This is a genomic window from Hydrogenophaga sp. (assembly GCF_030373225.1).
GTDB lineage: Bacteria > Pseudomonadota > Gammaproteobacteria > Burkholderiales > Burkholderiaceae_C > Hydrogenophaga.
The window spans coordinates 1-57671 of sequence record NZ_JAUCZG010000011.1 but is presented as its reverse complement, the minus strand read 5'-3'; the positions used below and the strand labels follow the sequence as shown (position 1 = coordinate 57671).

48 protein-coding genes (1 of these 48 running past the window's edge) are annotated in these 57671 nt (G+C 63.4%); 15 read left to right on the top strand and 33 right to left on the bottom strand.

Translation table 11 applies throughout. The features are described 5' to 3' along the window. Window positions 1-1895 carry the 5' portion of an ATP-dependent zinc metalloprotease FtsH gene (ftsH, locus tag QUV35_RS08285; protein ID WP_300872586.1) on the bottom strand. 25 nt of this gene lie to the left of the window's left edge, so the window shows 1895 of its 1920 coding nt (coding positions 1-1895); it begins with the start codon at window positions 1893-1895; its stop codon lies off the left edge, out of view. A 145-nt stretch (window positions 1896-2040) separates the two neighbouring features. Beyond that, window positions 2041-2718, bottom strand: coding sequence for an RlmE family RNA methyltransferase (locus tag QUV35_RS08280; RefSeq protein WP_300872584.1), 678 nt, complete (start codon window positions 2716-2718; stop codon window positions 2041-2043). 44 nt (window positions 2719-2762) lie between these two features. Between QUV35_RS08280 and QUV35_RS08275 the strand changes: the two genes are divergently transcribed. From QUV35_RS08275 to QUV35_RS08265, 3 genes are all read left to right on the top strand, one after another. Continuing rightward, a complete protein-coding gene (locus QUV35_RS08275) occupies window positions 2763-3239 on the top strand; it encodes a YhbY family RNA-binding protein (RefSeq protein WP_300872582.1) in 477 nt (158 codons plus the stop codon). A gap of 71 nt (window positions 3240-3310) precedes the next feature. Further along, a complete protein-coding gene (locus tag QUV35_RS08270; RefSeq protein WP_300872580.1) occupies window positions 3311-5392 on the top strand; it encodes a M3 family metallopeptidase in 2082 nt (693 codons plus the stop codon). Between the two features lie 31 nt (window positions 5393-5423). Further along, entirely contained in the window at window positions 5424-6104 is a 681-nt protein-coding gene (locus QUV35_RS08265) for a glutaredoxin family protein (RefSeq protein WP_300872577.1), read from the top strand. Between the two features lie 13 nt (window positions 6105-6117). On the opposite strand, the gene rpiA is transcribed toward QUV35_RS08265, so the two are convergent. Next, entirely contained in the window at window positions 6118-6798 is a 681-nt protein-coding gene (gene rpiA, locus QUV35_RS08260; protein WP_300872575.1) for a ribose-5-phosphate isomerase RpiA, read from the bottom strand. A 38-nt stretch (window positions 6799-6836) separates the two neighbouring features. Between rpiA and QUV35_RS08255 the strand changes: the two genes are divergently transcribed. Further along, window positions 6837-7919: a quinone-dependent dihydroorotate dehydrogenase gene (locus tag QUV35_RS08255; protein WP_300872573.1), complete on the top strand. Its 1083-nt coding sequence runs from the start codon at window positions 6837-6839 to the stop codon at window positions 7917-7919. Here the strand turns inward: QUV35_RS08255 and QUV35_RS08250 are convergent, their stop codons facing one another. From QUV35_RS08250 to wecB, 5 genes are all read right to left on the bottom strand, one after another. Further along, entirely contained in the window at window positions 7920-9038 is a 1119-nt protein-coding gene (locus QUV35_RS08250; protein WP_300872571.1) for an NAD(P)/FAD-dependent oxidoreductase, read from the bottom strand. 28 nt (window positions 9039-9066) lie between these two features. Next, on the bottom strand, window positions 9067-9222 hold the full coding sequence (locus tag QUV35_RS08245; RefSeq protein WP_300872569.1) for a hypothetical protein: 156 nt from the start codon (window positions 9220-9222) through the stop codon (window positions 9067-9069). Window positions 9223-9403: 181 nt separating this feature from the next. Further along, entirely contained in the window at window positions 9404-10726 is a 1323-nt protein-coding gene (locus QUV35_RS08240; RefSeq protein WP_300872567.1) for a UDP-glucose/GDP-mannose dehydrogenase family protein, read from the bottom strand. A 249-nt stretch (window positions 10727-10975) separates the two neighbouring features. Further along, entirely contained in the window at window positions 10976-12196 is a 1221-nt protein-coding gene (wecC, locus tag QUV35_RS08235) for a UDP-N-acetyl-D-mannosamine dehydrogenase (protein ID WP_300872565.1), read from the bottom strand. Next, on the bottom strand, window positions 12197-13336 hold the full coding sequence (wecB, locus tag QUV35_RS08230; RefSeq protein ID WP_300872563.1) for a non-hydrolyzing UDP-N-acetylglucosamine 2-epimerase: 1140 nt from the start codon (window positions 13334-13336) through the stop codon (window positions 12197-12199). Between the two features lie 612 nt (window positions 13337-13948). Between wecB and QUV35_RS08225 the strand changes: the two genes are divergently transcribed. Further along, window positions 13949-15145, top strand: coding sequence for an amino acid aminotransferase (locus tag QUV35_RS08225; RefSeq protein WP_300872561.1), 1197 nt, complete (start codon window positions 13949-13951; stop codon window positions 15143-15145). A gap of 30 nt (window positions 15146-15175) precedes the next feature. On the opposite strand, the gene ygiD is transcribed toward QUV35_RS08225, so the two are convergent. After that, window positions 15176-16036, bottom strand: coding sequence for a 4,5-DOPA dioxygenase extradiol (gene ygiD / locus QUV35_RS08220; RefSeq protein WP_300872559.1), 861 nt, complete (start codon window positions 16034-16036; stop codon window positions 15176-15178). A gap of 158 nt (window positions 16037-16194) precedes the next feature. Between ygiD and phaZ the strand changes: the two genes are divergently transcribed. Beyond that, a complete protein-coding gene (phaZ, locus tag QUV35_RS08215) occupies window positions 16195-17673 on the top strand; it encodes a polyhydroxyalkanoate depolymerase (protein ID WP_300872557.1) in 1479 nt (492 codons plus the stop codon). Window positions 17674-17726: 53 nt separating this feature from the next. After that, complete coding sequence (rsxB, locus tag QUV35_RS08210) at window positions 17727-18383, top strand: electron transport complex subunit RsxB (protein ID WP_300872555.1); 657 nt, start codon at window positions 17727-17729, stop codon at window positions 18381-18383. A gap of 13 nt (window positions 18384-18396) precedes the next feature. Here rsxB and QUV35_RS08205 read toward each other — a convergent pair whose 3' ends face one another. Together QUV35_RS08205 and QUV35_RS08200 are read right to left on the bottom strand one after the other, a co-directional pair. Continuing rightward, on the bottom strand, window positions 18397-19917 hold the full coding sequence (locus QUV35_RS08205; protein ID WP_300872553.1) for a methyl-accepting chemotaxis protein: 1521 nt from the start codon (window positions 19915-19917) through the stop codon (window positions 18397-18399). A gap of 83 nt (window positions 19918-20000) precedes the next feature. Beyond that, window positions 20001-20291 carry a hypothetical protein gene (locus QUV35_RS08200; protein ID WP_300872551.1) on the bottom strand — a complete coding sequence of 97 codons (291 nt, stop codon included), beginning with the start codon at window positions 20289-20291 and terminating at the stop codon, window positions 20001-20003. 157 nt (window positions 20292-20448) lie between these two features. Between QUV35_RS08200 and QUV35_RS08195 the strand changes: the two genes are divergently transcribed. Then, complete coding sequence (locus QUV35_RS08195) at window positions 20449-20823, top strand: cupin domain-containing protein (RefSeq protein ID WP_300872549.1); 375 nt, start codon at window positions 20449-20451, stop codon at window positions 20821-20823. A gap of 25 nt (window positions 20824-20848) precedes the next feature. Here QUV35_RS08195 and QUV35_RS08190 read toward each other — a convergent pair whose 3' ends face one another. From QUV35_RS08190 to scpA, 8 genes are all read right to left on the bottom strand, one after another. Further along, window positions 20849-21349, bottom strand: coding sequence for a VOC family protein (locus QUV35_RS08190; protein WP_300872547.1), 501 nt, complete (start codon window positions 21347-21349; stop codon window positions 20849-20851). Window positions 21350-21352: 3 nt separating this feature from the next. Next, window positions 21353-21949, bottom strand: a complete 597-nt coding sequence (locus tag QUV35_RS08185) for a phospholipid methyltransferase (protein WP_300872545.1) — start codon at window positions 21947-21949, stop codon at window positions 21353-21355. A gap of 83 nt (window positions 21950-22032) precedes the next feature. After that, the gene (locus QUV35_RS08180) at window positions 22033-24081 is read right to left on the bottom strand and encodes an acetyl/propionyl/methylcrotonyl-CoA carboxylase subunit alpha (protein ID WP_300872543.1); all 2049 of its coding nucleotides are present in this window, start codon (window positions 24079-24081) and stop codon (window positions 22033-22035) included. Between the two features lie 300 nt (window positions 24082-24381). Next, complete coding sequence (locus QUV35_RS08175; RefSeq protein ID WP_300872541.1) at window positions 24382-25914, bottom strand: acyl-CoA carboxylase subunit beta; 1533 nt, start codon at window positions 25912-25914, stop codon at window positions 24382-24384. Between the two features lie 29 nt (window positions 25915-25943). After that, the gene (gene meaB, locus QUV35_RS08170) at window positions 25944-26948 is read right to left on the bottom strand and encodes a methylmalonyl Co-A mutase-associated GTPase MeaB (RefSeq protein ID WP_300872708.1); all 1005 of its coding nucleotides are present in this window, start codon (window positions 26946-26948) and stop codon (window positions 25944-25946) included. Between the two features lie 11 nt (window positions 26949-26959). Next, complete coding sequence (locus QUV35_RS08165; RefSeq protein WP_300872539.1) at window positions 26960-27379, bottom strand: hypothetical protein; 420 nt, start codon at window positions 27377-27379, stop codon at window positions 26960-26962. Further along, window positions 27360-27647 (bottom strand): CopG family transcriptional regulator, encoded by a 288-nt coding sequence (locus QUV35_RS08160; RefSeq protein WP_300872537.1) that lies wholly within the window; start codon window positions 27645-27647, stop codon window positions 27360-27362. Before QUV35_RS08160 ends, QUV35_RS08165 begins: the two co-directional genes overlap by 20 nt. A 38-nt stretch (window positions 27648-27685) precedes the next feature. Beyond that, on the bottom strand, window positions 27686-29869 hold the full coding sequence (scpA, locus tag QUV35_RS08155; RefSeq protein ID WP_300872535.1) for a methylmalonyl-CoA mutase: 2184 nt from the start codon (window positions 29867-29869) through the stop codon (window positions 27686-27688). Between the two features lie 96 nt (window positions 29870-29965). Between scpA and QUV35_RS08150 the strand changes: the two genes are divergently transcribed. Further along, entirely contained in the window at window positions 29966-30601 is a 636-nt protein-coding gene (locus QUV35_RS08150; RefSeq protein ID WP_300872533.1) for a GntR family transcriptional regulator, read from the top strand. 10 nt (window positions 30602-30611) lie between these two features. On the opposite strand, the gene QUV35_RS08145 is transcribed toward QUV35_RS08150, so the two are convergent. The 3 genes from QUV35_RS08145 to dusA form a co-directional block, all read right to left on the bottom strand. Continuing rightward, window positions 30612-32315 carry an alkaline phosphatase D family protein gene (locus tag QUV35_RS08145; RefSeq protein ID WP_300872531.1) on the bottom strand — a complete coding sequence of 568 codons (1704 nt, stop codon included), beginning with the start codon at window positions 32313-32315 and terminating at the stop codon, window positions 30612-30614. A 123-nt stretch (window positions 32316-32438) separates the two neighbouring features. After that, the gene (locus tag QUV35_RS08140) at window positions 32439-33332 is read right to left on the bottom strand and encodes an alpha/beta fold hydrolase (RefSeq protein ID WP_300872529.1); all 894 of its coding nucleotides are present in this window, start codon (window positions 33330-33332) and stop codon (window positions 32439-32441) included. A gap of 24 nt (window positions 33333-33356) precedes the next feature. After that, window positions 33357-34373: a tRNA dihydrouridine(20/20a) synthase DusA gene (gene dusA, locus QUV35_RS08135; protein ID WP_300872706.1), complete on the bottom strand. Its 1017-nt coding sequence runs from the start codon at window positions 34371-34373 to the stop codon at window positions 33357-33359. A 112-nt stretch (window positions 34374-34485) separates the two neighbouring features. On the opposite strand from dusA, the gene QUV35_RS08130 reads away from it, so the two are divergent. After that, window positions 34486-35607 (top strand): tyrosine-type recombinase/integrase, encoded by a 1122-nt coding sequence (locus tag QUV35_RS08130; protein WP_300872527.1) that lies wholly within the window; start codon window positions 34486-34488, stop codon window positions 35605-35607. A gap of 128 nt (window positions 35608-35735) precedes the next feature. After that, complete coding sequence (locus tag QUV35_RS08125) at window positions 35736-35990, top strand: DUF4113 domain-containing protein (RefSeq protein WP_300872524.1); 255 nt, start codon at window positions 35736-35738, stop codon at window positions 35988-35990. A 264-nt stretch (window positions 35991-36254) separates the two neighbouring features. Here QUV35_RS08125 and brxL read toward each other — a convergent pair whose 3' ends face one another. The 9 genes from brxL to QUV35_RS08080 form a co-directional block, all read right to left on the bottom strand. Continuing rightward, on the bottom strand, window positions 36255-38300 hold the full coding sequence (gene brxL, locus QUV35_RS08120) for a protease Lon-related BREX system protein BrxL (RefSeq protein ID WP_300872522.1): 2046 nt from the start codon (window positions 38298-38300) through the stop codon (window positions 36255-36257). Beyond that, a complete protein-coding gene (gene pglZ / locus QUV35_RS08115) occupies window positions 38287-40623 on the bottom strand; it encodes a BREX-1 system phosphatase PglZ type B (RefSeq protein ID WP_300872520.1) in 2337 nt (778 codons plus the stop codon). The genes brxL and pglZ overlap by 14 nt, the downstream gene beginning before the upstream one ends. Window positions 40624-40677: 54 nt before the next feature. Further along, window positions 40678-42003, bottom strand: a complete 1326-nt coding sequence (locus QUV35_RS08110) for a hypothetical protein (protein WP_300872518.1) — start codon at window positions 42001-42003, stop codon at window positions 40678-40680. Next, the gene (locus QUV35_RS08105; RefSeq protein ID WP_300872516.1) at window positions 42000-45362 is read right to left on the bottom strand and encodes a DNA methyltransferase; all 3363 of its coding nucleotides are present in this window, start codon (window positions 45360-45362) and stop codon (window positions 42000-42002) included. The genes QUV35_RS08110 and QUV35_RS08105 overlap by 4 nt, the downstream gene beginning before the upstream one ends. 97 nt (window positions 45363-45459) lie before the next feature. Then, window positions 45460-48978, bottom strand: coding sequence for a BREX system P-loop protein BrxC (gene brxC / locus QUV35_RS08100; RefSeq protein WP_300872513.1), 3519 nt, complete (start codon window positions 48976-48978; stop codon window positions 45460-45462). Further along, on the bottom strand, window positions 48975-49529 hold the full coding sequence (locus QUV35_RS08095; protein ID WP_300872510.1) for a hypothetical protein: 555 nt from the start codon (window positions 49527-49529) through the stop codon (window positions 48975-48977). The genes brxC and QUV35_RS08095 overlap by 4 nt, the downstream gene beginning before the upstream one ends. A gap of 9 nt (window positions 49530-49538) precedes the next feature. Next, window positions 49539-50309, bottom strand: a complete 771-nt coding sequence (locus tag QUV35_RS08090; protein WP_300872507.1) for a hypothetical protein — start codon at window positions 50307-50309, stop codon at window positions 49539-49541. 293 nt (window positions 50310-50602) lie between these two features. After that, window positions 50603-50953: a BrxA family protein gene (locus QUV35_RS08085; RefSeq protein ID WP_300872504.1), complete on the bottom strand. Its 351-nt coding sequence runs from the start codon at window positions 50951-50953 to the stop codon at window positions 50603-50605. Window positions 50954-50968: 15 nt separating this feature from the next. Then, the gene (locus QUV35_RS08080) at window positions 50969-51268 is read right to left on the bottom strand and encodes a helix-turn-helix transcriptional regulator (RefSeq protein WP_300872501.1); all 300 of its coding nucleotides are present in this window, start codon (window positions 51266-51268) and stop codon (window positions 50969-50971) included. A gap of 135 nt (window positions 51269-51403) precedes the next feature. Between QUV35_RS08080 and QUV35_RS08075 the strand changes: the two genes are divergently transcribed. From QUV35_RS08075 to QUV35_RS08065, 3 genes are all read left to right on the top strand, one after another. Further along, on the top strand, window positions 51404-51964 hold the full coding sequence (locus QUV35_RS08075) for a hypothetical protein (protein WP_300872499.1): 561 nt from the start codon (window positions 51404-51406) through the stop codon (window positions 51962-51964). A gap of 128 nt (window positions 51965-52092) precedes the next feature. Next, window positions 52093-53118 (top strand): AAA family ATPase, encoded by a 1026-nt coding sequence (locus tag QUV35_RS08070; RefSeq protein ID WP_300872496.1) that lies wholly within the window; start codon window positions 52093-52095, stop codon window positions 53116-53118. Between the two features lie 51 nt (window positions 53119-53169). Beyond that, window positions 53170-53829 carry a hypothetical protein gene (locus QUV35_RS08065; protein ID WP_300872493.1) on the top strand — a complete coding sequence of 220 codons (660 nt, stop codon included), beginning with the start codon at window positions 53170-53172 and terminating at the stop codon, window positions 53827-53829. 868 nt (window positions 53830-54697) lie between these two features. Here the strand turns inward: QUV35_RS08065 and QUV35_RS08060 are convergent. Beyond that, entirely contained in the window at window positions 54698-55960 is a 1263-nt protein-coding gene (locus QUV35_RS08060; protein ID WP_300872490.1) for a hypothetical protein, read from the bottom strand. Between the two features lie 690 nt (window positions 55961-56650). On the opposite strand from QUV35_RS08060, the gene QUV35_RS08055 reads away from it, so the two are divergent. Then, window positions 56651-56917 carry a pyocin activator PrtN family protein gene (locus QUV35_RS08055; RefSeq protein WP_300872487.1) on the top strand — a complete coding sequence of 89 codons (267 nt, stop codon included), beginning with the start codon at window positions 56651-56653 and terminating at the stop codon, window positions 56915-56917. 214 nt (window positions 56918-57131) lie between these two features. Here QUV35_RS08055 and QUV35_RS08050 read toward each other — a convergent pair whose 3' ends face one another. Further along, a complete protein-coding gene (locus QUV35_RS08050) occupies window positions 57132-57578 on the bottom strand; it encodes a VOC family protein (protein WP_300872485.1) in 447 nt (148 codons plus the stop codon). Between the last annotated feature and the right edge of the window lie 93 nt (window positions 57579-57671).

Sequence of the window (57671 nt, the reverse complement as noted above, 5' to 3'; positions counted from 1 at the left end):
GTGGCCACGGCGGGTGAGCCGCCACTGCCGCCGCCGCCACCCACCGAGGGGTTGCGCGGCGTCCAGTCCTTGGGAGGACGGGGCGGTTTGCCGGCCATGATGTCGTCGATCTGCTCGGCGTCGATGGTTTCCCACTCCAGCAAGGCCTTGGCCATCGCGTGCATCTTGTCGCTGTTTTCCTCGATCAGGTCGCGGGCCAGCTTGTACTGCGCGTCGATGATGCGGCGAACCTCGGCGTCCACCTTCTGCATGGTCGACTCGCTCATGTTGGTGGTCTTGGTGACCGAGCGGCCCAGGAACACTTCACCTTCGTTCTCTGCATAGACCATCGGGCCCAGGGCGTCGGTCATGCCGTAGCGCATGACCATGTCGCGGGCGATGGTGGTGGCGCGCTCGAAGTCGTTGCTGGCGCCGGTGGTCATCTGGTTCATGAACACTTCTTCGGCGATGCGGCCGCCGAACAGCATGCTGATCTGGTTCAGCATGTAGTCCTTGTCGTAGCTGTAGCGGTCCTGCGCCGGCAGACTCATGGTCACCCCCAGCGCGCGACCGCGCGGGATGATGGTGACCTTGTGCACCGGGTCGCACTTGGGCAACAGCTTGCCGATCAGGGCGTGGCCTGACTCGTGGTAGGCCGTGTTGCGGCGCTCTTCCTCGGGCATCACCATGCTCTTGCGCTCGGGGCCCATGAAGATCTTGTCCTTGGCCTTCTCGAAGTCCTGCATCTCGACCACGCGGGCATTGCGCCGCGCCGCCATCAGGGCCGCTTCGTTGCACAGGTTGGCCAGATCGGCGCCGCTCATGCCGGGAGTACCGCGTGCGATCACGCTGGGGTTCACGTCGGTGCCCAAAGGCACCTTGCGCATGTGCACGTTCAGGATCTGCTCGCGGCCGCGGATGTCGGGCAGCGTCACATAAACCTGGCGGTCGAAACGACCCGGGCGCAACAGGGCGGCGTCCAGGATGTCCGGGCGGTTGGTGGCCGCGACCACGATCACGCCCAGGTTGGTCTCGAAGCCGTCCATCTCGACCAGCATCTGGTTGAGGGTCTGCTCGCGTTCGTCGTTGCCACCGCCCAGGCCGGCGCCACGCTGGCGACCCACCGCATCGATTTCATCGATGAAGATGATGCAGGGTGCGTTTTTCTTGGCGTTGTCGAACATGTCGCGGACCCGGGCTGCGCCCACGCCGACGAACATTTCAACGAAGTCGGAGCCCGAGATGCTGAAGAACGGCACCTTGGCTTCGCCTGCGATGCCCTTGGCCAGCAAGGTCTTGCCGGTACCGGGCGGGCCAACCAGCAGCAGTCCGCGCGGGATGCGTCCGCCGAGCTTCTGGAACTTGGCCGGGTCCTTGAGGAAGTCCACGACCTCTTTCACCTCTTCCTTGGCCTCGTCGCAGCCGGCGACATCGGCGAAGGTCACGGTGTTGTTGTTTTCGTCGAGCATGCGGGCCTTGCTCTTGCCGAAGCTGAACGCCCCGCCCTTGCCCCCGCCCTGCATCTGTCGCATGAAATAGATCCACACGCCGATCAGCAGCAGCATCGGGCCCCAGCTGACCAGCAGCGTCATGAGCAGCGAGCCTTCTTCGCGCGGGCGCACGTCGAACTTCACGTCGTTACTGATCAGGTCGCCCACCAGACCGCGGTCGAGGTAGGTGGCCGTCGTGCGCACGCGGCGATCGTCCTGCGTGATCGCAACGATCTCGGTGCCACCCTGGCCCTCCTGGATGGTGGCGCTCTTGATGCGCCGGGCCTTGACCTCGTCGAGGAACTCGGAATACCCCATGTAGCCCGAACCCGCAGCGGAGCGCGTGTCGAACTGCTTGAAGACGGTGAAAAGCACCATGGCGATGACCATCCACACGGCGATTTTCGAAAACCACTGATTGTTCAAGTGCAGCTCCTGGAAACGGTATTGGCGGTTATGCGCATCTGGGCCTCATTCTAGGACTTTCAAGCAGAACTGCCCGATATCGGTGACGAGGTTGTGTCAATGGAGGGGTTGGCTTTTCGCTATGAAGCGCCCCACCCCCGGTTACTCAGCCCCGTACCGCCGATTTGAGACCCAGACCGACGAGAAAGGTTTCAGACGATTTGTCCCGTGACGCCTTGGGTTTGACCGCCTTGACGGTGCGAAAGGTCTGGCGAAAGAGCGCCACCATCGGGTCGTAGGCGCCACCGTGAAACAGTTTGACCACCAGTGCACCGTCGGTCTTGAGGTGTTTGATCGAAAAATCGACCGCCAGCTCGACCAGATCGGTGATGCGCGCGGCGTCGGTCATGCCGATGCCCGAGAGGTTGGGCGCCATGTCGGAGAGCACCACATCGACCTGAACAACCCCGCGATCGGTCAGGGCTTGCTCCAGTTCGGCCAGCACGGCCGCCTCGCGAAAGTCGCCCAGGATGAAGTGCACGCCTTCCACGTCGTCCATGGGCAGCATGTCCAGCGCGATGATGGTGCCGTGCAATTCGCCCACGGCAGCGCCCTGAGGACTCAGGCGGCGCCGCGCGTACTGGCTCCACGCGCCGGGCGCCGACCCGAGGTCGACCACGCAGTCGCCGGGACGGATCAAGCCCAGGGTTTCGTCGAGTTCCTTGAGCTTGTAGGCGGCCCGCGCGCGGTAACCGTCTTTTTTGGCCAGGCGAACGTACGGGTCGTTCACGTGCTGGTTGAGCCAGGCCTTGTTGACCTTTTTGCTCTGGGTTTTGACTTTCATGCCCATGAGGGTCGCCTAAGGTCTGTGTAAACGATAATTGTCCCATGCCCCAGATCACACTCACTCCCGCCCAGCGCAAAGTACACCGCGCCGAGGCCCACCACCTCGATCCCGTCGTCCACATCGGAAACGACGGCTTGAGCCCCGCCGTCAAAAAAGAGATCGGGGCGGCGCTCAAGGCGCACGGCCTGATCAAGGTCCGCGTGCTCAGCGACGACCGGGCCGCCCGCGAAGCCATGCTGCACACCCTGGCCGACGAGCTCGACGCGGCCCCGATCCAGCACATCGGCAAGCTGCTGGTGCTCTGGCGCCCGGTGGCAGAAAAGGTCAAGGTGGTCGATGAAGACCGCATGCCCGGCCCGCGCGACGTGAAGGTGCTCAAGTTCAGCAAACGCGGTGGCCAGCGCCCCGAAGTCAAGGTCGTGCGTGTGCTGGGCAACCAGCGCCTCACCACCGGCGGGCAGGTCAAGCGCGCCAAGGTCATGAAAAAGAGCGTGAAGAAGAGCGCCCAGTCGCAATAAGTCCCTCGACCCTGCGTTCGTTCAAGGCCCTGCGGCTTGAACTTCACCCCCGGCGCCACATCTGAGATCGCATGAACGACCGAACCGCCCCCTTCGCCAGCAACCCGCTCCTCGATTTCAACGACCTGCCGCTGTTCGACGCCATCACCCCCGAACGGGTGGGCCCGGCGATCAACCAGTTGCTCGATGAGGCCAGCCTGGCGCTGGACACCGTGACCGCCAGCGACTTTCCAGCCAACTGGAAGCGGATCTCCGAAACCCTCGATGTGCCGGCCGAGCGTTTTTCCCGCGCCTGGGGCGCGGTGAGCCACCTCAACAGCGTGGCCGACACGCCCGAGCTGCGTGCCGCCTACAACGAAGCCCTGCCCAGGGTCACCGAGTTCTGGACCCGTCTGGGTGCCGACGAGCGCCTCTACGCCAAGTACAAGGCAATGGACCCGGCCGCCCTGAACGCCGAGCAGGCGCGCGCCCATTTCAATGCCATGCGCGGCTTCGTGCTGGGTGGTGCCGACCTGCAGGGTGACGCCAAGGCCCGCTTCGCCTGGCTGCAGGAGCGCCAGGCCGAGCTGGGCCAGAAGTTCAGCGAAAACGCACTCGATGCCACCGACGCCTTTGCCCTGTATGTCACGACAGACGAACTCGCCGGTGTGCCCGACGATGTCGTGCAGTCGACCGCAGCGGCCGCACAGGCCGAGGGCAAAACCGGCCACAAGCTCACCTTGAAGATGCCTTGCTACCTGCCGGTCATGCAGTTCGCCCACAGCAGCGCGCTGCGCGAGAAGCTCTACCGCGCTTACGCCACCCGGGCCAGCGATCAGGCCGAGGGCGACGCCGTCAGGTTCGACAACGCTGCGATCATGGGTGAGCTGCTCGCCTTGCGCCATGAAGAGGCGCAACTGCTGGGTCACCGGCATTACGCCGATGTGTCGCTGGTGCCCAAGATGGCCGAATCACCCGAACAGGTGATCGCTTTCCTGCGCGACCTCGGCACCAAGGCCCGCCCCCACGCCGAGCAAGACCTGGGCGACCTGCGTGCCTTCGCCGCCAGCGAGCTGGGCCTGGCCGATCCGCAGGCCTGGGACTGGCCCTACATCGGCGAGAAGCTCAAGGAGGCGCGCTATGCCTTCAGCGAGCAGGAAGTCAAACCCTATTTCACGGCACCCAAGGTGCTGGCCGGTCTGTTCCAGATCGTCGAGACGCTGTTTGAAGTGGCGATCCGCCGCGACCAGGCGCCCGTGTGGAACGCGGGCGTCGAGTTCTACCGCATCGAGCGCCCGGGCCCGAACGGGGCCGAACTGGTCGGCCAGTTCTACCTCGACCCGGCAGCGCGCAACGGCAAACGCGGTGGCGCCTGGATGGACGATGTGCGGGCCCGCTGGTTGCGCCCCGACACCGGCACGCTGCAAACGCCGGTGGCGCACCTGGTGTGCAACTTCGCCGAAGGCGTCAACGGCAAGCCGGCCCTGCTGACCCACGACGATGTCATCACCCTCTTTCACGAGTTCGGGCACGGCCTGCACCACATGCTCACGCAGGTCAACGAGCGCGATGTGTCCGGCATCAGCGGCGTGGAGTGGGACGCGGTCGAGTTGCCCAGCCAGTTCATGGAGAACTTCTGCTGGGAGTGGGACGTGCTCAAGCACATGACGGCGCATGTGGACACGGGTGAGCCGCTGCCGCGCGCGCTGTTCGACAAGATGCTGGCCGCCAAAAACTACCAGAGCGGCCTGCAGACGCTGCGCCAGGTGGAGTTTTCGCTGTTCGACATGCTGTTGCACAGCCAGCCGGAACCCGTCACCAGCGGTGCGGCCGTGCTTGCGCTGCAACAGCAGGTGCGCGACGAGATCGCGGTGCTGCAGCCGCCGGCCTACAGCCGCTCGCCACACACCTTCAGCCACATCTTTGCCGGCGGCTATTCGGCCGGCTACTACAGCTACAAGTGGGCCGAGGTGCTGTCGGCAGATGCCTATGCCGCGTTTGAAGAAGCCGCGCTGCAAAACGGCCACAGCACGCTGGACGTGGCCACGGGGCGCCGCTATCGTGAAGCGATCCTGGAAGCCGGCGGCAGCCGCCCGGCGATGGAGTCGTTCAAGGCCTTCCGCGGCCGCGAACCGAGCATCGAAGCCTTGCTGCGCCACCAGGGCATGGCTTGATTTCTTCCGCTGAATGCCGATAGGAGCCGACATGAACACCCCCACATCCGCTTTCGTTCCCGCCACCCCGTCCCGCATGCGCTGCGCCGCCCTGGGGCTGGTGCTGGGGCTGGTGTCTGTGTCGACCCTGGCCCAGGGCGTCTACCGCATCGTCGGACCCGACGGCCGGGTGAGCTTTTCCGACCAGCCGCCGCCCGCTGCCACCGCCCGTCCCGCGGCCTCGGGCCCGACCGGTGCGGCCGCCAACAGCAACCCCCAGCTGCCGTTCGAACTGCGGCAGGTGGTCTCACGCTATCCCGTGCTGCTCTACACCAGCAGCGAGTGCGCGCCTTGCAACAGCGGACGCAACCTGCTCAATGCGCGCGGCATTCCCTACAGCGAAAAGACCATCAGCACCAGCGAGGACGCCGAAGCCCTGCGGCGGCTCAGTGGCCAGACCTCGTTGCCGTTCCTCACCATCGGCAGCCAGCAGATCCGGGGCTACTCGGACAGCGAATGGACGCAGTTCCTCGATGCAGCGGGCTACCCGAAACAATCGGCCCTGCCATCGGGTTACCGGCGCGCTGCGGCCACGCCACTGGTGGCGGTTCAGGCCGAGGCGCCGACGCCCGCAGCGCCCGCTGCACCCGCCGCGTCTGCGCCCAGGGCGGACACCCCCGCTGCGGTGCCGGTGGCACCTCCTGCCTCCAACCCGGCCGGCATCCGCTTCTGAGCCAGGTTCCGTCTCACGAGCCCTCGAAGCTCAGGGTTTTCACGCCGTGCGGCGTGCCCAGCAGACACACGCCCGCCTTCTGGTGGGCAAACACCCCCACCGTCACCACGCCGGGCCACTGGTTGACCTGACTCTCGAACGCCAGCGGATCGGCGATCTGCAGGCCGGTCACATCCAGGATGTGCTGGCCGTTGTCGGTGACCAGGGGTGCGCCGTCTTTCAGCCGCACAACGGCCTGTCCACCCAGGGACGCGAACTGGCGCACCAGCCGTGCCGTGGCCATGGGAATCACCTCGACGGGCACGGGGAAAGCCCCCAGCCGGGTCACCAGCTTCGATTCGTCGGCAATGCAGACGAAACGGCGTGACTGGGCGGCCACGATCTTCTCGCGCGTGAGCGCAGCACCACCGCCCTTGACCATGTGGCCCTGGCCGTCGATTTCGTCGGCTCCGTCGATATAGACAGACAGTTCGCCCACCGCATTGGCTTCGAACACCGCGATGCCCAGCGCCTTGAGGCGCGCGGTGGAGGCCTCGGAACTGGAGACGGCGCCGGCGATCCGGTCCTTGAGGCTGGCCAGTGCCTCGATGAACTTGTTGACGGTGGAGCCGGTGCCCACGCCCACGATGTCGCCGGGGGTCACGTATTGCAGGGCCGCCTGGCCAACCAGTGCTTTGAGTTCGTCTTGGGTCATTTGAGAGAATCGGTGAAACAACAGCCCTGGATTATCCGATGTCGCTTCTGCCCTATGCCGCCGCCCGCCCCTTCCTGTTCGGCATGGACCCCGAAGCCGCCCACGATCTCACCCTGCACGGCCTCGCCCGGTTGCAGCACTCGCCGCTGACCTGCCTGTACAGCGAACCGCGCATCGAGGACCCCTGCAAAGTCGCCGGCATCGTGTTTCCCAACCGCGTGGGGCTGGCGGCCGGTCTCGACAAGAACGCCCGCTGCATCGACGGTCTGGCGGCCATGGGTTTCGGATTCGTCGAGGTCGGCACCGTCACGCCGCTGGGCCAGAGCGGCAATCCCAAGCCGCGCATGTTTCGCCTGCCCAGGGCCAATGCCCTGATCAACCGCCTGGGCTTCAACAACGATGGCCTGGACGCGTTCCTGGCCAACGTGCAGCGGGCGCGTTTTCGCAGCGAGAGCGGCGCCACGCCGATGGTGCTGGGCCTGAACATCGGCAAGAACGCCAGCACACCGATCGAGCGCGCCACCGACGACTACCTGACCTGCCTCGATGGGGTGTACCCGCACGCCGACTACGTGACGGTCAACATTTCCAGTCCCAACACGCAGAACCTGCGCAGCCTGCAAAGCGATCAGGCACTGGACGCACTGCTGGGCGCCGTGGCCGAACGGCGCGAGCTGCTGGCCCAGCGCCACGGCCGGCGCATCCCGGTGTTCCTGAAGATCGCACCCGATCTGGACAGCACGCAGATCGAGATCATTGCCGCCACGCTCATGCGCTATGGCGCCGACAGCCAGGGTCGCGCCAACGATGCCATGGGCGTGATCGCCACCAACACCACCCTGAGTCGCGAAGCCGTCAAAGGCATGGAACACGCCGGCGAGGCCGGCGGCCTGTCGGGCGCGCCGGTGCTGCAGATGAGCAACCAGGTGATCCGCCAGCTGCGCGCCTGCCTGGGCAGGAGCTTCCCGATCATCGGCGTGGGCGGCGTGCTCAGCGCGGCCGATGCGGTGAGCAAGATCCAGTCGGGTGCCAACCTGGTCCAGATCTACACCGGGCTGATCTACAAAGGCCCGAACCTGGTGTGGCAATCGGCCCGTGCGATCCAGGCCCACGGCAGCTGATCAGGTCAGCGCCACCACCCGGTCGGCGATGGCCAGGCAGCTGGTGAGGCCGGGCGACTCGATGCCGAACAGGTTGACCAGACCCGGCACGCCGTGATCCTGTGGCCCCTGCAGCCAGAAGTCGGCTGCGGGCTCGTGGGGGCCGCTGATCTTCGGGCGGATGCCCGCATAGCCCGGCTGCAGCGAGCCGTCGGGCAGCGCAGGCCAGTAGCGCCGCACCTCGTCATAGAACGCCTCGGCGCGCGCCGGGTTCACCTGCAGGTCGTCGGGAGACGAGGTCCACTCCACGTCGGGACCGAACCTGGCCTGCCCGCCCAGATCCAGCGTGAGGTGCACACCCAGGCCGGCCAGGTGCGCTTCGGGCTCCGGCGCCGGGTAGATCAGGTGCGAAAACGGCGAGCGCCCGGCCAGGGTGAAGTAACTGCCCTTGGCGTACCAGGGCTTGGGCACCAGGCGCGCATCGAACCCGCGGATCTTTCGGGCCAGTTCGCAGGCGTGCAGACCCGCCGCATTGATGACGGTCCGTGCGAGCAAACGTGTGCCGTCCAGGGACTCCACCTGGATGCCGTGCTCCGTCACCGCCAGCTCGCGAACGCCACTGTGGCATGCGACCAGCCCGCCGAAGTGCTCCAGATCGCCTTGCAGCGCGAGCATGAGCGCGTGGCTGTCCACGATGCCGGTGGACGGGGAATGCAGCGCGCCCAGGCAGGTCAGTTGAGGCTCCATCGCCCGGGCCTCCTGCTGGCTCAGCTGGACCAGGTCGCCCACACCGTTGGCGGCCGCCCTGGCGATGATGCCGGGCAGGCTGGCCAGCTGCGACGCCGTGTTGGCCACAATGAGCTTGCCGCAGCGCTGGTGGGCGACGCCGCGCTCGGCGCAGTAGGCGTACAAGGCCTCGCGTCCGCGCACACAGAACTGCGCCTTGAGCGAACCCGCCGGGTAATAGATGCCGGCGTGAACGACCTCGCTGTTGCGCGAACTGGTGCCGGTTCCGATCGCTGCCTCGCGCTCCAGCACGATGACCTCGCGCCCCGAGAGCGCCAGCGCACGCGCCACGGCCAGCCCGACCACGCCGGCACCCACCACCAGCGCATCGACCCGTTCGGCACCCGGACTCATGGCGTCACCGCGCCCGCTACGGCCGCGCTCAACGCTGCCGCTCCGGCATCTCGAGCACCTGCAAGCCGGGCAGGGCCTGCGAAATGCCCGCACACAGGGCTGGAGAGGACAGCGTCTTGCTGCGCAACAGGGCGAGGTCGTGGGCGGGCGTTTGGCCCGGGGCACGGAGCGTGCTTCGAATCATCGTGCCATCCTCCCGGGTTGCAGTCTTTGAAGAACCGGCGCAGCAGGTCGCGGGCCAGCAAGTTCGGCGGCATGCGCAGCCAGTGCCCCCGCAGGTACAAGGCACCCTGCAGCACCAGGTGCGTCACGGCGGGCCGCACGCCGCCATTCTGCCTCCGGGCGGTCGGGCGCGCGCGTTTGCTTCAGCGCCCGATGGCCAGGTAATCGAACCCCATGCCGCGCACCAGCGCCGGGTCGTACAGGTTGCGCCCGTCCACGATCAGCGGCTGCTTCAGGCGCTGTTTGATCAGGTCGAAGTCGGGACTGCGGAATTCTTTCCACTCGGTCACGATGACCAACGCATCCGCGTCCACCAGGGCGTCATTGGGGTTGTTGGCATAGGTGATGCGCGGCTCGTCCCCGAGCACGCGCCGGGCCTCGTGCATGGCCACCGGGTCGTACACCGTGGCGGTGGCGCCAGCGCCCAGCAGGTCGGCCAGCAGCTCCAGGCTGGGAGCTTCGCGCATGTCGTCGGTATTGGGCTTGAAGGCCAGGCCCCACACCGCAAAATGGCGGCCCTTGAGGTCGTCGCCCAGGCGCTGCTTGACCTTGCGGCCCAGCACATGTTTCTGCGCGTCGTTGGCGGCTTCAACTGCGCTGAGCACCTTCAGGTCGAGTCCATCCTGGTCGGCTGCGGTCTTGATGAGCGCCTTCACGTCCTTGGGGAAACACGAGCCGCCATAGCCTGCGCCGGGGTACAGGAAGTGGTAACCAATGCGCGGGTCGGAGCCCATGCCCTGGCGCACCATTTCAATGTCGGCGCCCAGCGCCTCGGCCAGGTTGGCCAGTTCGTTCATGAAGCTGATGCGCGTGGCCAGCATCGCGTTGGCCGCGTACTTGGTGAGTTCGGCGCTGCGCACGTCGGTGACGATGAGCCGTTCGCGGTTGCGCTGGAACGGCGCGTAAATGGCGCGCATGAGGTGCACCGCCTGTTCGTCGTTGGCGCCCACGATGATGCGGTCGGGCCGCATGAAGTCCTCCACCGCAGCGCCCTCTTTCAGGAACTCCGGGTTGGATACCACCGCGTACGGCGTCTGCACGCCACGCTGGCGCAGCTCGTCGGCAATGGCTTCGTTGACCCGGTCGGCGGTGCCCACCGGCACCGTGCTCTTGTCCACCACGACCTTGTAGTCGGTCATGAGGCGGCCGATGTTGCGCGCCGCAGCCAGCACATACTGCATGTCGGCCGAGCCGTCTTCGTCGGGCGGCGTGCCCACCGCAATGAACTGGATGGTGCCGTGGTGCACCGCGCGAGACACATCGGTGGTGAAGCGCAAGCGACCGGCCGCCACGTTGCGTTGCACCATCTCCTGCAGGCCGGGTTCGAAGATCGGAATGCCGCCCTCTTCCAGAATGCGGATCTTTTCCGGGTTCACATCAAGGCACAACACGTCGTTGCCCACCTCAGACAGACACGCGCCGCTCACCAGGCCCACGTATCCGGTTCCGACCACTGTGATTTTCATGCTGTGCTGTCTTGATGCGGCGCAGGGGCCGGTTGATCGATGCCCGCATCATAGCCATGTGCCATGACACAACAGACCCCGAGCAGCGCCAGCCCACCCGCGCGACGCTTCACCCGCTTGATCGCCTGGCTGGCGCTCCCATGGTCTTGAAAAGGGCGCGCAGGAGGGTCTCCACGAAGACGCTGCGAAGGGGTCTGAGCGAACCCGGGATGAGCGAAGAGACGAGCGAAAATAGCATGGGGGACCGGATCAGCGCAGCACGCCTTTTGTATCGATCACCACCTTGTCCTTGATCACCTGCGGGTCGATGTCGGTGAACTCGTGGTGGTCCACCAGCAGCAACAGAATGTCGGCCCTCTTCAACACGTCCTTGAGTTCGTGCAGGGGAAACGGCGCCTTGTCCCTGGCCACATTGGGGTCGCAAGCCATCACAGTGCCGATGCCCGACTTGAGCAGCAGCTTGACGATGTCCATCGACGGTGATTCGCGCAGGTCGTCGATGTTGGCCTTGAAGGTCAGGCCCAGGCAGCCGATCACCGGGTCCTTGAAGCGCTCGGCCTTGGCGCGCACTTTTTCGATGACCCAGTGCGGCTTGGCGTCATTCACCTCTCGCGCCGTGCGGATCAGACGCGCTTCCTCGGGTGCGCTGGACACGATGAACCACGGGTCAACCGCAATGCAGTGGCCACCCACGCCCGGTCCGGGTTGCAGGATGTTCACTCGCGGGTGCCGGTTGGCCAGCGCAATCGTTTCCCAGACGCTGATGCCCAGCTTGTCACAGATGACAGACAGCTCGTTGGCAAAGGCAATGTTGACGTCGCGGAACGAGTTCTCCACCAGCTTGGAGAGTTCGGCTGTTCGGCTGTCTGTCTCCAGGATGGCGCCGTTGCAGAAGGATTTGTAGAGCGTGCGAGCCTTGGTGATGGCCGCCTTGGTGGTGCCGCCAATGATGCGGTCGTTGTCGACCAGCTCGCGCAGGATGTGGCCGGGAAGCACCCGCTCGGGACAATGGGCGGTGTGCACCTTGCCCACCAGGTCGGGGCGCAGGCCGTGAATGATGTTTTCGATCACCTCGGTGGTTCCCACCGGCGAGGTGGACTCCAGGATGACCAGGTTGTCTTCGCGCAGGTAGGGCGCAATGGCCCGCGTGGCAGCCTCGACATACGACAGGTCGGGCGCCTTGGGGTTGCCGCCCTCTTCCTTGAAGGGCGTGGGCACGGCCAGGATGAAGGTGTCACCCTCCTCCGGCGTGAGCGAGGCGCGCAGGTTGCCGCTGTTCACGGCGGAGCGCACCAGGATGTCGAGGTCGGGCTCGATGATGTGGATGCGCCCCGAATTGATGGTGTTCACCGCCGACTCGTTCACGTCCACACCCAGCACGGTGTGCCCCTTGGTGGCCAGCATGGAAGCGGTGGGCAGGCCGATGTAGCCCAGGCCCATGACGACGATTTTTTGCAGTTCGTGTGCCACTTATGGTTTTCCTTTCAAGGACAGGATCGATTCAATGATGCGTTCGACGGCCTTGCCGTCGCCGTAGGGGTTGTGTGCCCGGGACATGCGCGTGTACGCCGCCTCATCGGTGAGCAGGCGGCGGGTCTCGGACACGATCTTCTCGCGCGATGTGCCCACCAGCCGCACCGTGCCGGCGTCCACGGCCTCGGGGCGCTCGGTGGTGTCACGCATCACCAGCACCGGCTTGCCCAGCGACGGCGCCTCTTCCTGCACCCCGCCCGAGTCGGTGATGATGAGAAAGGCGCGGTCCATGAGGTACACAAACGGCAGATAGTCCACCGGGTCGATGAGGTGCACGTTGTCCAGCTTTCGCGCCGCCAGAATGTCTGCCACCGGCTGGCGCACATTGGGGTTCAGGTGCACCGGGTAGAGAACCTCGACGTTGCTGTGCTCGGCGGCAATGTCGGCCAGGGCTTCGCAGATGTTCTGAAAGCCTTCGCCGAAGTTCTCGCGGCGGTGACCCGTCACCAGAATGAGCCGCTTGGCCGGGTTCAGAAAGGCGAAGCGTTCCTTCAACGCCGTTTGTGCCTCGGCGTCGTTGCGCAGTTTGTGCACCACGGCCAGCAGCGCGTCGATGACGGTGTTGCCGGTCACATGAATGCTGGCGGGCGGCACGCCTTCGCGCAGCAGGTTGGCCTCTGCCGCGCTGGTGGGTGCGTAGTGCAGGTCGGCAATGGCGCCGGTGAGCCGGCGGTTCATTTCTTCCGGGTACGGCGCCCGCTTGTTGCCGGTGCGCAAGCCGGCCTCCACATGTCCCACAGGCACCTGGGCGTAGTACGCGGCCAGGCTGGCGGCCAGCGTGGTCGTTGTGTCGCCATGGACCAGGACCAGGTCGGGCTTCTCTTGCAGAAGCACGGGCTTGAGCCCGGCCAGGATGTTGCCGGTGATGTCGAACAGGTCTTGCCCCGGTTTCATGATGTTGAGGTCATGCTCGGGCACGATGTCGAACAGCTTGAGCACCTGGTCGAGCATTTCGCGGTGTTGCGCGGTCACGCACACCACGGTTTGAATTTCGCCGCTGCGGGCCTGCAGGCCTTTCACCAAAGGCGCCATCTTGATGGCTTCCGGGCGGGTTCCGAAGACGACCATGACTTTCATTTCGATGCTTTCCTTGCAAGTGGCTCGTACTCAGGGTGGCAGCAGGCCGGGCTGTCGCGCCCGTTCCACACCGACTCGACGAAGTACCTGATTTTTCATGCTTCAGCGGCTCCCGCCGGCCGCTCATGGCGGTGGCTCGGAAAGGATGGCCTTGCGCCCTGACCATTTATGGCCGTTGGAGCCATTCATTCCTGAAGGACGGCTGGATCGGGCATGGCTCGATTGTGCTGCTTGAATCCGTGGGCTGTGAGGCAGTCATGGCTGCTGCGGGGACGCAACGTCGTGGGAAGGTGCCGCCGGGCGTCGCCCGGCTTGTCGTTCAAGCATCCGTCGGCCCCATGCCGCCGGGGCCTGCCGGGGCTGCTCAAGACGGTCGCGATGCCGTTCCCGAGGGCACCTCCACCCATCGGCGGGCGCGTTCTGGGCAACAGCAAGTCGGGCTGTCGCCGGATTCGGGTCACCTCAGCGCAGGATTTCGTCTTCCTGGAAGCTGGTGTTCCAGGGAAGGCCGGGGAGGCCGGTCCGGATCCGCACCCAACTTCGACCGGTGCGGGCGCACCAGCCGACTAAAATCACAGGCTGGCTTTCCCACCAACTTTCTGGAACCTCAGCATGTCCCTCTTCACCGCCGTCGAAATGGCGCCGCGCGACCCCATCCTGGGCTTGAACGAACAATTTGCCGCCGACACCAACCCCAACAAGGTGAACCTCGGCGTGGGCGTGTACTTCGACGACAACGGCAAACTGCCCTTGCTGCAGTGCGTGCAAAGCGCTGAGAAAACCATGATGGACAAGCCCACCGCGCGCGGCTACCTCCCCATCGACGGCATCGCCGCCTACGACGCCGCCGTCAAGGGCCTGGTGTTCGGCGTCGACTCCGAGCCGGTCAGGTCCGGCCGGGTGGCCACCGTGCAGGCCATCGGCGGCACCGGGGGTCTGAAAATCGGTGCCGATTTTCTGAAGCGCCTCAATCCGCAGGCCACGGTGCTGATCAGCGATCCAAGCTGGGAAAACCACCGCGCCCTCTTCACCAACGCCGGCTTCACGGTCGGCAGCTACGCCTACTACGACGCCGAAAAACGGGGCGTCAACTTCGACGGCATGCTGGCCAGCCTGAACGCGGCTGCGCCCGGCACCATCGTCGTGCTGCACGCCTGCTGCCACAACCCCACCGGCTACGACATCACCCCCGGGCAATGGGACCAGGTGATTGCTGTCGTCAAGGCCCGCAGCCTCACACCCTTCCTCGACATGGCCTACCAGGGGTTCGGCCACGGCATTGCCGAAGACGGTGCGGTGATCGCCAAATTCGTGGCCGCCGGCCTGGTGTTTTTTGTCTCCACCTCGTTCTCCAAAAGCTTCAGCCTGTACGGCGAGCGCGTGGGCGCCCTGTCGGTGCTGTGTGACAGCGCAGAAGAAGCGGCGCGCGTGCTGTCGCAGCTCAAGATCGCCATCCGCACCAACTACTCCAACCCGCCGATCCACGGTGGCGCGGTGGTGGCTGCCGTGCTCAACAACCCCGAGCTGCGCGCGCTCTGGGAGAAAGAGCTCGGCGAAATGCGGGTGCGCATCAAGGCCATGCGCCAGAAGCTGGTGGACGGCCTCAAGGCCGCCGGCGTGAAGCAGGACATGGGCTTCATCACCAGCCAGATCGGCATGTTCAGCTACTCCGGCCTCAACAAGGACCAGATGGTGCGACTGCGCAGCGAGTTCGGCGTCTACGGCACCGACACCGGGCGCATGTGCGTGGCTGCGCTCAACAGCAAGAACATCGACTACGTGTGCCAGTCGATCGCCAAGGTGGTCTGAGGCGCGCCTTGCCAACAGGCGCGGCAGGGATCAGGCCCAGACAACCGATCGCATCGAGATCGAGCCGCCCTGGAATCCTTCGTTGAAGAAGCGGGGCTGGTCGTCTTCCTGCACCGCGCCCGCCGCGTACAGCAGCGGCAGGTAGTGCTCCGTGGTCGGATGCGCCATCTGCGTCGAGGCGCCCCACTGCTGAAAATCGCACAGCGCCGGCAGTCGCCGTTGTGCGATGTGATCGGCGGTGGTGCGGTCGAACTCGATCGCCCAGTCCCAGGCCTGGTCGTCTGTGGCATCGCGGCGCATCGTGCGCAGGTTGTGCACCGTGTTGCCGCTGGCGACGATGAGCACACCTTTCTCGCGCAGCGGTGCCAGTTGCCGGCCCACCGCAAAGTGATCGGCGGCCGGCCGGCCGTGGTCCATGCTGAGCTGGATGACCGGGATGTCCGCCTCGGGAAACATGGGCTTGAGGATGGACCAGGCGCCGTGGTCCAGGCCCCAGTCGCCCGCATCGAGCGCCAGCGGCAGCCCGGAGCCGGGCTGGCGCACGGTGTCGCTGATGAAACGGGCGGCGGCCGGTGAACCTGGTGCCGGGTACTGCTGGTCGAACAGCGCCTGGGGGAAGCCACCGAAGTCATGGATGGTGCGCGGGCGGGCCATGGCGGTGAGCTGCCATCCTGGCGTGAGCCAGTGGGCCGATATGCACAGGATCAGCCTCGGTGGCGGCAGAAGAGCGCGCATTTCGGTGCCCAAGGCCTGCCAGCTCCGGCGCCAGCGGTTGTCTTCAATGGCATTCATCGGACTGCCATGACCAACGAACAGCACCGGCAGGCGGGCGGTGGCGGGCAGCTCCGCCCAGGAGAGGTCGACGGCGGGGGTGGAAGAGGTGTCTGGCATGGGTTCGGGCGGGGTGCGCCGCCTGGCAGGCAGCTGGAAACGGGCGTCGGGATTCTTTCACGAAGGTGACAGAACGCCCTTGAAATTAGGTGTTATCACGCTAACACTCCCCAGCGCATGCTGCTATATTGCACTGCAACATAACGAGTCGGACGCCCATGCTTTATCAGATCTACGAGACACAACGGTCCATGATGGAGCCGTTTTCGGACTTGGCCGAAGTGGCCGCCAAGCTGTTCACGAACCCTTCGCTGCCCATGGCCCAGTTGCCGCTGGCCCAGCGCATCTCGGCGGGGTACGACCTGATGCACCGCCTGGGCAAGGACTACGAGAAGCCGGTTTTCGGCATCCACACGGTGGACATCGACGGCATCGAAGTGGCGGTGCACGAGCGCATCGAGATGGACAAGCCTTTTTGCGAACTGCGCCGGTTCAAGCGCTTTTCCGACGACACCAGCACGCTGGCCAAGCTCAAGGGCGAGCCGGTCGTGCTGATCGTGGCGCCACTCTCCGGCCACTACGCCACGCTGCTGCGCGACACCGTGCGCACCATGCTCAAGGACCACAAGGTCTACATCACCGACTGGAAAAACGCCCGCCTGGTGCCGCTGTCCGAGGGTGAGTTCCACCTCGACGACTACGTGAACTACGTGCAGGAATTCATCCGCCACCTGCAAAAAGGCTACGGCAACTGCCACGTGGTCAGCGTTTGCCAGCCCACCGTGCCGGTGCTCGCCGCCGTCTCGCTGATGGCCAGCCGCGGCGAGACCACGCCACTGTCCATGACGATGATGGGCGGCCCCATCGACGCCCGCAAGTCGCCCACCTCGGTGAACAACCTGGCCACCCAGCGCGCCCACTCGTGGTTCGAGAACAACGTGATCTACCGCGTGCCCGACAACTTCCCCGGCGCCGGTCGCCGCGTGTACCCCGGCTTCCTGCAGCACACCGGGTTCGTGGCCATGAACCCCGACCGCCACGCCACCAGCCACTACGACTACTTCAAGGACCTGATCAAGGGCGACAACGAGAGCGCCGAAAGCCACCGCAAGTTCTACGACGAGTACAACGCGGTGCTCGACATGGACGCCGACTACTACCTGGAAACCATCGACACCGTGTTCCAGGACTTCAAGCTCGTCAACGGCACCTGGGATGTGAAAAACCCGCAAGGCCAGCTCGAGCGCGTGCGTCCCCAGGACATCCAGCACACTGCCCTGCTCACCATCGAAGGCGAACTCGACGACATCTCGGGCTCGGGCCAGACGGCCGCCGCACACGATCTGTGCACCGGCATTCCCCAGACGCACCGCATGCACTACGAAGCCGCCGGTGCCGGCCACTACGGCATCTTCAGCGGCCGCCGCTGGCGCGAGTACGTGCACCCGGTCGTGAAGGCCTTCCTGATGGTTCACCAGCCGCCCGCAGAGCCGCAGGCAGCGTCCGCAGCGCCCACGCCTGCGAAGGCCGCCACCCAGGCACCGGCGAAAGCGCCGGCCAGGGCTGCGGTCAAGGCAGCGGCGAAGGCACCCGTGAAAGTGCGTGCCAAACCGGCTGCGAAGACCATGGCTGCCCAGCCTGCGGCCAAGCGCGCTGCCAAGCCCACGCCACGCAAGCCGCGCCCCGCGGCCACCTGAGCGGCATTCCCTGCTCCTGCGGCGCCCACTGCGGCGCCGGTATATTGGCCGGCATGAACGACCTCGCCCGGCGCATCGACGCCGTCCTGCCGCAGACCCAGTGCACCCGCTGCGGTTATCCCGACTGCGCAAGCTATGCGCAGGCCATTGCCGACGGCTCGGCCGCCATCAACCAGTGCCCACCCGGCGGTGCCGAGGGCATTGCGCGTCTGGCGGCCATCACCGCGAAGCCCATCCAGCCCCTCAATCCGCACAACGGCATCGAAGGACCGGTCACCGTGGCCGTGATCGACGAGGACTGGTGCATCGGCTGCACGCTGTGCATCAAGGTCTGCCCCACCGATGCCATCGTGGGCAGCAACAAGCGCATGCACACCGTGATCGAGCCGGTCTGCACCGGCTGTGAGTTGTGCCTGCCGGTGTGCCCGGTGGACTGCATTTCGCTCGAGATCGTGAGCGGCGAACGAACCGGCTGGCAGGCCTGGACGGCCGAACAGGCGCGTCAGGGCAAGGCGCGTTTCGATGCCCGGCAGATCCGGCTGGCGCGTGAGAAACGGGAGCACGACGCGCAGCTGGAGGCCCGGGCGCAAGAGAAGCTGTCCGACCTCGCCGCGCATTCGCAGATCACCGACGAGGCCCTGCTGGACAAGAAGCGCGCCGTGATCGAAGCCGCGCTCGCGCGGGCCCGGGCCCGGCGCGAAGGCGCCTGAAGCCGCGTCGGGCTCAGGCCGCCTGGCGGGCGGCAGCGGTCTTGTAGACGCCGCAGCCCACGTACAGGTCGTCCACCTTCACCACATACGACATCTTGGCCTGGATGCTGCCGTTGGCCGGGTTGCCGATGTCGTACTCGACCCAGCCCGGGCCGACTTCGGCCTGCGACACGATGGCATCGAGCAGCGCCTGTCCATCGATGCCGGGGATGTCCTGCACGCGGCTGCCCACCTTCTCGGGCTTGCCACCGAAGGAGCGGTAGACGCCGCTCCTGTCGAGCGCGAACACGTACATGTCGCGGTCGTGGAATCCGTTGCTGGGCGTGGTGATCTCACGCACGAAGGCATCGCGCCCGCGCTGCTGGCGCATGAGTTGCGCCCGGTCGACCAGCAGCATGGCTTCTTCGGCCGTGCCCTGCTGCAACATGAAGGACGACACCGCCTTGGACAAATGGGCGGCGCGCTGCTCCAGCTGATCGGCCTGCGCCACGGCGCGCTCGACCATCTGGGCGTTGCGCTGCGTGATCTCGTCGAGCTGCGATACGGCCGAGGAAATCTCGCTCAGGCCCGTGCTTTGCTCGGCGCTCGACGCAGAGATCAGCGACATGTTGGCCGCCACGCCGCGCACACCGTCGGCGATCTGCTGGATGCTGCTGCCGGCCGTGCGGATCTGCGTCACGCTGGCCTCGACCTGCTGGCGCGAATTCTCGATGAGCTGGCGGATTTCCCTGGCCGAGGCGGCGGAGCGCTGGGCCAGTGAGCGCACCTCGGCGGCCACCACGGCAAAGCCCCTGCCCTGCTCTCCCGCGCGGGCGGCTTCCACCGCCGCGTTGAGCGCCAGGATGTTGGTCTGGAACGCCAGACTGTCGATCACGCCGATGATCTCGTTCATCTGCTGCGCACTTTTCTGGATGCCTTCGACCGACTCGACCGCGCGCCCCATCGACTGTGCACCCGACTCGGCCACGTCGCGCACCTGGGCGGCCTGTTGGTCCGAGTCGCCGGCGGTCTGTGCGTTTTGCTGCACCGTGCTGGAGAGCTCCTGCACGCTGGCGGCGGTCTGCTCCAGATTGGCGGCCTGCTGCTCGGTGCGGTCGGCCAGGTCGCGGTTGCCGGTGGCCAGGCTTTTCCCGGCGTGGGCCACCAGGGCCGAATTGCTGCGCACCTCGGCCACCATCGAAGAGAGGTTGCCCACCACACGGTCGAGCAGGCGGGTGAGGTCGGCGAGCTCGTCGCTGCCGCGCGCCTTGAGCACGGTGCGCAGGTTGCCCGAAGCCGTCTGCTCCAGGCTGGCGAGCACCTGCCGGAGGTCGTTCGTGAAGCTGAAGTAGAAGCAGACCATCAGGTAAACCAGCAGCACCGCTCCACCCAGTGCGGCGCCCAGCCCCCAGCCAGCCGCCGACGACTGTCCCGAGACCACCCAGCTGAGCGCCTGCGGCAACAGGGAAGCGGCGGCCATCAGCAACAACTTGCCGCGCAGGCGCAAGCGCCGCATCAGCCAGGTGCCGGGGCTCAGGGGATTCGTGCTGGACATGCGAGAGTCTCTCCTCTTGGTGTTGCTGTGGTTATCGACCGCGAGCCTGCGGTCTTGAGCCGGAAGGCAGCGGCCGCTTGTCTTCAATGGCGCGCTGGAATCCCCGACTGGCGGGCTTCAAAATGCCGGAACAGCTGCACCGCCATCGCACGCAGCGCATCGTCGGCCATGTTGTGGGCATGGGTGAGCTGCTCCAGGCCGTATCGCCGGTCGTGCTGCATCAGGGCGCAGCTCACGCACATGCCCCGACTCGACATGCGAAGGCAGAACGCCTCGAGCAGATCGTGCGGCCAGAGCTGCCCCGCGTCGGGCGCGCGACGGCTGCTCGCGAGGCGCTGTGTTGCAGGCGTTGTGCGGGTCGGTACCGTGCTCATGGCGAACTCCTGGGACGTGTGTGGGGCCAGGTGCGCAGACAGGCGGCTCCCGGACACCACAAGCGTAGGCGGGCTGCAGCCGGTGCAGTCCCCGGAACAGTGGCCAGAAACCAGGCTTGCTCGGCGTTTCGGCGGCCGCTCCCGGCACAATCCCGTCATGAACCCGCCAAGCCCACGCCTGATCAAGCTCACCGCCCAGCCCGCTGGCGCGCCCGAAACAGACCACCCCAGGCCCGATCGCCTGGTGCAGGGCAACCCGTTGCGCGAAACCTGGAACCGGGTGGATGCCGCGTTGCCGGCCGGACAGGTCTTTTGCGGCGTCTGGCGCTGCGAGCCCGGACGCTGGCGCATCGCCATGGGTGACACCGAGCGTGAACTGTTCACCGTGCTGCTGGGCCGCTGCCGCGTGCACGACGCGCTGGGCGGATTTGAAGAACTCGGGCCCGGCGAGGGCCTCTACATTGCGCCGGGTTTTGCCGGCGAGTTCGAGGTGCTGGAGCCGCTCACCAAGACCTACATGATTGCGGAGTGAGGCTCCACGTTGGCGCTCGCAAGCGTCAGACGGGCGACGCCGACAAGCGGGCAAAGGCGCTGACCACCTCGGGCGGTGCCTGCACCAGTTCGATCAGCACGCCTTCACCAGCGATCGGAAACTCGTCGCTGGCCCTGGGGTGCAGGAAGGTGATGTCGAACCCTGCCGCACCCCGGCGGATGCCGCCCGGTGCAAACCGCACGCCCTGGGCAGTGAGCCAGTCCACCGCGGCCGTCAGATCGTCGATCCAGAGACCGACATGGTTGAGCGGCGTGGTGTGCACCGCGGGCTTTTTTTCCGGGTCCAGCGGCTGCATCAGATCGACCTCGACCTTGAAAGGCCCGCTGCCGATGGCGCAGATGTCCTCATCCACGTTTTCGCGCTCGCTGCGGAAAGTGCCGGTGACCTCCAGGCCCAGCATGTCGACCCAGAGTTTCTGCAGGCGTTGCTTGTCGGTGCCGCCGATGGCGATCTGCTGGACGCCCAGCACCTTGAAAGGACGGACGGAGGGAATCGAAGGGCTCATGGGTCAGTGAACAGCGTTGTGGACGAGTGAAGGGTGGCTGGCCTGCTCCAGCGTCCAGACCGTGGCCGGCGGCAGGTTGGCCCAGATCGAGGCAGCGCGACGCCAGCGCCAGCCCACCGGGATGTCCCGGAATGGCCGCAGGTGGGGCGAGGCGTAGGTGTACTGGATGAGGCGCGAGCCCGGACGTGTTTCGATCAGCGCCACCATGGCGTCGATGCAGCCACGGGCTTCTTCGCGTGTCATCGACAGCAGGGGCAGCGAAGACACCAAGGTGACCGGGGCGTGCAGATCGATGTCCAGCGCATCGAGCCGCGTGGCGCAATGGTTGAGCACTTCCAGATCGGGAAAACTCCGGCGCAGCAGTTGCGCAAAGCCCGGGTCGCGTTCGATGACCATGAAACGCCCGACACGCCCCAGGGCGGGCAACAGGGCCCGGGTGATGGCCCCGGTGCCGGCACCCACCTCGATCAGCACCTGCGGTTCGGCCCGCAGCACCTCGTGCAGGATGGCCTGGGCCAGCGCTTTCGAGGCCGGGGCGATGGCGCCGACCCGCCTGGGATTGCGCAGGTAGCCCAGCGCAAAAGCCAAACCTTGCCGCATGCGGTCCCCTTGTGAGTTGCACTGCCCCACAGGGTATCGCAACTCCAGGTCGGCCGGCCGGGGGGCCGCGCGCGTCGCAGGCGTCATTCGAACTCGACGATCGGTTGGTCGACCACCAGCGATTCGCCCTTGGCGGCCAGCACCTTGCCCACCACGCCGTCGGCCGCAGCGAACAGCACGTTCTCCATCTTCATCGCCTCGATCACCGCCACGCGTTCGCCGGCCTGCACCTTCTGGCCCGGCTGCACAGCCACTTCAACCAGCAGGCCCGGCATGGGCGAGAGCACGTATTTGCTCATGTCGGCCGGTGCCTTGAACGGCATGAGCGCATGCAGTTCGGCCATGCGCGGGGAAACCACCATGGTCTCGATGCGCGTGCCGTTGTGCTGCACCACCAGCGCCAGCGGGTTGCGCGGCGTGCCGCGCTCGATCTGCGCGGTGAAGGGCCGGCCGTTGCATTCACCGGTGATGCAGATGTCGTTCAGGCGTGACGGGCTGCTGATGGCGTAGCGCTGGCCGGCCACCGTGACCACGGCCGAGCCAAGCTGGCCCACCACCTCGTCCACATGCACCGGCTTGTACAGGTGCCCACCCGTGGAGCCGAGCACGATCACGCGAAAATCGTGCCCCACTTTCACGCCATAGCCCGGCAACTGGCCCGACAGGCCGGCGGCACGCTCGCGCGACTTGCGCCGCACGAAGGCGGCCAGCGCCACCAGAAAATCGGGGTCGGCGTGCGGCACGTCCTCGGCGCGGAAACCCTGGCCGTATTGCTCGGCAATGAAGCCGGTGTTGAAGTCGCCCGCCACGAACTTCGGATGCGCCAGCAGCGCGGCCTGGAACGGAATGTTGCTGCTGATCCCGCGAATCACAAAGGCGTTGAGCGCTTCGCGCATCTTCGCGATCGCGTCCGTCCGGTCCCGGCCGTGCACGATCAGCTTGGCAATCATCGAGTCGTAAAACATCGGAATCTCGCCACCATCCTGCACACCGGTGTCCACACGCACGCCGAGCAGGTCGACGGTGTTGCCTTGCCACATGCTCTGCGCAGGCGGCACAAAGCGCACCAGGCGCCCGGTGCTCGGCAGGAAATTGCGGAACGGGTCCTCGGCGTTGATGCGGCACTCGATCGCCCAGCCATCGCGCCTGACCTGGTCCTGGGTCAGCGGCAGCTTCTCGCCCGCGGCCACGCGGATCATCAGCTCCACCAGGTCCAGCCCGGTGATGCATTCGGTCACCGGATGCTCCACCTGCAGACGGGTGTTCATCTCGAGAAAGTAGAAATCCTGGTTCTTGCCGACCACGAACTCCACCGTGCCCGCACTCTGGTATTTCACCGCCTTGGCCAGCGCCACGGCCTGTTCGCCCATGGCCTTGCGGGTGGCATCGCTGATGAAGGGCGACGGCGCCTCTTCGATCACCTTCTGGTGGCGGCGCTGGATCGAGCACTCGCGCTCGTTGAGGTAGATCACGTTGCCGTGCGAATCGCCCAGCACCTGGATCTCGATGTGGCGCGGCTCCTGCACAAACTTCTCGATGAAGATGCGGTCGTCGCCGAAGCTGTTGCGCGCCTCGTTCTGGCAGGCGGTGAATCCGTCGAGCGCGTCCCTGTCGTTGAAGGCCACCCGCAGCCCCTTGCCACCGCCGCCGGCACTGGCCTTGATCATGACGGGGTAGCCGATGTCCCGGGCGATCTCCACCGCGCGCTCTGCGTTTTCGATGGCGTCGTTCCAGCCCGGGATGGTGTTGACCCTGGCCGCGTTCGCCAGCTTCTTGGACGCGATCTTGTCGCCCATGGCCGCGATGCTGAAGTGCCTGGGCCCGATGAAGGCCATGCCCTCCTCTTCCACCCGCTTTGCAAACGCTTCGTTTTCCGACAGGAAGCCGTAGCCAGGGTGGATGGCCTGGGCACCGGTCTGCTTCGCCGCGGCGATGATCTTGTCGGCCACCAGGTAACTCTCGCGCGAGGGCGCCGGGCCGAGCAACACGGCCTCGTCGGCCATCTGCACATGGCGGGCCTCCTTGTCGGCCTCGGAATACACCGCCACGGTGGCGATGCCCATCTTCTTCGCGGTGGCGATCACGCGGCAGGCGATTTCGCCGCGGTTGGCAATCAGGATTTTCTTGAACATGGAAATCTCTCCTCGTCGGGAATCAATTCGTTGGGCATGCAGATGTTGCTGAGCCCGTGACGTGCACGCCGTGTCCGCCTGCGCTCATGTCCCCCGCCGGCCTGCGGCCGGCTCCTCCTTGACTTCGCTGCGGCGGACACGGCATACACGTCGCTGCGAAGGGGCGTTGATTGCAATCGGCGGTCGGCCACAAACCCGGGAGTGGGCTGGTCGGGCGTTTTGCGTAGGTAAAGGAGGAGGCCGAAGGCCGGGGGACACGGAGCAAAACGTCCGGCCAGTCCGCTCCTGCGCGAGAACACATCACAGCGGGATGTTCCCGTGCTTGCGCCACGGGTTCTCCAACTTCTTGTCCTTCAGCATCACCAGCGAACGGCAGATGCGCTTGCGTGTTTCGTGCGGCAGGATCACGTCGTCGATGAAGCCGCGCGCACCGGCCACGAAGGGGTTGGCGAAACGGGCCTTGTACTCGGCCTCGCGCTGCGCCAGCTTGGCCGGGTCCTTTTTCTCTTCACGGAAGATGATCTCCACCGCACCCTTGGCGCCCATCACCGCGATCTCGGCATTGGGCCAGGCGAAGTTCACGTCGCCACGCAGGTGCTTGGAACTCATCACGTCGTAGGCGCCGCCGTAGGCCTTGCGCGTGATCACGGTGATCTTGGGCACGGTGCACTCGGCATACGCATAGAGCAGTTTGGCGCCGTGCTTGATGATGCCGCCGTACTCCTGCGAGGTGCCGGGCATGAAGCCGGGTACGTCGACGAAGGTGATCACGGGAATGTTGAAGGCGTCGCAGAAGCGCACGAAGCGCGCGGCCTTGATGCTGCTCTTGATGTCCAGGCAACCGGCGAGCACCAGCGGCTGGTTGGCCACGATGCCCACCGTCTGGCCGTCCATGCGCGCGAAGCCGATCAGGATGTTCTTTGCGTACTCGGGCTGCAGCTCGAAGAAGTCACCGTCGTCCACCGTCTTGACGATCAGCTCCTTCATGTCGTAGGGCTTGTTCGGGTTCTCCGGCACCAGGGTGTCCAGGCTGGTGTCCATGCGGTCGATCGGGTCACCGCTGGGTCGCACCGGCGCTTTCTCCCGGTTGTTCAGCGGCAGGTAGTTGTAGAGGCGGCGCAGCATCAGCAGCGCTTCCACATCGTTCTCGAATGCGAGGTCGGCCACGCCGCTTTTCGTGGTGTGGGTGATGGCACCACCGAGTTCTTCGGCGGTCACCTCCTCGTGCGTCACGGTCTTCACCACCTCGGGGCCGGTGACGAACATGTAGGCCGAGTCCTTGACCATGAAGATGAAGTCGGTCATGGCTGGCGAGTACACCGCACCACCCGCCGACGGGCCCATGATCATGCTGATCTGCGGCACCACGCCACTGGCCATCACGTTGCGCTGGAACACGTCGGCATAACCGCCGAGCGAAGCCACGCCCTCCTGGATGCGCGCGCCGCCCGAGTCGTTGAGGCCGATCACCGGTGCGCCGACCTTCATGGCCTGGTCCATCACCTTGCAGATCTTCTCGGCATGGGCCTCGGAGAGGGCGCCGCCGAACACCGTGAAGTCCTGGCTGAACACGAACACCAGGCGGCCGTTGATCATGCCGTAGCCGGTGACCACACCGTCGCCCGGGATCTTGTTGTCCTGCATGCCGAAGTCGGTGCAGCGGTGTTCGACGAACATGTCCCACTCTTCAAAAGTGCCTTCGTCGAGCAGCACCTCCAGCCGCTCGCGTGCGCTCAGCTTGCCCTTGGCATGTTGCGCGGCAATTCGTTTTTCACCACCACCCAGTCGGGCAGCGGCGCGCTTTTCTTCGAGTTGTTGAAGGATGTCCTGCATGGTTTTGTTCTCCAGGGAAAGCTTGGGGATCAGTCAAAAAGGTCGAGAAGCTGGCGGGCTGCGGTGCTGGCCGGCAAGGTGCCGGCCAGCACGCGCTGCGTGGTGTCGTCCAGCGCGGCGCGCACCTTCGGGTGCGCGCGAAAGCGTTGCTTGAGGCCGGCGTCGATGCGCTCCCACATCCAGGCGCGCGCTTGTTGCTGGCGGCGCATGGTCAACTGGCCGTTGGCGGTCTGCAACCCACGAAAGCGCAAGACCTCGGTCCAGAAGGCATCGACACCGCGGCCGAGCAAGGCGCTGAGCTGGATCACCTGCGGGTGCCAGACCGCGGCATCGTGGTGAACATGTTCTGGATGCCCCTGCAGACCCAGCAGTCGCAACGACGAAGTGATCTGTGCCCGCGCACGTGTCGCTGCGTCAGGGTCGATATCGGCCTTGTTGATGACCACCAGGTCGGCCAGTTCCATCACGCCCTTCTTGATCGCCTGCAGATCGTCGCCCGCATTGGGCAACTGCATCAGCACGAACATGTCGGTCATGCCGCTCACCGCGGTCTCGCTCTGGCCCACGCCCACGGTTTCGACGATCACCACATCAAAGCCGGCGGCCTCGCAGACCAGCATGGCCTCGCGGGTTTTTTCGGCCACGCCGCCCAGCGTGCCGCTGCTCGGGCTCGGGCGGATGTAAGCCTGTTCGTGCACTGAGAGCTTCTCCATGCGCGTCTTGTCACCCAGGATCGAGCCGCCCGAGACGGTGCTGGACGGGTCCACGGTGAGCACCGCCACCCGGTGGCCCTTGTCGATCAGGTACAGGCCCAGCACTTCGATGAAGGTGCTCTTGCCCACGCCCGGCACGCCACTGATGCCCAGGCGGAAAGCCTTGCCGGTGTGCGGCAGCAAGGCGGTGAGCAAGCCGTCGCCCTGGGCGCGGTGGTCGGCGCGGGTGGATTCGAGCAGCGTGATGGCCTTGGCGATGGCGCGGCGCTGGGGCATGGCTTCGCCATGCACAAGGGTGTGCAGTGTTCCCACTGCGTTGATGGGGGCGGTGTTCACAGGATGTCGAAGCCTCGCCCGTCGGGCAACCGGTAGCGTGAGAAATCGCGCACATCGGTGGTCATGATGGAGGTCACACCCGAGTCGGACGCCAGCCAGAGCAGCGATGCGTCGGCCAGGTCCATCTCGGTGCGCGGTGCTTCGGTGTAACGCTGCATCAGACTGACAAACTCTTCCAGCATCTCCTGCTGAAACGGAAACACCGAGAGCGCGCCCGCCCCCACCCAGCGCAGAAAGGTGTAGCGCTGCGGCGGCGCGAGCAGGTAGCTGGCCTCCACCACGCAAGGCCAGGTGGTGGAGAGCGACCAGTTCAGGTCGGCCGCCTTCTTGAACAGGTCCAGGTAGTGCTTGGCCCGAGGCTGCTTCGCCCCGAACACTGCCACCATCGGTCCGGCGTCAACCAGCACGGCTGCCATGCTTGGCCTTGAGTTTCTTCACAATGGCTGCGCGCGAGCCGTCGGTGTCGTAGGACTGTTCTTCACCTTTGAACGCCTTGGTCACGGCCTTGTATTGAGCTTGCGCTTCTTCGGCCTTCAAGGCCACCAGCAACTCATAGGGATTCTTGCGGCCGAGCGCGCGCTCCACCGCGTCCACGATGAACTGGGACTTGGTCACGCCCTGGCGGCGAGCGGCCAGCTCCAGCTCTTTCTCCAGCAAGGGGTCCATGCGAACGGATACAGCCATGATGATCTCCCGATTAATACCGTATTACGGTATCACAATCAGGCCTTGAGCGCCTTGCGGATCTGTTCCAGCACGTCCTTCGCACTCGCCGGAATCGGCGTGCCCGGGCCGTAGATGCCCTTGACACCGGCCTCGTACAGCATCTCGTAGTCCTGGCGCGGAATCACGCCGCCCACGAACACGATGATGTCGTCGGCGCCCTGCTTCTTGAGCTCGGCGATGATGGCCGGCACCAGGGTCTTGTGACCGGCGGCCAGCGTGGACACGCCGACCGCGTGCACATCGTTCTCGATCGCCTGGCGGGCGCACTCTTCGGGTGTCTGGAACAGCGGCCCCATGTCGACGTCGAAGCCGAGGTCGGCAAACGCCGTGGCCACCACTTTTGCACCGCGGTCGTGGCCGTCCTGGCCCAGCTTGCTGATCATCACGCGCGGGCGGCGGCCCTGCTCTTCGGCAAAGGCGTTGATCTCGGTCTTGAGGGCGTCCCAGCCCTCGGCAGAATCGTAGGCAGCTGCATACACACCGGTCACCTTTTGTGTATCGGCGCGGTGGCGCCCGAAAACCTTCTCCAGCGCATCGCTCACCTCGCCCACGGTGGCGCGCAGTCGCATCGCCTTGATCGACAGGTCAAGCAGGTTGCCCTCGCCGCTCTCGGCGGCGGCAGTGAGCGCATCGAGCGCGGCCAGCACCTGTGCACCGTCGCGGGTGGCCTTGATCTTCCCGAGCCGCTCGATCTGCCCGTCGCGCACCGCCACGTTGTCGATGTCGCGCGCCTCGATCGCGTCCTCGGTCTTGAGCTTGTACTTGTTGACGCCGACGATCACGTCGCGTCCGGAGTCGATGCGCGCCTGCTTCTCGGCCGCGGCGGCTTCGATCTTGAGCTTGGCCCAGCCGCTGTCCACCGCCTTGGTCATGCCGCCCATGGCCTGCACTTCCTCGATGATGGCCCAGGCCTTGTCGGCCATCTCCTGCGTGAGGCTTTCCATCATGTAGCTGCCGGCCCAGGGGTCCACCACGTTGGCGATGTGGGTCTCTTCCTGGATGATCAGCTGCGTGTTGCGCGCAATGCGCGAGCTGAACTCGGTGGGCAGCGCGATGGCTTCGTCGAAGCTGTTGGTGTGCAGGCTCTGGGTGCCGCCGAACACCGCGGCCATGGCTTCGATGGTGGTGCGCACCACGTTGTTGTAGGGATCCTGCTCGGTCAGGCTCCAGCCCGAGGTCTGGCAGTGGGTGCGCAGCATCAGGCTCTTCGGGTTCTTCGCGTTGAAGCCTTTCATGATGCGCGTCCACAGCAGGCGTGCCGCGCGCATCTTGGCGATCTCGAGGTAGAAGTTCATGCCGATCGCCCAGAAGAACGACAGGCGCCCGGCGAAGCCGTCCACGTCCATGCCCTTGGCGATGGCGGTCTTCACGTACTCCTGGCCGTCGGCCAGCGTGAAGGCGAGTTCGAGCGCCTGGTTGGCGCCGGCTTCCTGCATGTGGTAGCCCGAAATCGAGATCGAGTTGAACCTGGGCATGTGGCCCGCCGTGTACTCGATGATGTCGCCGATGATCTTCATCGACGGCTCGGGCGGGTAGATGTAGGTGTTGCGGACCATGAACTCCTTGAGGATGTCGTTCTGGATCGTTCCGCTCAACTGGTCCTGTGCCACGCCCTGCTCTTCGGCCGCCACCACATAGCCGGCGAGCACCGGCAGCACCGCGCCGTTCATGGTCATGGAGACCGACACCTTGTCCAGCGGGATCTGGTCGAACAGGATCTTCATGTCCTCCACCGAATCGATGGCCACGCCGGCCTTGCCGACATCACCGGTCACGCGCGGGTGGTCGCTGTCGTATCCGCGGTGGGTGGCCAGGTCGAACGCCACCGACACGCCCTGCCCGCCCGCGGCCAGCGCCTTGCGGTAGAAGGCGTTGCTTTCTTCGGCGGTGGAGAAGCCGGCGTACTGGCGGATCGTCCAGGGGCGCACCGCGTACATGGTGGCCTGCGGGCCGCGAATGAAGGGCTCGAAGCCGGGCAGCGTGTGGGTGTTGGGCAAACCGGCCGTGTCTTGCGCCGTGTAGAGCGGTTTCACACGAATGCCGTCGGGCGTGACCCAGTCGAGGGCGGACAGGTCGCCGCCGGGCGCCGATTTCTGTGCGGCCCGGGTCCAGGCTTCAAGAGGAACGGGAGGGAATTCGGGCGCTGTGTCGGGCGCTGTATCTGGCGTTGTGGAGCTCATGGCGGGCAATGGTTGGAATGTCGCGGGATCGGCCGGGATTTTATATCATTCATAATTATTGATGCAGAATATTCCTTGCGACTTACAATGCCGCCCATGTCCGCCCTCTCCCTTGCGCCCCGCGCCCTCTATGAAGAAGTCGCCGAACTGCTGCGCCAGCGCATCTTTCAGCGCGAGCTGGAGCCCGGCAGCTGGATCGACGAACTCAAGCTCGCCGAGGAATACGGCATCAGCCGAACCCCGCTGCGCGAAGCCCTCAAGGTGCTGGCGGCCGAAGGCCTGGTGACGATGAAGGTGCGGCGCGGTGCCTACGTGACCGAAGTGTCCGAGAAAGACCTGGCCGACGTCTACCACCTGCTGGCGCTGCTGGAATCCGACGCCGCCGGCGTGGTGGCCGAACGCGCCACCGACGCCGAACTGGTCGAGCTGCAAACCCTGCACGACGCGCTGGAAGCCGCCGCGGGCGAGCGCGACCGGTTCTTTTCGCTCAACGAGCAGTTCCACATGCGCGTGCTGGAACTCGCGCGCAACCGCTGGCGCGAGCAGATGGTGGCCGACCTGCGAAAGGTGATGAAGCTCAACCGCCACAACTCCCTGCTCAAGGCCGGGCGCATTCAGGAGTCGCTCGCCGAGCACCGCGCCATCGTCGACGCGCTGGGTCAGCGCAATGGCGCGCTGGCGGTGCAGCGCATGCGGGAGCACTTCCAGAACGGCCTGCAAGCCGCCGTCTGAGCCTTCGCCCTCAGGCGTTGAATGTGGCGCTGTGCCCCAGCGTCACGGCGTAGGTGGACGATTTCACCGTGTTCACGAAGTACCAGTCGCCGGTGGCGGCCGCCGGGGCGAAGGTCATCATCAGAAAACCCCGGCGCGACGTGTCGGTGTAGTTCAGCGTGTCGATCACCCCGGCGAAGATGCTGGCCACCTGCGCTGCAGGAATGGCCGAGAGGTACTCCTCCAGGCCGGGCGAACTCACCCCCGGCGTTGCAAACTCCTCACCCACTTTTGTGCCGTTGAGCAAGGTCAGGTCGTTGTGCCAGGCGTTGTGCGTGTCGCCGGCCAGCGTCACCAGCCGTTTGCCCTGGGCCGCTGCCGTGCCCAGCAGCACCTCACGCGCCACCGGGTATCCGTCCCAGGCGTCGAGGTTGTAGCCCAGCAATGGGTTGATCGCGGGATCGAGCAGGGCCTGTTGGGTCGGTGTGCGGGCCCCCGCCGGTGTGGCTTTGGCCGTGAGGTAGTCGGTGATCGCCTGCAGTCCGGCCGCCTGGGCCGCCGGATCGGTGTTCGCGGGGTTGAGCGCCTGCAGGATGGAGACCGGAAACGCCATGCGGCCCATCAGCACCTGCTGGCCCAGCACCTGCCAGGTGGCGCTGGACGCCGCCATCTGCTGCGACAGCCAGGTCTGCTGATCGGCGCCCAGCATCTGGCGCGTGGCTGACGTCAGGCTGGCCAGCGCCGCCGCCTGGGTCGCCGGGTTCACCAGGTCGGGCAAATCGACGCCTCTGTCGCGCCCGAGCAGGCGGGTCTCGAGCATGTGCAGCGACAGCAACTGGCCGAAGTCGAAGCTGCGGTAGATCCGGCGCAGATCGGTCATGTCGGGCGTGCGGATCGGCATCCACTCGTGCCAGACCTGCAGGGCTGCGGCCACGCGGTCGACAAACGCGCCCTCCACGCCTTCGGTGTGGTTCTCGGCACCACCCACCCAGGCGTCGTTGGCGATTTCGTGGTCGTCCCACACGGCGATCAGCGGCAGGCTGGCGTGCAGGCGCTTGAGGTCCGGGTCGCTGCGGTACTGGGCATAACGCTCGCGATAGTCGGCCAGCGTGAAGCATTCGTTGGCGGGGGTGCTCACGCGGCCCAGGGCCACCGCGTCCTGCGAGGCATAGCCGGTGGCCGGGTATTCGTAGATGTAGTCGCCCAGGTGCACCGCGTACTCGGCTCCCAGGTTCACCGCCTCGCTGTAGGCATGGAAAAAGCCGGCGGGGTAGTTGGCACAGCTGAACACCGCCAGCTTCACACTGGCCACGCCCGGGGCGGGCAAGGTGCGGGTGCGACCCACCGGCGAGTTGTTGCTGCCTTCGCGGAAGCGGTAGAAATAGCTTTGTCCTGCGCTCAGGCCGGTGGCATCCACCTTGGCAGTGAAGCCGCTCGCCAGGGTGGCCTGAACCTGACCGCTGGACACCCGCTGGGTGAAACCGGCGTCCGTGGCCACTTCCCAGCTCAGGTTCACCGCCGACAGCCCGTCTGCCGGGGCCGCGTGGGTCCAGAGCACCACCCGGTCGGCCAGCGGGTCGCCGCTGGCCACGCCGAAATCGAACCGGGCTGGTGTCGTTGCGGCGACCGTGTCGTCATCGCCCCCGCCGCAGGCCGAGAGCAGGCCTCCCGCCGCCACGGCGGCAGACGCGGAAGCCACACGGATGATGAAACTGCGCCGATTGGAAAACGCCATGACGGATCCTGTTACCCAACCCGGAGCAGGCTGGCTGGGTGCAGCTTGGCGGCCGAATTTGACAGGGCCGTGAATGGCCCGTGAGGCCCTTGGGCTCGGCAGCGGCGGGAAGTCCGTCGGCGCCTAGGCCCAGAACGGATCGAGGCGGTCGGTGAAGGCGGCCAGGTCTTCGAAATACGGCAAGGCCCCGCCTTCAATGGCGTGGAACTGCCAGTTCGGGCGCTGCTCCACCGTCACCTTGCCCTGGTAATCGGTGAAGTCGCCCAGCGTGGCCATGCTCACCCACACCGGGCAGGTGACCGCCTCGTACAAGGTGTTGATGTCGCGGCTGAACAAGCCCGCCGAGACAAAGTGCAGCGGCGCAAAACGCGCGCCGGGCTGGCGCGTGGTGAGCACGTCGTAGCGCCACAGCGCTTCGTCGATGCGTTTGGAGCCCCAGGTGCGCTCCAGAAAGTAGCGGATCACGCCGGGACGGGTGAGGTTGCGGTAGATGCCCCGGGTCCAGAACGGCCAGGACAGGATCCTGAACAGCCAGGCCTGGAACAAGGTGCTGCCCGCTGGCCCGTGGCGCCGCTTGGGACCGCTGAAACCGGTGGGGCTGACCAGCGCCATGCGCCGAACCGTGTGGGGCGCCTCCTGCTGCGCGCGCACCACGAACTCGCTGGCCAGCGACACACCGAGCACGTCGATCGCCTCCACGCCGTGGGCCTGGCGCATGTGCGCGAGCAGCGCATGGATCGCGTCCGTCATCAGGCGCGGCGTGTAGACGCGGTCGCTGCGATCGGAGAAGCCGAAGCCCGGCAGGTCCAGCGCATACACCGCCCGGCGCCGGCGGCAGTGCTCGAACAGCGGCGCCACCTCGGCCGCCGAGCCGGAGGCGTTGACGCTGTGCACCAGCAGCACCGGCGGCAGGTTGGCCGCGCCCGACGCGGGCCAGGCCCGGTAGGCGCTCACGCGGCCGGCCGCCGTGTCGATCTCGAAACGTTCGGCGTCGAGCGCCGGGGGCAAATCAGACATGGTGACCTTGTGGGAGGGAAGGTGTCACGCCAGCGTGGCGGGCGCGGGCCGGGATTCGACGTCGATGCTGTCCCGTGCCATCGCCCAGACCTCGCGCGGCGGCAGGGGTTTGAGGCGGTGGTCGCTCCAGATCTGGCGCCAGCGCCGCGCGCCGCGCAAGCCGTGGCGCAGGCCCAGCATGTGGCGTGCGATCGCGTACCAGGGGCAGCCGTCTTCAGCGAAGGCGCGCTCCATGTAGGCCACCATCCGTTCTTCCACCTCCTCGCGCGAGATCGCACCGGGTGCAGCGCCAAAGAAGGTTTCGTCCCACGAGGTGAGCAGCCAGGGGTTGTGGTAGGCCTCGCGCCCCACCATCACGCCGTCGACCTGCTGCAGGTGTTCGGCGATCTGCGCGTTGGTCGTGATGCCGCCGTTGATGCCGATCGTGAGCCCGGGAAAGTCGCGCTTGAGGCGGTAGGCCAGTTCGTAGCGCAGCGGCGGCACCTCGCGGTTTTCCTTGGGCGAGAGGCCGTCGAGCCACGCGTTTCGTGCGTGCACCAGGAACACCTTGCAACCCGCCTCGCTCACCGTGCCCACGAAGTCGCGCACGAAGTCGTAGCTCTCCACCCGGTCGATGCCGATGCGGTGCTTCACTGTGACGGGGATGGACACCGCATCCACCATCGCCTTCACACCGTCGGCCACCGTCTGCGGCTCGGCCATGAGGCAGGCACCGAAGGCGCCACGCTGAACGCGGTCGCTCGGGCAGCCACAGTTGAGGTTGATCTCGTCATAGCCCCACTGCTCGCCCAGCCGGGCGGCAAAGGCCAGCTCGGCCGCGTCGCTGCCACCGAGCTGCAGGGCCACAGGGTGCTCCTCGGCGTTGAAGCGCAGGTGCCGCTGAACGCTGCCGTGCGCCAGCGCACCGGTGGTCACCATCTCGGTGTAGAGCAGGGTCTGCTTCGTCAGCAGGCGGTGGAAGTAGCGGCAATGCCGATCCGTCCAGTCCATCATCGGCGCGACAGAGAGGCGCCAGGGGCTCGATGGAGCGGTTTCTCCTATGAAAACAGGTTGATTTGGCTCTATCTGATTCACGCTGGTTTGCTCACTTTTCGCCCCATTTTGTTCTATGAGTGCTACATTGAGTGCTACAAAACTTCAATGTAGCACTCCCATGGGAACGATTCTCTCACGCAAGCGCCAAGACGGCACCGTCGGCCACACAGCGCAAATCCGGCTCAAAGCAGACAGCAAGGTCATCTTCACTGAGTCCAAGACCTTCGATCGAAAGCCCGCTGCGCAGGCCTGGCTGAAGAAAAGGGAAACCGAACTGGCGCAGCCCGGCGCTCTGACCAAGCCTATCGACCCCCTGCTCAGGGACGTGATCGACCAGTACAACCGGGAGAAGCAGAAGGCGCACGGCAAGACCAAGGCCCAGGTACTCAACACGATCAAGGATGCCGAGATCGGCGCCCTGCACTGCTCTCAGATTACCAGTCAGGAATTGGTGAGATTCGCACAAAGCCTCGACGCAGAGCCGTCCACGCGTGGCAACTACATTTCCCACTTGGCATCGATCTTCAGCGTGGCCAAGCCAGCATGGGGCTACCCACTGGAGAAGCAGTCCATTGATGATGCGCGGATAGTGCTCGGCAAGCTGGGACTCATAGGTAAGTCTAGGGAGCGCAACCGCCGCCCTACCCTGGTGGAGCTTGACAAGCTCATGGGCCACTACACCGTTGCCGAGGCCAAGCGAAAAGACATCATCCCCATGACCAGGCTGATCCTGTTCGCCATCTTCAGCACCCGGCGCCAAGAGGAAATCACGCGTCTGGAGGGCAAGGTTCTCGACAGGACCAATCTAGAGATTGTTGTACGAGACATGAAAAACCCAGGTGAGAAGATCGGCAACGATGTCACAACAACGCTCACGCCAGAGGCCTTGAAGCTGATTGAGCTGCAGCCAGCGACCGAGGGAGTCATCTGGCCCTATAACGCCCAGTCGGTGAGCGCATCATTCACGCGAGCCTGCGTTTTGCTCGGCATTGATGACCTGCACTTCCACGACTTGCGCCACGAGGGCATCAGCCGCCTGTTTGAGTTGGGCTGGAGCATCCCCCGTGTCGCATGTGTCTCTGGTCATCGGTCGTGGACCAGTCTGAAGCGTTACACGCACCTGCGGCAAGTCGGCGACAAATACGCAAACTGGCCGTGGTTGAAGACAATTCTCGGGAAAACCGCGAGCGGGCTTCAAACGTCAAACACCAAATCCAAGTCACGCAACATTGCAAAGTAAAAGCTGATTGGTGTTGCAGCCACCCGAGGACGGTTTTTCAGACCATGACTGTTGGCGCCGTCGCCAAATTGAGCCACCTGCCGACCGTCGACTGAGCAAGAGCAAACGAGTTGCAAGTGGCGTCAAGCTTGGATTTAGGTGCGCTCAATCCGGCTCACCGCAAAGCCGGCGCATGGCTCAATTCAACGTCGGCGACAACAATCCCGGACAAGGGCAGGTTGATGGACGCGCTGGATGGTCTGAATCGCCGGTATGGACGGGGCACGATCCTGCTCGCCAGCACGGGGCTGCAGGGCGAGCGCAGACAGTGGTCAATGAAGCAGGAACGCCGCACGCCGCAGTACACGACCCGCTGGGAAGACATGCCTGTGGTGCGCGCTTGACCCACCCAAAAAGAGGGGCGCCGCTGGGCATCTGGTGCAGTTTTTTGTGGACGTTTGGAGCCACCTGAATCCATAATGCGCCAGGGTCGATTTGAACAGTCGGCCTCTTCAGTGAAAAGTCGTGTGACAGCGCTTTTTCCATTTGCCCGGTCCTCGCGCCGGGCTTTCTTTTTTCTGGGGTTTTTAGCTCAAGGCAGGATTCGCCATAGAAACGGGAGGGGTCACGGATTCAGAAGCATTGATAGCGCGACCCCTTCCCTCAACTTAATCCACCAGGGCCTTCATCAAGGCGTCTCGTGCGTCTTGGTAGAACTCAATGTCCAGCTTGGTCGCCATATCGTCTGACAAATCAAACAACTGTTTGCGACAGGCCACTGGGAGCAACAGCGATTTAGCGCCCTTTTCTATCGCCATTTCCGCCAAGCTTACGGCGTTGTGGATTGGCTCAATGGTGCCTCCAACAGTCACTTCACCGGTCACGATGAGGCCGCCACGCACGGACTTTCGCAGCAATGCGCCACACAAGGCAATGAGCGAAGCGACACCGGTTTTCGCACCGGACTTGGCCGCATCGAATCCACGCAACTGCACAGAAAACTCATGGGCACGCGGATCGCGGTCGCCCACCAGGGTCATGGCTCGGGCATACAGATTTTGCTCTGCGCATCGGATCGACTCCTGGAATGCCTGGGGCACCGGTTTGTTCAACACCCGAACACCACTGCCCGGCCCTTCGGTCACCTCCAGCCGGAACAGACCAGGATGTTCCTCAGGCCCCCCTGGGCTAAGCGTCCAGATCTGACCCGCTTCAAGGGGTTCGTCTCCAATGCCGTTTTGGCTTTGCAGCTCTGGCGTGGTGATGAATTTTTCGATTCCTTCACTGCCCAATGTGTAGCTGAAGTGGGTGTTGCGAAACTCAGCCGCTCCAATGCGCTTTTGCTGCTCCTTCACGCGCCTGCGCACCTCCAGCGCCAGCCGAACCGCCCACTCCAAGTCTTCGTCACTTGGCGTCGCGTCGGCGCTGGGTGAAATCAGTTTGAGCAGGCCACTGGTGGTCTTGTTCACGCCGTTGATGTCACGCCCTGACAGCGCTCCGCCAAAGAACACCCTGCCCTGCAACGCTGCCACTCTGCTCTGATTGCGCAGGTTGGTGAAACACTCCGATAGAAAATCGCTCACCAAACCAAAGTGGTCGGTGAACAACGTGGGCTTGAGCTTGGGAACGTCCCAGCCAGGCAGGTAGCAGTGAATACGGTCCATGAAGGCCGTGTCGTCGCGCATTTCTGGCGGTAGCGGGCTGAACAGATGGCCAACGCGCTGCTGGGTTTCAATGTCTACATCGAAGTTGCCCACCATCACGATCGACCCATCGGCGCGAATGCTCTCTTTGCCGCGCGAGAACTCGCCGCTCTCCATGTAACCCTTCATGATGTTCACGCCGTCCTTCTGGTCAAAGGACACGCCTGACACCTCGTCAAAACACACCACGTCGTATTGGCAAACCAGGCCCCGCTGGCCATTGGCGTTGTTCACGAACATGCGGGCCACACTCGCCTTGCCGCCGGACACCAAATGGGCGTAGGGCGACACCTGCTGGAACAGGTGCGATTTGCCGGTGCCACGCGGCCCGATTTCCACCATGTTGTAGTTGCGTTCCACAAACGGAACCATGCGCAGGAGCATCGCGTCTTTGGCCCGCTCTGTCAGCTCGGCAGGCTCCAGGCCCACCGATCTCAACAACAGGTCTTTCCATTCGGCCGAGCTGAACTTTTCGCGCGCACCCGCCAAGGTCTCCAACACATCGTTTTTAGACAGCTGAATGGCGCGCAAGCCTTCCACGGCAAAAGGACGCCCGCTTTTCTCCAGCGCAATCGTCGGGTCATAGCCCAGCGTGACTTCGGCGTAAAAGCCCCCGGTCAGCATGCGCTGATGTTCGCGTACCTTGTCAGCATCAATGCGCACGTCCTTGAGCTTCAGGCTGGGCAACTCCGCCACATAAGAGTCCGTCTTGGAGTCCAGCCGCGCGGAAACAATGTCAATGATCTTGACCTGCCCCTTCTCTCGTGCGGTGGACTTGATCAGCTCTTCATTGCCAGCGCGCACGGTGCGCTCGGACAACTGCCGCTGGACGATGCTCAAGCCCTCGGCAATCTCGGCCTCATCGGTGGTGGCGCAATACCTTCCCAGCAGGAACTCCACCACATAGGTTGGCACCGGGAACTGGCGAGCGAACTGCCGCACCAGGTCTTTGCGTACCAAAAAGCCTTCAAACGCCTGCGCCGCCTTGCGATCCAAATCATCGAGCTGCATGCCATACCTCACCAAATTTGAGCTGTTCTTCTGCCACCCTCTGGCCATCACGCCGCAGTACCAGGTTGACCGCCTCACCCAGCAAGTCATCCACCTCATCGAAAACCACCTGTGCCTTGCCCTCCGGGCCAACGACACCAGGCTCGCCGACACTGCTGCCCAATCTCTCTAGCGTCAAGGTGGCCCCTTGCGCAAACGCGGCATCCACCTTGCAGATGGTCTTGCGGCTGTTCCATGCCACGGCAACGATCGCGGGGCGCCCTTGCGCCGGGGGGTTGGCCACGATATCCACTAGCGGCACCACACACTCTTGCAGAGTCAACCCACCATGGTCGTACACCTGCCCGGCCCTGAAAGCTCCAATGCCGGGCGCCAAGGCAATGCGTACCTGCGGCCCATAGCTCCAGGGCAGCGTCATGGCCTCCACACCCACTGCGGCCTCTTTCACCACGGCACAGCGTGCCCACTTGGTTTCCGCCAGCTTGGCGTGCAGCTCCACCTTGGGCAGCCCCCCCGGCAAGAGCAGCCAGCCGTGGTCGGTCACCACACGCACCCGTTGCCAGCCTGCATTGAGCAGGCGCTCCACCGTCTTGGCCAGTTTGGCCACATGGCGGGGCGCCTCTTGTGCCAGGCGCAGGCCTTTGTTGTGGCCATCCGAGTCAATGTCGTCCAAAAACTCTGCCCAACCACGGCCACCGGCAATGCCGGGTGATTCAGGGTCCACCAGCGTGAAACCTTCGGCTTGGATGGTCCGCCGCAACCGCTCTGCGGTGTAGTCGCCATCAGCACCGGCGAGCCGCAATACTGGCTCAAACCCCGTGGCCGTATTCGTCTGCTGCGCCGACGCATAGCCTGGAGAACACCACACCTTGCCCGAGCTGGTCACCGACGGCACGCTGGTGAAGCGGTGCTGCAAATCGACCGCCAGGCCAACGCCTTGCAGCGTTGCCTCCAACTGGCGCGCCAGGTCCAGCCGCAAACCATCCACGAACACCACCACCGTGCCATCGGGCACGGCATCGGTGGATTTGGCCGGGTAGCCCTCAGCCGCCACCCGTTGCTGAAACGACTCAGCCGAACGCTGCAGCCAGGGCCGGTACACCGCTGCCAATGCTGGCCCCACCTGTGCCAGGCAATCGGCTTCCTGTGCAATAGCCAGGGCCTGCAGGGCGGCTGCGTCCACGGCCCAGCCCTCTTGTGCCCAGGTGGCCGCCTGGTGCGCCACGCTGCCACCCACTGCAGGCTGCAGGGCGGCACGCGCGATGGTGACCAATGGCAGCAGCGCCTGCGCCAAGGGCGCCTTGCCCAGGCTTGCCCACACGGTGGCGCGGCGTTTGCCATGCTGAGCTTCAAGCGCGATCAGCTCAGCGGCTGCAGACGCAGTATCCAGCAGCGCCAGCGTCTCAAATGCCTTGGACAACTCGGCTTCTTCCGACTCATTGGCGCGCGGGTAGCGATCGGCTTCTGACCACAGCGCCGGCTTTGGAACCGCCTTGAAGACGTCGTAAAGGTCCGTCTGCGCATCGGGCCGCAGTACAAATTTCTGCCACAGCAGATAGGCCGCGTCCGACTCGCGCGCCTCCAGCACCACGGCAGCCGCGTCCAGCGGGCTCTTGGCCAGGTCCAGGCCATAGCGCTGGCGGGTCGAGGCCACGAAGCTGGGCCAGGCATCACCCTTGTCCAGGCGCAACTGCTCTGGCTCAGCGAGCCAGCGCAGCACGTCGTCCGCCGGGTTGGGGTTGAGCACTTCGTCCAAAAACGCCAGGTCGATGGTGCGCCCTTCCAGGGTCGCCAACGAGCGGCTCAACAGCTTGGGCAGCGCCTGCTTGAGCGCCGCCAGCGTCTGCTGGTCGCCCTTGGTCACCAGCCCCAGGCCATTGCGCTTGCTCTCAAAGAAGGCTCGCAAGGTCCAGTCTTTGGTGTTGTCCTGTCGCCAGAAAACACCGCGGTACTGCAGCTCGGCTATCGGAGCCAGTTGCGGGTCGTCCTTCACCGCACGCAAGTCGGTGCGCAAGCTGCTGTTGGCCACGCCGGGCAGGTACAAAACTGGCACGGTGCTCGGTGGCAAGCCGCCTGCCTGCCCGTCGGCCACCATGCGCAGCCAGGCTCCGGGGCCGGTGCGCTCCAGGGGCTTGTAGTCGCCCAGCGAGAACAGCTCGGGCATTGCCGACTTCAGCTGGGGCAGCACCCCAGCCCAGTCACTGCGGTCATCGGCCCACAGCACCGCCACCGGGGCGGTCTCCAAACCCGGGTTGAAGCGCTGCGCCTGTTCGCGCAGCTTGTGTAACAGCGTATCAATGACGGATTGTTTGGGGTTTTTCATGTATCGCATTCACCGCGTTTTTCACGGCGTCTTTCACCTGGGCAATCGGTCTGTTCATGGGGCTCCGGGGCGCTCACGGGCCGCGCTGAACTTTTCTGTCCAATCGCCCAGCCGCTTGCGCACGGGTGCGGGCAAAGCCTTGCTGACCTTGGCGCGGAAGTCGGCGCTTTGGGTTTGCTCGTAGGTCACGTCTTTGTAAACCAATGCCAGCGTGGGCGCTTCGCCCTTGGCACGCTCTAGACCCTTGCTGAGTTCTTCCCGGATCGCCTGGGCATTGAGCGTCTGCGGCTTCTCACCAGGCTTGGCCTGTGCCATGGTGCTTCTGGCCATGATCAGGTCCACGGCCTCGTCCAAGATCTGCTCGGCCTTGTCGTTCAGCAGCTTTCTCACGGCCTCCGAATGCGACAGCAGCTGCGTTTTGTACGCTTCAAGCTGATGGGCAAATTCCGTTTTTCGCGCCTTCTCTATCAGCCGGCCAAATTTGGCAATGTCGTAGACGAAGTGCTTTTCCAGATCGTGGCGCTTGCGCTCAAGGCTGGACTCACTCACATGCTCCATCAACGGCTCGTTGTGCGCGTCGCACGCCGCATTGCCATTGACAAACGCAGGCACCTCCACCGGTTCGTCGCGCAAATCGGCAAAGGCATGCAGCTTGGATTCGATCAGGCCCTTCAGGTCGCCACTCACATCCACGTTGAGCAAATGGTTGGGCACCTTCAGCTGGGACTTCGACAACTTGGCCCGCGTCACCTTCAGCTCCACAAACTGCAGTTTGCTGCTGAACACCCGGGTCACTTGGGCCAGGTCCACAGGAATGGGCGGGTTGTCCTGATGGGCTTGCACGGTGGCCTTCACCTGCTCGGGCGTGATGGCGCTGCGCCCAATCTCGGCCTGGTCAGGCCCGGAGTCGGTGCCTTCTGCGGCCACCGCGTGGGCCAATTGCTCGCCCGGGTCGGCGCCAAGCATCAAACCGTTGGGTGCCAGTGGTGCGGGCTCCTCCAGCAGGTCGGCACCGGCAGTGGGGCTGGAGCTGGGTTGCTCTTCTACAGAGCGCGCCGTGGGCGACCACACCAGCGTCTGTTCATCGGCCAGCAGCACCCCCACCCGCAAGCCAGGCTGCGATTTCAGCCAAAACCCTTGCCTTTGCGCCAGGGCATGCAAGTGCTGCAGAGCAGCCACCTCGCCATAACCAATGCGGCAGACGTCTTCGTCGGGGTCCAGCACCACCGTCACATCCAAATCATCGATCTCGTCAAACCGCTGGCCCAGGGCGTGCGCCACCGGCAGATTGAGCCCCGGCGCAATAAAAACGATGCGGCGCCTCGCCTGACCCAGCAGCTGGATCAACGCAGCATCGTCTACCGCACAAAATGTTTTCATTTGGTGCGCCCAGCCGCAGCCTTCTCCCGCGCCGCCTGCTTCTCCGCCAAGCTCAAATGGTGGTCATTGATGCGGGTGCCCTCTGGCTCGCCATAAGCTGGCCCCAGCTTGAACCAGGGCGCACTAGCCACGTCCTTTCCGCGGTCGGCGCGCCAGTGAACGCCCAACTTTGACTCGTTAATCCGCAGAACTCCCGCTTGAACGAAAGGGCGAATGTTCATACGCACACCGTCGTTCAGGTCGGGCTCCCAGCCAATGGGTTGTTGGCTCAACGGCTTCCAGCGCACAAAAATGTCAAAGGGCTTTTCGCCTTGGGCTATTGCCTCTAGCTGCACTTTCAGCGCTTCGGCCTTGGCCAGCTTAAGCGTGGCCTCGCCCGCCTGGGCGCCACCGGCATCCACGGTGCGGCGCTGCTGGGTGATCCAGTCGCCGAGGTAGGTGTGGATCAGTGTTTGCAGCTTGGCGCGGGTGAGTGTGTGGTAGTTCAATAGCGCAGAGAAGCCGTCTTTGTGGCCGTCCCACACATGCCAAATGAAGGGGCGCTTTTGGAAGCGGGCCACATGCTGCTCAAAAAACTTGTCGCGCAGCCATTGCGAGAGCGGCAGGCCATCGCAACCGGCGTCTTTTAAGAGCTTGGCCTCACTGGCTGCCGTCCAGTCTTCGCCGAACGCTTTGACCAGCATTGCACGTAGCCGGTCCACCGCCGCCGCCTCGCCACGCACTGCGGGTAGGCAAAGGATGCCGTCGTCATCCACCAGGCTGTCCAGGTCTCTGCAACGGGCGCTCAGGGCGCGGGCGTCATCCGAGAGTTCCATCGCAGCATCAGACTCTGCAGGCCAGCGGTAGCCCAGCAGGCGGGCGACTGCCACTTGCAGCGGGTCGGTAGCAGGCTGGGGGTGGCCGTGGAAGATCCATTGGGTGGGGTCGTCGGAATAGGGTTTGGGTAGACCGTTGGGGTAGCGGTCCGCGGCGACTTGCTGCCAGTGGGCCAGGTCGAAGGGAACTTTGGTAAATGAAGACTCGGTGATGCTCAGTGCTTGGTCAACTTGCCTTAATTCCTTCTCGAAGGAATCTGATTCCATGTAAGAAACGATTGCTGTGAGCTGTGGTTCCTGTTTTGCAATCAAGACTGCGTTTGTGCAATCGAATCTAGTCCCGGTAAAAGCACAGATGTATGGGGTTCTTGTAACGGCGATAGCGACACCGTTTTGGCCGAGAGCCTTTTTCCCCTTATGTGCGGTACCAATCTGCGCGAGCGCTCCTAGTCCTCTTTCCCACTTAAGAAAAGATGTCATGCCGGAAATGCCGTTGCCGGTTGGCGCTAAGTGGTAGTAATCCCAAGTGTCCTCGGGTGCTGCCACCTCCCAAAATCTGACAACAAAGCGCGGGGTGTCGGTCGTGCCTACACCTTGAATAACTTCGGCATATTGTCCGAGGCGAGGAATATCCTGACGAAGATCTTCGAGAGAAATTGTTCCATCCGGATTCCCCAACTGCCCCGCCTGACTCACCTCCACCACATCCCCGCCCGTCAATACCACCGCTTTCTCCCCCGGCGACTTCAGAGCACTGGCTTCGAGTCCGCGTAAGGGCTGGTCTGCAGCCGGTTTGGCGTGAGTCATAGTCAGCAAGATGATGAACGCACCGGCTGCGTCGGAACTCTCAAAGCCATGCTCACCCAGCCGCGCCAACAAATTCCAAGTCGCGTACCGCAGCAAATGCTCGCGCTGTTTCTGGTAACTCTTCAAAAACAGCCAGTTTTGCGGCATCACAAACGACACCACGCCGCCTGGCACACACAGCTTCAAGCAGCGCTCCAAAAACACATTGGCAAGGTCAGCTTTGGCAGTCTTGTAATGTTCCTCACAAAAGTCTTTTAGTGTCTGCCCATGCTGCCCTGCGCCCAGGTACGGTGGATTGGTCATCACCAGGTGGTAGCGCCGGGTGAGGATGCGCGAGGCATGCACCATGCCACGGGCGGTGACGCGGGCCTCCAGAGCGGCAGATGTGGCCTCCGTGTCTTGCGCATCGTCAGCAACACCTTCTTTGGCGGCCAGCGCCAAATCCAACTTAGCGGCCAGCTCGTCCCAGTGAGCACTAATAAGGTCGCCCTGGGTAGCGGCCTTGGGGTCGATCAGGCTGCCCAATTCGGGCGCCTTTTGAAACAGGTCGTACAGAGCAGCCATGCCGGTTTCCAGCCGAGCGTCGCCCTCGGCCAACTTGAGCCAATCCACTTTTCTGCTGCGCGGCGCCACACCCACACAAGCAATGTTCAGGCGAGGCAACGCTCGGTAGCCCAAGGCGTTGCCTTTCTCGTCCGGGTAGCGCCAGGCGGCCAAAGCCAGGGCGAAAGCGGCAATCTCCACGCAGCGGGCATCCAGCTCCAGGCCATACAGGTTGTCCGCCAATACACGGTCTACCACCTCGCGCACGCTTAACTTTTCAGTAGCGCAGCGCAGGGGCACCAAGTAGTGAAAGGCGGACACCAAAAAATGGCCGGAACCCAAGCAGGGGTCCAACAACGTGAAGGTGGCCAGGCTGTCGGGCCAGGCGGGGAAGGTGCCTGCGGCGGGAGAGCCATCGGGCATTTTGCGAAAGTACGGCATGTCCACCGGCACCGCCATGCGGGGGTGGCGGCTGTGCATCCAGGCACCCAGGGCGTTTTCCAGCTGAAAGGCCACCATGTATTGCTCGGTAAACAGCTGGGTGACAGCGGGCAGCTCGTCCGCCCCCACCTTGGTGCCGGCCTGCTTCATTTGCCGCTGGACGTCTTCTTTCTTTTGGGCTTGCCAGAACTGGTAGCTCCAGCCCAGGCTATCGTCGGCCTTGAATACCGTTTCGGGCAATTTGGCCAGCAGTGCTTCAAGCGCCTGCTCGGTTTCCAGCGGCAACTCCAGAGCCAGCACGGGGCTATCTACCCGGAAAACGTTAGGCAGCATGGCGCTGGCGTAGCGCCCTGCCACCTCCCACTCGCTGCGGGCCGGTGGCTTGATGGTCGCGGCGTCTTCTTTGCAGTCGGCCAGGCTCACGGGGTAGCCGTCGGGGTGCATCAGCAGGTTGCTCTCGGCCAGAAAGCGGGCAAACAACATGCGGTGCCAGTGCTCGTAGGCAATCTCGGTGACCAGATGGGCGGTGGCCTGGGTGCCGTCTGCAGCGGCCACATCGCCCAATGCACGGCCATGGCCGCGAAGTTGCACGCGCAGCTTTTTTTGTTCGGCGGTGGCGTGGGTTTGCGGCTCTTTGGCACCTATGGCTAGGGCTTTAAGGGCTTTGGCAGCACCGTCTTCCGCCTGGGTGCGGGCCTGGGCGACGGTGGTCTCCAGGATGCGGCGGTGTTCGCGGGGGAGCGCGGTTTTCATGGGTGGGATCCGTGGTGGGTGGTGCGGCTGTGGTGGCGCGGCCATCAACCGAAATGTTATTGATAGCTGCCTGCGCTGGCTTTATTGAGAACGCTGGCTACAACTGCACCGGCCCGGACTGAAGCTTGGCTTTGACGGCCTGGCGCACTTCATCGAGCCAGGCCTCCAGCTCGGGCTCGCTGCGCACCATGCGGGCGGGGGCGGCGTAGGGTTGCACGGTGGGCTCCAGCTTTTTGGCGCAGGCGCTGGCGGCTTGCTGCACTTTGCCTGCCACGGCATGCATGCGCTCTGCCCAGCGCTGGGGGGTGCAATGCGCCAGCGCTTGCAACAGCTCCTGCAGGGTGCCCACGCTGGGTGCGGCCTCAGGGACATCAAGCCCATGATGCGAGAGGATGGCGGCTTGTTCGGCGGGCTGGAGCCGTGCCCAATCGGCCTGGGACTGAAGGGACTGCACGCTTTGCGCAAACTGCTGGGCGTAGGCCGCGTAAGACTGGTGGAGGGCGTTGCGCAACAAGTCTGATGCTTGGCTGATGAGCGGCGGCACAGGGTCTGGCTGGGCCAGCAACAGCCTGCCGTCCGCAATGGACTGGCGTTCGGCGCGGATAGCAGCGGCTTGCGCTTCGCCCCCGGCCTCTGGGCCCAGGTAGGCTGCGAGTTTTGACAGGTTGTCCCAGCTCGGTTCGCGCAACTGCACCATGGCGGCCTGTGCGGTGATGTCGTCGCCGAGCTGTTTGACGGCTTTCTCGTGCTGGGCAATGTGTTTGACCAGATCTTTGCCACCCAGCTTGTCCAGCGTGTCCAGCAGATCGGGCAACGCCGCCGCGGGGCGCGGGGCGGCACCGCAGATCTGTGCATAGGCTTGCGTCAAAGCCGCCACATACTTGGGCGCTTCGATTTCAGCCTCGTCGGGCTTGCATCGGGTCAGGCGGGCAATGGCGCGCTTTTCATCGACCGACAAAGGTGTGTTTTCCCGCTCGAAGGCGTATTGGTTGGCGTCCCGCTCCAAAAACTTGGCCGGAGCCAGGGGTTGTCCGCTGGCGGCCGAGATCTTAAGTTGCCCAGCAGCAAACAGCACGGCCAACAAGGCGAGAACGGCCTCGTTGCTCCAACCATACGGTGCGCCGGTGAACCGATCTTTGAGCTTGGCACCGCGCTGGGAGCTGGCGCCGATGTGGGCCAACATTTCTTGCGCCCCGGGGTGCGTTTCGGCCGCTTGCATGTGGCCCACGCGCTCCAGGGCATTGACCAGGCCCTTGGCCGCGTCGGCAAAGGCCTGGGGCCAGCCGGTGGCGTCTGCCGATGCGAATTTGGGGAACAAGCGGGTGGCGCCGTCGGCTGCGGATTTCCTCAACCGCTCTTCCAGCGAGGCGCCCTCTTCCACCGCTTGGCCACCGCCTTGGAACACCTGGGCGTTGGCAATGGCTTCGGCAAGGAGGTCTTTTACGCGGCCTTCAGCGCCCGCCTGTTGCTTGGCCAGTGCGTTACGGGCTTCCTGGCCCTCAGCGGTTTTGGGCTGTCCAAAATGCTCCAGGGTGCGCTTGGCCGCTTCGCGCGCAATCAGCGCTTTGACCAGTTCGTCTTTTCTCGTCAACCCAACGTGGACGAAAGTGACCGATGAGCCCAGGCCTGCACGCCCAGCGTCTTGCTCCACTTCCTTGGCGCGGGTGCCGTCAATGTCTGAGCGCAACCACACACAAAGGCCGTCCTGCTCTTTGGGGGAGGTGACGGGGTCGGTGTGTAGGCTCAAGCGGCGCACTTGTTTGCTCACGCCTTGCGGAACCGAGATTCTTCGAACCACATCGGCTGCGCATGCGGAAAGCTCTTCGCGCAGTTTGGATTCGTAACTGTTGGGGTCGCTGCGCTGGCCAATTTCTTCGTTGCTGCAGTAAGAGAACCACTCGGCACTTTCTTTGGTCTGCAGGCGGTACTCTTCAATGCCGCCCGCTGCACTGGCCACGCGCATGAGCTTGCGGTGCACATCGACCAGCTCTTCCAGGGCCAGTTTGACGCTGGCGCGCAGGGTGGAGTTGTCTGCCTTGAGGTCTTCGACCAGCAGGTCGGCCACGGTCTGCGCGTCTGTTTTGAGCCCCGTATCAGCGGCAGAGCTGCTGATGACGCGGCTCAACAGGAACACAGCCTTCAGGGAACGGGCCTTCAGATCTTGGCCATCGCGTTGCATTGCATCGATGCTGTCGGCGATCTCGGCGCTGATCTGATTGGATTGGCGCAGGCGCTGGCGAATTTCGTCGTAAATAAAGTCGCCACCCACGATGGCACCCAGGTCCCGCTGGGCAGTTTTCTTGACCGCTTCAAAGGCCAGGCGCAGCTGGGATCGCAATTGAACGCCGGTGCCGGTGGTGTCTGTGCTGCCCAGCACGCGCTCCCACAGGCGCTGGCGTGTGGGAAGAATGGGGTAAGAGGCGCTGAGCACGGGCTCGTCTTCACGACGGTGCTCGTAGCTGCTTTGGCGCAGATGGGAGGAGACTTCGCCCAAACAGCCGCTGGGGCTGAACAATTCCGACAGTGCAGATGTTGCAGAGGGCTTCTTTTTCAATACCGTCTCGCGCAAGACCTCTTCCACGTCGGAGGTGGACAGAAGAATGGGGATGGAGAATCGCCCCATCAGGCGGGACAGGTTTGGCGTGTCTGCCAAAGCGGCTTGGCCTGTGGCAACCACCAAAACACGGCCTTCCATACTCTTGGCGAGGCTTTCAACTACCTCTTGCACCCGTATGGCACGGTCCGCACTGTCCGCGATATATTGCTGCAGTTCGTCCAGCACCAGCAGGAAAATCGGGGCAGCACCATCTTGCTGGGTGGCGTCTTTGAATGCGCGTAAAAAGTCGTCTTGGCTGATGTCGCCCTTTGCGGTGAACTGGGCCTCCAAGCGATCACCCAGTTCAAAACTATCGCGGGCAAGACCGGGCTTTGCAGCGAGGATTGCCTCATGTAAAGGCGTGGAGACAGTCAAATCGGTCAGGGTGCGCTCCAGCACCTTGCCTTGCTGACTCAGGGCCTGACGCACGGCTTCTTCAATGCCTTCACTGCGCAGCCACATCAAGGCGCGGGCTTCGCTGTAGTTGCTGGGCAGGCCACAGGCCTTGAAAACGATGGCCAAAACGGCTTTGCGGATGCTGTCGCTGTCGCCCTGGCTCAGGGTGCCCGAAGCGGCAAGAAGACGGGTCTTCTTTTGCCGCGCCAGGGTGTCCAGCTCTTTCAGCGCATCGGCTACTGATGAAGGAAGCTTCGCAATGTCGCGCGGGGTGCGGTGGTCTGCAAACGGTGTGTTGGTCCACAGCGCGCGCAGCATCTTGACCATGTGGGATTTGCCGCTGCCGAAGAAGCCGGAAACCCAGGCAGCCGGAGACTCTGAACCACGGGCCAGGGTGTCCACGTAGGTTTCGAGGATGCGCTTGAGCCCCTCTTCGTAGTGGCCTTTACAAACAAAGGTTTCGAGCTCGAAGCGCAGGGTTTGCTGCTGCTGGGCATCCATGGCCTCGTCCACTTTGGCGACGCCTTGGTTTTCCAAGGAGAAGGTGTCGATGTTCTTTTCAAAAACGTCCCTGTTTTTCACTTTAAATGCCTTGCTGTTGGTGTGCGTGTTTGTATCTGTCAAGCGGTGATGGTGGTGGCCAGATAACCCCAGCCGTCTTTGGCGCCGAGCAGGCGGTAGCTGTTGTGCTCTGCATCGTGTTCCCCCGGGAAAAAAGCGACGATCCGGCCAGGGACCTTCTCGCACACTTTGCCAATGAGCTGTGACACGCTGAACAGCCCAAACAAGCCACCACAACCCACCAGCGCGAACACGGTGTTGGCGTCGTCGTTGGCGGCCGCTTGGGTAATGCGTTCGACCAGGTAGTCCTCAAGCCCTTTGACATTGCCTTTGTCATCCCACAAGCGGGACGGCCTTTGCAACAGGCGCTCGCCGTTTTCATGGGCTGCCAACCATTGCGAAAACGCGGTAGAAAGATCCAGCGACGACCAGCCGTGATGGAGGGCGCGAATTTCGGCGGCAAATTCACCGCTATCGATCAACCGGCGAATGCGGCGCTCCTCACTGGGCGGATAAACCGCCATGAGCACGCGCTCCTGGCCGGAAACGTTGGTTGGCCACGGCAGAGCCAAATGGGCTTTCAACTTGTCGAGAATGGTTTGGGCGTAGCTCATCAGATGGCTTTATTGCACGGTTAATCGGATTTCGCCGGGTTGCAACCAGGCAGAAAAGTCCAGCTGCAGAACACCCCCCGCATGGGCTACGCGCATGAGGCCTTGCTGACCTGCTGCGGAGAGCAGGCTGAGGTGTTCGTCCTTTGACAGCTCGAGGGTTCTGGACAACGCACCAGACAGCAACGACAACCCATTGAGGCCCGTGAGCCAATCAAGGAAGGCGGCGTAGGCGACTGAGACTGGCCGTACATCGCGGCGTGTGCGGATGCGGGCTTTACCAGCTGCTTCACTCAAAAATCCCAGCTGGAAAAATGAGGCGTAGAGGTTGTGGCTGAAGCTGACATACATTGCCTGCGAGTAGCGCCCGGGCGCGTGTTCGCGCACCCAGGCTTCAAAGTCTTCACGCCTCAAAGGGTTTCCCATCGGAACCGCCAAAACCATGTCGCAACAGGCCCGCAGAACCGGCTCGCGCGCAAATGCCAAGGTTCCTGCCAATACCTGGGTGTCCGCCGGGGACAGATGGCAAAGACGTGTGAACTCCCGGTAGGCGGGAAGCTGGACGCTCAGTCCATACAGGCGACGGAGGAATGCAAATGTCTTGACTCTGTTGGCCGCGGAAGGCTTGTGCAATGCATCTTCTTCCATCGCCAACCGCTGAAGTGTCGCGGTATCAGCGGCTGGCGGTGCGACGGCCAGGAGCGCGGCAAGCTCAGGCAACATGACCGAACGGGAACTGAGCACACCGCCTTCAGCTAAGCCAAGTCTGGTTTTTTGATCCACTCGATTCGAGTCCAATGCTGAAACTTTCTTAGAGGGTGTACGCCCGCTCGCATGGGCGGTACAGCCCACTTGGACTTCGAACAACAAACCCTTGGTGGGCGAGCCACACGCAGCCATGAGCGTTGCGGCTGAATGGGAATGTTTCAATGTACAACAAAGCTCAGATCAGTCCGATGGCGTCCATCCCCCGCTTGGTGCTCATGGTGATTTCACCGTCCAGCATGGAGTAGTCATGGCCCGTGATCACTCAACCCGAGATTTTTTCGGCAAATTCCCAACGCGCTGCTGAACCGCTATTTTGCTGCGCGCGCAGTGTTGGGCGATCTGGACTTTGCCACCACGTCCGAGAGCCAGCAAGACGCGGTGTGCTTGATGGCCGCAACCAGCAGCAACTGCATGACGACCTCCTGTTCCCGCTGGGCCAGCATGACCAAGCCAGCTTCGTCGAGCGTGAGCAGGCGCTTGCGGATCAAGGTGGCTTGGCGCCGGGCAGTGGCCCGGGTTTTTTTCTGCAGGATGTTCTCGTCTTCAATGGCGTGCCCCCAGGCGTTTTTGTCTGGTTGTGACAGCAGCAGCAATGCGATGCGCTTGCTTTCGAGCGAAAGCAGGGAGCCGGCAGAAATTTCCGCGTTGTACAAAGCCATGGCCTTCGGTTGCGACTACCGACTACGAGCAGCCGTGCTATCTGCATCGGCCTGGTCGACTGGCTTCTTGGCGCGAGTACGCGGAGCCGGCGGATCAGATGGAACGTACTCAACGAGGTCCTGAATCTGGCAGCCGAAGTAGTGACACAAACGATCTAGATTGTCTGTCGAAGTGTTGCATCCCCGGGGGCTGCTCAATGCAGAAAGCGTGGCGCGGTGTATTCCTGTGGCGGTAGCCACCTCTTCAAGCCGTATGCGCTCGCCTTTGCGAAAACTCGCACTAGCCAACAGTTCTTTGAGCTTCAACCTGATCATCGTTGGATCATATATATCGCTGTTGAGCTATGGAAGTTGCTAAATAACCACAATAGTCGCCTAGCGTCGATATATCGCAACACAGCGACTTTTATCGCTATTAGACTTCACTCATCGACAAACAAGGAGCAATCGATGAACACAAACACCCACGGCGAACAGCCATCAGCATCTGTACCGACGCTCATCGAGAACGGGCGGCAGCTGGCAAACAACCAGGTAGACCGGGCCTCTGGCAACGAGACGCCCAGCACCACTAACGCTGCAGAGCTGCAGCTGGGCTACGCCTGGGCTGCGGGATTCTTGGACGGAGAGGGTTGCATCAGCCTTGCTCGGATCAAACGCAACTGCGGCAACCGGATCAACTACCGAGCACGAGTCCATGTGCCTCAAAACTGTGCGGCAACCCTTGATCGCTTTAGGTCCGTCGCTGGCGAAAACTGCTGTCTGACACAGTTGCCTGACAGAGAGTCATACACACGGCCCATCTACCAACTCAACTACGACGGCATCCATGCATCCAGGCTGCTGCACAAGCTGAGGCCTTACCTGGTCAGAAAAGCCGCCGAAGCCGATGTGATTTTTGAGTATTACCGTGACGGGCAGCCAACGCGGCACTTTGGCCCAAAGGGTGTTCCAGCTGCAATCTGGTATTTCCGAGAGCGCTGCTTTGACGCACTGCGCTGCCTCAAGTAAACCCACCGACCACGACAACACCAAAAACCAAGAATTGGAGACTCTCCATGCCTCAGTTCGCACACAACCCGATGGTCCAACCGCCCAAAGGCCGGCGCGCTTGTAGACGTGCCGCAGAAGCTCAGCGCGTGACACGGGAACTGCACCAGCGGTTCGAGCGCCTTGCAGCCGCCGAGCACAAACCGAGTCCAGATGAGACGCGGCACCCATTCTTCGACGTTGTTGAACTCGATGAAAAAATTGCTGCGCTTCAAAACTTGCCTGGCGACAACCAGCAAGCGCTGCTCAGGGCCTATGGCAAGCTGCATTTGAAAGGCCCCTTGCGCAAAGTTGACCGGGCACCCCACCCCGGGGTGCTGGAAGACCTGGTGCTGGATTTTCCGAACTTTGCGGAGGTCACCCGATGGGTTCAGGATCAACTGCATCTGTGCCGCCTCTCGGCACAACAGTCAATCAAGCTGCCCCCCATCCTGCTCGACGGACCGCCCGGGGTGGGCAAGACAGCCTACTGCCAACAGCTTGCCAGACGGCTGGGGGTGCGCTTCGAAAGCGTCGACCTCTCTGCAGCCAGATCCTCGCTCAGTTTGCTTGGACTGGACTCGGGCTACAGCTCGAGTCATCCCGGACGGATTTGGCAGTCCTTGCAGCACGACAGCCTCTCGGTGACTTGGGCGTTGGATGAAATCGACAAGATCACCACGGAAGGCTCGGACAGTGGGTCCCAGTATTTGCTGGGCCTGCTTGAACCTGTGTCAGCCGCAAAGTTCACGGACAACTGGTCGGCATTGCCGATCGATGCGTCCTGGATTTTCTATGTGGCGACATCTAACCGCAAAGCCCTTATCGATGGGCCGTTGCTGAGTCGGTTCACCGTCTTCGACATCCCTCTCCCACACGCAAGCGATCTGCGCAGGATCGTCCGAAGCATCTATCAGAGCTTTCTGCGTGATGAGCCTTGGGGATCTTCGTTTCAGCCGGAACTGGATGCCAAGGTAGTCGACGCGCTTGAGGGTTTTTCACCACGAGACATTCGGCGCTTGCTGCGCGCGGGTTTTGCCCGGGCAGCATCACAAGAGCGCGATCGAGTCGATGTCCGCGACATTCCAGACTCGGTACAGAAGCATCCAAAAAGTACGCGCATTGGCTTTGTCTGATGCAAAAAACACCACCGAACAACCTGACCAACCATTTGGAGATCACACACTATGGGACACGCCAACATCATCTGCGGCCAGCTCGTCAACGACGATTTTGAGTCCACGGCTGGGCCAGAATTTGAGGCGCCCACGCCTCGCACATTTGCGGACCAGATCAGCCGTCTCTTGGAGCAGCGCGACTACGTCAGCCCTGGCTGGCTGCGCATCTTTGATCAGACTGTCACACGACTGAAAGCGGTGAACTGTACAAAGCGCGACGGCATTGAGATCGGAGGTATCGCGTTTGGCAGGGGCGAGATGCTCATGGAGGCATACGGCGCCGGCAGTGACCGGGTCGTGCATGGCATCTTGAACCGCATGCGTCAATCCAGTGGATCGACCTGCGCGTGTTGTGGCCGCCGGTACGGCGCCAGCTACAGGCGCGACTGCGTGCAGACGCTGTGTGAGCGCTGTCATGTCTACACCCAGCTGGAGCATGCCCTGCAAGACATTCTGGAGGGGGCATCCAACTACGCGCAGGTGCCCCTGATCGAGTGGGACGCCCTTCCGGTCAACATCCAATTGATCATTCCCTTGGAAAAGATCAAGGTGGTGCATCTGCAGACGCTGGATCTGAACATGCGCTACGTGGAGCCCGAGACGCTGCAGCAGCAAAGACACGAACTGGTCTTGATGAAACAGGCGTTGAATGCGGCGCGGGGTTGGTAAACCTGTCATCCCCGCAGCACATCCGATGAAGCCTCATCTGCGAGCAGGTGCTGCAGATCACACCTTGGCTCAGGGGCGTCTTGAAAGCGTTGTGTCTTCAATTCTCCGCCTTGGGCTGTACGTCGAGGGGCTCATTCGAAAGAGCACATGGCTTGCCCTCGCGGTGCGTACCAACCTCCTCCACCCCTCCACCCCTCCTCCCAATCCGGCGCCACCCGTGCGCAGGCACGGACGCCTGGCTGAGCCGCGTCAATCATCCCCAGCAATTCCACGAGATCGGTCTATCAAGCGACGACTCCATCTCCTTCGGCACACTGTGCGCCGTAGCGACGCGCACTGCGCCACGGCGGCGCGCTGTGAGCCGTAGCGGCGCGCACTGCGGCGTGGTGGCGCGCTGTGTGCCGAAGATCCACGAACCCGTACTCTGAATCGGTGTCGATATTCGCGACTTCAGTCGCGGGCACATTGTTCCCAGCGCATGTAAACGCACCAAGATACTGGGAACAATGTGCGCGCAGGAGGGATAAGTTCGCCCTTAATGGCTTCCCTCCTGCGCGCTCGACACCGCGGTGGGGCACGGGTTCGTGATGGGGATCGACACCGGACAATTCGGTGCCGCAAAGAGGTCGTCAACGCGAATGGAAATCCGCCATCGTGAACGGCGAAACCGTGAATCCGTGAATCAAGGCACGCCACCTTGGCAGGCGACGCGCTCGATCTGGGGTTTTGGTTGGTGGGGGACGTCGACGCGTCAGTAGCACGTCACCGGGTGTTCAATGGTGACGCTTACATCGTTGTCGGAATGACCGGTGCCGTGATGGAGCGCGACCGCATGTTGTGCATGCAGCCGTGACTCAGGGTGTTAGCGCTATGGCTTCTTGCGCCGCGAGCGTCCGATCGGAGTGGACCGCGAGCGCACCAATGGCCAGCTCGGCGGGGCCGAGTGCTTGATGCGCACTTGTCCGCGGGCACCGCCGGACCGAATCGGCAAAGATTTTGGGCGCATCAATACGCCACGGCTGCGATCCGCGTAACCGTAATGCTCGGCCGTTCGGGTGGACGCATGAGACAGGATCCGGGCGAACTCGACCTCGTCGAGATCGGCCACATTGATGTCTGTCGCGAGTTGATGTCGAAACGAATACGGAGCCACTTTGTAGCCATGACGGGGAAACGCACGCTTGCCCACCGCAGACACAGCAGCATGCAGGGCCTTGGCCCCACACTTCACATCCAGGCGCTGACGGGGTTGATGACGGAGTTGTGTCACCAGGTGAGCCACTGCTTCGGCCCGGTTGGGGTCGTTCAAAGCGGCCCGCACGTCGACAAAGATACGGCGCCAAGCGAGGCCGGTCGTGTCTGAAAGTTTGCGGCCGCGGATCAGGAAAACCAATCGTTCGCCTCCGGGTGATGACTCGTAGCGCACGCGAATGCCTTCTTCGAACTCGCAAGGGCGCGCGCCGGTCAGTACGAGGGCCGCCATGTGCGTGCGGTAGCGAGCGGCAGGCTTGACGTTTTTCCAAAACCTGGCGCGCCAGGAACGTCTCAAGCTCGCCAGACCCACACGTTTGCTGGTCGACTGGGCGAACTTCGCGGGACGCGGCACTTGCACAGCGGGCATTGGCTTAGCATTGATCTTGGCTTTGCTCTGACTTTGGGACGAGGCCAACGTCGAATGGAGGGCACCGATCTTGATGCCCGGTGGGGCGACCTGAAGGACCTGGTTGAGTCGCCGCAACCATTCAATGCACTCGGCTTTGGGCTCGTAGTCGCGAACGAAGGCCTCTTGTTGCACTTCAGCCGGTGTGTTCAACCAGGCCAGAAGGTCAGTGGCAATCCCAAATTGCAGAGAGGCCCGGTTGTAGTACCAACCCCGGCGGGTAGGCGGGAGTCCATTGGGCGTGGCGGCAGGGTCGAGCATGCCGGCTTTGCAGCGGCGTCGGTAGCAGCGCCAGTAGGCCTGTCGGGTTTTATCGGCCACCTCAGTTCTCAACAGGGTCAGCGCGCAGCGCTTGAGCAGACGCACATTTTTCTCGACCAGCCTTTGACTCAAGCCGGAAGAGTTCAGTACGGCGCGCAAACGGTGCACGCGACGGCGTATGTGATCTTCACTTTTACGTGGGCTACTCATCACCAAACTCCATAGGTTTTTCAGCAACCATCCACGGCGGGCTTTGACGCTCACATACCGCTGTTTACACAGTCTGGTCACATGCTTCCATGGTGCCCATTTCTTTGCCCTGTGTCTTGCTGATAACCGCGTTTTGGGCGAATTGGTTTAGGAGAATTCGGGCAAAGCGATGACCAAAATGGGTTTCAGATGATCGTCACGCAACTCAAATAATCTAATTCCACACTTAGCGCCCGATTCGCTGACTTCTGTCAAGGTCAAAGCAGCGCTTTGGCCGATTTCATTTCAGGCCACCTGGCCACTCAAATCGCTACGATGTGACTCAGATCACCACCATCTCAACCTAATCAAGTGATGTCATGGATGAAGATCCAGCGGAACACGGTGTCTTTCAAACGGGCGGCAGCTCAAAAACCAAAAATGCAGATTTCTAAATCAAACAAACTGACCGAGATCGGCAGAAAAAAGCACTCAACTCTGTTCAAATTGTTCCAAATGTTTGGTCTAGGCGGACCGAACGGGTGCTCGCACCCCCGCACCAAGCGGTAGCGAGGAGGTCTAGCCTGCAAAAAATCCGCAGGCCTTCAGTGCATGATTAGGTCGTAATGCGCGCTGAGCCAACAAGCCCAGAAAAGAAGACGCCGGATCCGCACAGAAATCCTCTGTGAGTCATCTCGAACGATGTCCAGAATGAACACCGTCTTTTTGCTTATGGCCCAGTACAACGCCCAAGCCATCATCCCTGTGGCTACGGTTGTTAAAGATTATTTCCCCCATCTCACCACTGAAAATTTTGTTCGAAAAGTGTCGATGGGTGACATCAACATACCCATGGTCAGGATCGAGCCGAAGTCACAAAAATCGGCAAAGGGTGTGCACGTCAATGATCTTGCTCAGTACCTGGATGCCCGACGCGCTGCTGCCGTGAAAGAGGCGTTGCAACTCTGCAGTCGCTGAATGTTGACTTCTTCATGGGCGGTGCTATCGGTTGGCACCCTGTGATTTCGACTGGAACTGGTTTTAGAGGTGGTTTGACTGTGTAATGGTCATATCTATGCACTACACCAACGCATCAACAGTGACATGTCACAAAAAAAGGTTGAGGTCAAGAAGCGCAGGAAAATCTTCGCCTGCTTTGACGTCTGGGCTGCTGCCTTATTAAAAACAGCCATCAGCCAATGGCGATGGCAGATTCTCCAGCTGGAAAATTCAGCTCAATAGTGATCCCTGAGGGATCTTCAACGAAGACCTGGTGGAGACCTAGGCTCGGCACCGTCCGCTCGCGAAATGGCAGCCCCGCTGCCTTGAGTCGCCGGTACATTTCTTGCAAATCGGTGGCTGAGAAGGCCACATGGTCTAGGACGCCGCTACCGCTCAGAGCCTCTTCAGCCCGTTCACCCAGATACTCCGCGAGGCCCGACGAGTCGTTGGTATCGACGCCAATGATGTGGACGACACCATAGTCGGATTCATCTCCGCCAATGTAGAGCCACAGTCCCGGAAAGTTGAAGGGGGGGCGAAACCCCTCCTTGAATCCCATTACGTCGACGTAGAAGCGCCTTGACGACTCCATGTCAGTGGTTCGAACTGAGAAATGCGCAAGCTTACTAACGACCATAGGTTTTTCTCTTGTTAATGCTCGGATGACGAATAGAGCTAGGGATGGTGTTCAAAACCGGCGCAGCGAAGCCTGCTGAGCGCATGAATTTCG

What these genes read in the sequence shown, in the direction of transcription:
- QUV35_RS08280 (WP_300872584.1), bottom strand. Translation starts at nt 2,718, where the DNA reads ATGAAAGTCAAAACCCAGAGCAAAAAGGTCAACAAGGCCTGGCTCAAC.
- QUV35_RS08275 (WP_300872582.1), top strand. Translation starts at nt 2,763, where the DNA reads ATGCCCCAGATCACACTCACTCCCGCCCAGCGCAAAGTACACCGCGCC.
- QUV35_RS08270 (WP_300872580.1), top strand. Translation starts at nt 3,311, where the DNA reads ATGAACGACCGAACCGCCCCCTTCGCCAGCAACCCGCTCCTCGATTTC.
- QUV35_RS08265 (WP_300872577.1), top strand. Translation starts at nt 5,424, where the DNA reads ATGAACACCCCCACATCCGCTTTCGTTCCCGCCACCCCGTCCCGCATG.
- rpiA (WP_300872575.1), bottom strand. Translation starts at nt 6,798, where the DNA reads ATGACCCAAGACGAACTCAAAGCACTGGTTGGCCAGGCGGCCCTGCAA.
- QUV35_RS08255 (WP_300872573.1), top strand. Translation starts at nt 6,837, where the DNA reads ATGTCGCTTCTGCCCTATGCCGCCGCCCGCCCCTTCCTGTTCGGCATG.
- QUV35_RS08250 (WP_300872571.1), bottom strand. Translation starts at nt 9,038, where the DNA reads ATGAGTCCGGGTGCCGAACGGGTCGATGCGCTGGTGGTGGGTGCCGGC.
- QUV35_RS08245 (WP_300872569.1), bottom strand. Translation starts at nt 9,222, where the DNA reads ATGATTCGAAGCACGCTCCGTGCCCCGGGCCAAACGCCCGCCCACGAC.
- QUV35_RS08240 (WP_300872567.1), bottom strand. Translation starts at nt 10,726, where the DNA reads ATGAAAATCACAGTGGTCGGAACCGGATACGTGGGCCTGGTGAGCGGC.
- wecB (WP_300872563.1), bottom strand. Translation starts at nt 13,336, where the DNA reads ATGAAAGTCATGGTCGTCTTCGGAACCCGCCCGGAAGCCATCAAGATG.
- QUV35_RS08225 (WP_300872561.1), top strand. Translation starts at nt 13,949, where the DNA reads ATGTCCCTCTTCACCGCCGTCGAAATGGCGCCGCGCGACCCCATCCTG.
- ygiD (WP_300872559.1), bottom strand. Translation starts at nt 16,036, where the DNA reads ATGCCAGACACCTCTTCCACCCCCGCCGTCGACCTCTCCTGGGCGGAG.
- phaZ (WP_300872557.1), top strand. Translation starts at nt 16,195, where the DNA reads ATGCTTTATCAGATCTACGAGACACAACGGTCCATGATGGAGCCGTTT.
- rsxB (WP_300872555.1), top strand. Translation starts at nt 17,727, where the DNA reads ATGAACGACCTCGCCCGGCGCATCGACGCCGTCCTGCCGCAGACCCAG.
- QUV35_RS08205 (WP_300872553.1), bottom strand. Translation starts at nt 19,917, where the DNA reads ATGTCCAGCACGAATCCCCTGAGCCCCGGCACCTGGCTGATGCGGCGC.
- QUV35_RS08200 (WP_300872551.1), bottom strand. Translation starts at nt 20,291, where the DNA reads ATGAGCACGGTACCGACCCGCACAACGCCTGCAACACAGCGCCTCGCG.
- QUV35_RS08195 (WP_300872549.1), top strand. Translation starts at nt 20,449, where the DNA reads ATGAACCCGCCAAGCCCACGCCTGATCAAGCTCACCGCCCAGCCCGCT.
- QUV35_RS08190 (WP_300872547.1), bottom strand. Translation starts at nt 21,349, where the DNA reads ATGAGCCCTTCGATTCCCTCCGTCCGTCCTTTCAAGGTGCTGGGCGTC.
- QUV35_RS08185 (WP_300872545.1), bottom strand. Translation starts at nt 21,949, where the DNA reads ATGCGGCAAGGTTTGGCTTTTGCGCTGGGCTACCTGCGCAATCCCAGG.
- QUV35_RS08180 (WP_300872543.1), bottom strand. Translation starts at nt 24,081, where the DNA reads ATGTTCAAGAAAATCCTGATTGCCAACCGCGGCGAAATCGCCTGCCGC.
- QUV35_RS08175 (WP_300872541.1), bottom strand. Translation starts at nt 25,914, where the DNA reads ATGCAGGACATCCTTCAACAACTCGAAGAAAAGCGCGCCGCTGCCCGA.
- QUV35_RS08165 (WP_300872539.1), bottom strand. Translation starts at nt 27,379, where the DNA reads ATGGCAGCCGTGCTGGTTGACGCCGGACCGATGGTGGCAGTGTTCGGG.
- QUV35_RS08160 (WP_300872537.1), bottom strand. Translation starts at nt 27,647, where the DNA reads ATGGCTGTATCCGTTCGCATGGACCCCTTGCTGGAGAAAGAGCTGGAG.
- scpA (WP_300872535.1), bottom strand. Translation starts at nt 29,869, where the DNA reads ATGAGCTCCACAACGCCAGATACAGCGCCCGACACAGCGCCCGAATTC.
- QUV35_RS08150 (WP_300872533.1), top strand. Translation starts at nt 29,966, where the DNA reads ATGTCCGCCCTCTCCCTTGCGCCCCGCGCCCTCTATGAAGAAGTCGCC.
- QUV35_RS08145 (WP_300872531.1), bottom strand. Translation starts at nt 32,315, where the DNA reads ATGGCGTTTTCCAATCGGCGCAGTTTCATCATCCGTGTGGCTTCCGCG.
- QUV35_RS08140 (WP_300872529.1), bottom strand. Translation starts at nt 33,332, where the DNA reads ATGTCTGATTTGCCCCCGGCGCTCGACGCCGAACGTTTCGAGATCGAC.
- QUV35_RS08130 (WP_300872527.1), top strand. Translation starts at nt 34,486, where the DNA reads ATGGGAACGATTCTCTCACGCAAGCGCCAAGACGGCACCGTCGGCCAC.
- brxL (WP_300872522.1), bottom strand. Translation starts at nt 38,300, where the DNA reads ATGCAGCTCGATGATTTGGATCGCAAGGCGGCGCAGGCGTTTGAAGGC.
- pglZ (WP_300872520.1), bottom strand. Translation starts at nt 40,623, where the DNA reads ATGAAAAACCCCAAACAATCCGTCATTGATACGCTGTTACACAAGCTG.
- QUV35_RS08110 (WP_300872518.1), bottom strand. Translation starts at nt 42,003, where the DNA reads ATGAAAACATTTTGTGCGGTAGACGATGCTGCGTTGATCCAGCTGCTG.
- QUV35_RS08105 (WP_300872516.1), bottom strand. Translation starts at nt 45,362, where the DNA reads ATGAAAACCGCGCTCCCCCGCGAACACCGCCGCATCCTGGAGACCACC.
- QUV35_RS08095 (WP_300872510.1), bottom strand. Translation starts at nt 49,529, where the DNA reads ATGAGCTACGCCCAAACCATTCTCGACAAGTTGAAAGCCCATTTGGCT.
- QUV35_RS08085 (WP_300872504.1), bottom strand. Translation starts at nt 50,953, where the DNA reads ATGGCTTTGTACAACGCGGAAATTTCTGCCGGCTCCCTGCTTTCGCTC.
- QUV35_RS08080 (WP_300872501.1), bottom strand. Translation starts at nt 51,268, where the DNA reads ATGATCAGGTTGAAGCTCAAAGAACTGTTGGCTAGTGCGAGTTTTCGC.
- QUV35_RS08075 (WP_300872499.1), top strand. Translation starts at nt 51,404, where the DNA reads ATGAACACAAACACCCACGGCGAACAGCCATCAGCATCTGTACCGACG.
- QUV35_RS08065 (WP_300872493.1), top strand. Translation starts at nt 53,170, where the DNA reads ATGGGACACGCCAACATCATCTGCGGCCAGCTCGTCAACGACGATTTT.
- QUV35_RS08060 (WP_300872490.1), bottom strand. Translation starts at nt 55,960, where the DNA reads ATGAGTAGCCCACGTAAAAGTGAAGATCACATACGCCGTCGCGTGCAC.
- QUV35_RS08055 (WP_300872487.1), top strand. Translation starts at nt 56,651, where the DNA reads ATGAACACCGTCTTTTTGCTTATGGCCCAGTACAACGCCCAAGCCATC.
- QUV35_RS08050 (WP_300872485.1), bottom strand. Translation starts at nt 57,578, where the DNA reads ATGGTCGTTAGTAAGCTTGCGCATTTCTCAGTTCGAACCACTGACATG.